Genomic DNA, 57,671 nt, shown 5'->3' with positions numbered 1-57,671 from the left:
CGACAGTCTCGATGTAGAACTCAATCTCGGTGTCTTCCCCGAGATCGACGGAACTGCCCTTATGAGGTCCTCGTCGGCGCCAGCGCTAATGGGGCTTCAGTTTCGACGTTATGTGACGCAAGCGAGGACTCTCCGTATCGGAACACGGTCTTGTATCATCTCCGAATGAAGTTCAAGCTCAAATAGATCGAATGAATCGCCAGCATGTTCCTCTGCAAAGACATTTTTGACGTGGTTTCCAAGCAGGTAGAGGTTTACACAGACCTTCATCTGTGGCCCTACTTCGGTGACGAAGACGATACTGACTGCCTTTCTGACTCTGAAGCCGAGCGTGGAACAACAGTTTCCACGTCTACGCTAGCGACACCGCACGAGCTGATGTGACTCAATATCCACCACTTTCAAAGACTATCACTTTTGATACCGTTTCTGTCTTGAAGAACTTAAGTGTCGAACGGGCTCGATCCACTGTACATAATTGGGGAGAAAAGACGGATTTACAGCCGGCCGCTGAACGGAGTCCGGTCACGCTGCAATCGGCGAGACTGTGACTTCACTCGATGATCAACGCTATTGGCTGTACGCCGCCTGTCAATCCCAGCACTATCGAATTCCTGCTTATCTGGCTCTTTGTGACCAGAAACGAAGGCATTTCCTTGATCTTTCTCACTGAGCTCGTCGAGGAATACGACATCGAAAATGCCGTTTGCTAGTTTAGAAACTACTTCAAAAATACCGATCCAGACATTGCCAAAATATGGTTGCAAGACTACGCCTACTGCTGGAATCGGCTAATCTGAACAATGCCAAGTATACTTCTAGCTAATCCAGACAGTTCCTTCCCAATAATTTATTATAGTCCAGGGTGGATTGGGTCTTATGGCCCTAGATCGACTCTACAACTGGCTCAAACCACATCCGTGTGGTCTCTACGGATGCCAAAACTGTGGAGATGATTTTGCAAACATCACCTTGAGTGAGGAAACTGGCTCTTCGTGTCCCGGATGTGGTAGTAAATTAGACCAGTATTACCGAGTGGTATCCTAACTGCTTTTACACTACTGTCTCGATCGCACGTTGGGTAACTGCGTGCTCAGTTGAGCGGATATAGTAAGGGGAAATCACGGATTCATTGAAACCATTCGCTGATACCTGCCGAGTGTTTGAACGGTTTGACTTCGCACTGGTCGTGGCAGCCGTGTGAAGATGGTGGTCAGATGTGCGGTCTGTTTTCTCCATCCTGTTCAGAATGAATGAACGGTACACTATCCCAATTTTTACAATAGTATGTTTGTAAACCTATATCAACTGCTTTTCCCGCGATCACTGACCGGGAAGATGGACATTGTTCACAATAATAGAACGCATCCACCACATGAGACCTGATATCATAATTCTCAGGTCGACCCGGCCGAGGCCGACCGGACCGCGGTCCTCTACCCTGACATCTACACGTACCACGTTCAGGTCGACCGCGGAAAAGCCGCCGTTCGCGTCCTTGAATCTCTCGGCGTCGCCGTCGGGATTCCCGATATTCCGGGAAGCGGCCGTGCACCACTCTCTCAGTGCATGATCGCGACGGCGGAACGGAAGGCCGAATCGGTTGTCGAGACGCTCCGTCCATTCCTTGAGAGCGGGGACTACGCCGTCGTGATCGAGCCCGGCGACCTGGCGATGTTCCGTGGCGACTACGAGAAGCCCCTCACGCCGGCCGACTACGAGGCAATTTCTGAAGGGAGCTACGAGACCCTCGAGTACGTCTAGGCCTGCTCAAGAACGATGGAGACGCGGATTCCCTCCGGACGGGTGACGAGCGGCTGGCCTACCATAGCCACTGCCAGCAGCGTACCCTCGGCCTCGAGGCACACACAACCGCGGTGCTCGAGCGACTGGGATACGATGTTGAGACCTCAGACGTCGAGTACTGCGGGATGACCGGCAGCTTCGGCTATAAGCGCGAGTACTACGATCTGAGTATGGAAATCAGGAAGCGGTTACAGGAACAGTTCACCACCCCCGAGACGGGCGACCGACTGGTCGTCGCCTCGGGGACCTCGTGTCACGAGCAGCTGGACGCGCTGCTCGAACGCCGGCCGGTACATCCAGTTCAGATGCTAGATCCAGAACAGTAGTAACGTCCACGCCTGTAGCATTACGAAGCCAGCCCAAAATCCCTACAGGACGCGTTCGTTCTCAAAGGGACCGTTTGCGCTCGGGTCACCGAAACCGCTAGGAGTACGCGATATTGAGTTCAATAATGTTCGTCGCTCTAGCAGGGAAAGTATTCGTTCTTCGAGGTGCTCACCGTGATTCGCGTCGTCGGACCGGATAGCGAAATCGCCCCCAAAGACCCGACCGGTATTGCTACAAATCGGTGCCGCTGCACACCGAAGCCCGTTGACGCGCTCTTTTTCGGACAAAGGCGATTCCGCGCTTCCGAACGTCGGCAAGTTCCGCGTGAAGTTCGTCCCGGCCCGTTATCCTACTCTCTGTAAACCATGTCGGTCAATGATCGCGTCGACTCGTTCTTCGGGAAGGTAAGCAAGAATCGCTTTTCCGAGCGCCGTGCAGTGTAAATATACGCGCGTTCCGCCATGTGCGTCAGCCTGTACGGCGTCGATGCCGGAGGCGCGATAGATATAGGTCCAGTATCGTCGCTATCGGCCAGGCATGATCGTTTCTTGGAAGCGAGGTATCTGTCCGCGTCTCAGAATCACGGCCTATAATCGGTACTCGAAGTCGATCGTAACGACGTGACCGTATATCTATATAAGTATGTCATTAACAGTATTCGATATGATTGGAAGCACAACATACGAGTATCGAGGAGAGAGCGCCATCGTCACCGGACCAACCCGTGGTATCGGTTACGGTATCGTCAAAGCGTTCGCCGAGGCGAACGCGGATGTCGTCGTGAACTCACGGACCGAATCCGACGTAGAAGTGACAGCTGCAGAACTCGACAAAATCGGCGACGGAGATGTCATCGGGATAGCGGCAGACCTTTCGCAACCCGAAGAGATCCCAACGACGGTCACTGTACTCCCGTTGAGTTCACGTGCCGGGAAACGGCGCCACTCGTTGTTGTGCTGACGACGCCATCCTTCGTGGAGCCGTCGGGCGAACACGAGTAGATTTCCGAAGACGTGCTCGGCAATATTCGGCGCGTAGATCCCAGAGACGTTTGTCACCGAGGCGCCGTTCTTTGCGAGTGTTTCCAGGGGAGGTACCCCACGCCTGCAGAGGCACCGGCAAATAGCTCGAGAGAAGACGCACTGGAGAACAGCTCCGTATCGATGTTGAGCCCGGTCGCAATCGGTGCATGTTCGATCAATTCTCTCTTCCTGTGGCGTCGACGCTAACTCGAGATCGTATTCCGGAAGGCGCGACTGAAGTGCATCCGCACAACCTTCGCTGGATATTTGTGTGCTCTGCTCCGAAAAACGACAATGTTAGGTGTGGCGAGACCGATGTACTGGCGTACTTGCCGAGAGTATGCATATTCTCGGTAGATGATAGGAAATACGCTGTGAACTGTCACTTTTGGGTAGGTATTGACTGCGAGAGGAATCACTCGCCCGGTCCCCGAAGTAAACGCGTCCCGTCCGGACTACCAAGACGTGACGCGCACGTTACGAAGCGGCCTCGCGAGCGGCACGTCGATCTGTCCGTTCGTGTGGTGCGAGAGGTAGAAGGCGATGATGATCTCGAGACTTCGGGTCGCTTCTTCGCCGGGCGACGCGTTTTCGGCACGTCCGTCCAGCACGTCGACGATGTGGGAAGCAGCGTTACTAAACGCCCCCCTGTAATCGTCTTCCCAAGTCCAGGCTCCCTCAATGCCGGGAAGAGTCTCCTCGACGTGAGTTCCATCATCTGCGAGTCGCCAGTACCGCCACTCTCCGTCGTCGTTGTTCCGGTAGAGTTTGCTGTTCGATCCGATGATCGAGATCGTCATTGACGACTACTCCCGTGGGATCGTACAGTCGACGGTGACGAACGTGCTATCGTCTATCACGACGAAACCGCTTCCGCCAGCGTCGTCGACGGTTTGGTTAGCATTGAGACTATCGACGGCCTCGTTTTCGCCGGTAATGTGACTCGAAATGATTTTTGGCTCGCGCATTCAGGAGGTACACCAACGTGTCGATCAGATGTATCGAGTTCCTCAGAGGTTCCATGCGAAACTGCGTGCTGACTGACTGAATCTCACCGAGGAGCTTCTCCTCCTAAATAAGCCGCTTGAGCTACCGCTGTTTGTCGGTAAACCGGAACGAGTGGTTGACAAGCAGTTCGATATCGTTCTCTACACATGCCGACGTCATTTCCTCTGCGGCGCTGACCCGTGAGGCGATCAGCTTTCCACACCAGATAAGATCGGGATCGGCTTTCGACCTCGCTGCGTCGATAACGTGCTCGTGGTGTAAGTACGACGGAGTACACACCGACACAATGTCCAGCTCTTCGGTCGCGAGCATTGCCTCGTGTCCGACGTATCGGCGTTCGGCGGGGATGTTCCATGCCGTTCCGAACCGTTCGAGTTTCTCTTCGTCGACGTCAGCAGCCGTGACAAGCTCAATCTCGTCCTGCGCCTCAAACCCGCCGGCGTAACTGGCTCGGATTTTCCCGGCCGATCTTGACCTCATTGTGCATACCGAGGATTCCCATTCCGGCGATACCACCCGTGCCGATGATTCCTGTACGATACGTCATTTTATTCGTAAACGCGAACCGAACCAGCCTGCATTTCTTCGATGTACTCCCAATCATATTCGACCCCGGGCCCGAGTCCGTCAGGTACTTCGACGTATCCTTCGTCGTTAATAGTGTCGACCATGTCAGAGTATCCACACCGGTAAATCGGCGGCTGCGTATTCTGACAGTCAGGGTGGACGAGAGCAACCTCGTAATAGTTAGCGTTTCGCATCGCTGCAATGCAGTGACGGTGGGCAGGACCAGGTGCGTGAATTTCGACGTCGAGGCCGAATCCTTCGGCGATCCGGGCTCGCTTGATCGCACCGGTGATCCCTCCGTCGTACTCCGGATCAGCTCTAATAAAATCTGTCGCTTCGTTACGATGAAATCGGTAAACGGTTCCAGTCCGCGGATGTGTTCTGTCAAGAGCAACGGCGTATTGATTGACTCCCGTAGTTTTCGGTCGGTGTGCTGTGAGATTCCCCCCGTCCCGATACGAATCCTCGTACCAGAAGAAGTCCTGTTCGTCACAGGCCTTTCCGACCTTCACCGCGTCGCCGAACGTCTCGTACTCGCAGGCGGGGTCGAGCATGAGGCCCATTTCGTCGCCGACTCAATCACCGACCTCGTGGACCGTCTTGATCTCGCGGTCGATGTCCCGCTGCTCGTCGCTGCCTCCCCAGCCGTGGATCTTGAATCCCTCGTATCCCATCTCGTGACACTGCTCGGCGAAGTCGGCGTAAGCTTCGGGCGAGTTGAGTCCGCCGTTATCGTCGGCGTGGTACGTTGAAGCGTAAGTGGGGGATCTGTTTTCGGTACGTTCCGAGCAATTCGTGAATTGGTGCATCGTAGTGCTTTCCGGCGAAATCCCAGAGAGCGATATCAAGCGGACCGATCCCCATCCGGTCATACTTTCGTAGGCCGCGTTTGATCTCACTCCAATGTCGTTCGCGTCGTAGTGGATTTTTCCCGACGAGATACTTCGCGTATGAGGCGATCTGGTCGGGTGCGGTCGAAGTGACGAGGACGTACTCACCAGTAACGTCTGTATTCGTATGAACCTTGATCGCTAGCGTAGAACTCTCGAGGGTCGATTCCGGTTCGTACACTAGGTTGAATCGGCTGCGTTGAATCACTAGACGGCGTAGGGGAAGGTCAGTAAATCAAAGGAGTTGAAGCGGGAGAATTTAGTTGTCCATGACGCAAATCTCCCGCTTCACCGAGCGTTGTGTCTCGATGGCGGTGTTTAGTTAAGCGTGAAAAGTGAGGCGGCACGATTTCATGGTGTCCATGCCAAAAATCGACCGCCTCAGCGGGTGTAGCGACTGGATCGATTTGAGTTTTGTGGAGCGAGAGCGGACACCGCGTCAGCTGATGGAGCTCGGTATTCGACTCCATTTGGCTGGCCTCTCGCTTTCGAATACCGTTCGAGAATTAGAGAAGTTCGGTGTCGAACGATCATGGAAAGCAGTCCACGACTGGGTGCACAAGTGCGATCTCCAGCCGACTGATAGGGTCTCTCCGAATCACGTCGCGCTCGACGAGACCGTGATTCGGATCGGCGATCAGCAGTACTGGCTGTACGCTGCGGTCAATCCCGAAACGAACGAATTGCTCCATATACGGCTATTTTCGACGACTACGACCGCTGTGACAGAGATCTTTCTGCGGGAACTAGCTGAGAAACATGATCTCTCCAACACCGTGTTTCTCGTCGATGGAGCACACCATCTTCAGACAGCACTCCGGCGACGTGGGCTCCGATTTCGATACGAGAAACACGGAAATCGGAACGCTGTTGAACGTATCTTTCGGGAGGTAAAACGCCGAACCTCTTCCTTCTCAAACTGTTTCAACCACGCGAGACCAACGACCGCAGAATCGTGGCTCCAAGCCTTCGCCGTCTGGCACAATGCTACAAACTAAACACGACCGTCTCGATTGCACAAAGAGTTACGGGTGAACGAGGCGAATCCGCCGCCCCGAGCGGTGGCGGCGGATTCGCCGACTATGCCCTCGTTTCGCTGCACTGTCTCCGGATTTACCTCGATGCCACCTACCGAATGACCATCGATCTGCTGAAGGAAATGCCGCAAATAACAGGCGAGATCGGCCTCAATGCGGCCGATCTCCCCGCACCTTCCACCCTGTGTAAGGCGTTTGACCGGATCGAGATGAGCGTCTGTCGAGTGTTGCTGCGCCAGTCGGCGCAGCTACACGATTCATCCGAACACGCTGCTATCGACGACACATTCTACGAACGAGATCGTGCGAGCCGCCACTACTGCCAACGAACGAATTACCGCGTTCAAACGCTCAAGGTCACAAAACTCGTCGATACAGCAACGCAAACTGTGCTCGATCTTCACTATTCGACGACGTTAGACGGCAGTGACGCGGATCTCTGTGAGCAGATCGCCCGCCGGAACGCGGGCGATCTGCGGTCACTGGCCGCTGAGAAGGGCTATGACAAGCAACAACTCCGCGAACGGCTCCGTGAACTCGACATTCACACACTGATCAAACACCGAATCTTCGCACCGTACGATCACGCACACAACGCCCGAATTGACGAAGACCGGTACGCTCAGCGGTCAATGACCGAAACCGTCAACTCAGCCGTCAAGCGCTCGCTCGGCTACGCTGTGCGAGCGCGTGGCTGGTGTCGAGAGTTCCGTGAAATCGCTCTGATGTGTGTCGTCTACAACATCAAGCGTGCCATCAAACAGTGAAATCCACCGCCTTACAGCGATTCAACAGAGCCGTTGAATCCTTCTCCATCGGTTCCAACATTTTTGATCGGATAGTTGAACTCGATAGCTTCAACCCGGGTTATTTCTGGCTCCATACAGATGGTGTAGAACGATAGCACAAGAAAATTTGGTGACAGGAAATATTTATTTCGATTTCCTCTAAGGATACCGCCGCTTCTATTTGGAAAGACTGGGCCTAAGAAATAGGCTTCCGCACGGATTCCCAAAATGGGGACTCGAGAGCAGTTCGAGTGGCATCACTCGTGAAGCGTTGGGTTCGGTGTGAATGAGTACGAGTTTATGCGAGGTGATACGTTGGCAGAACGTGAGCGCGAGGTAATGAACTCGAAACCATTCAGGCCAATTATGAAAAAAGCTCCGCGCCCGCTGTAGGTTCGTCTCAGCATCCAACAGCAGATCAGTTGGCGCCGCGGTTTCGAGCACAATCCAGTCGCCGTAGCCGATTTCCTTGAGGGTGTGTCTCGCTCCTGTCGGGAGGTGACTGCCCGGCACGCCGAGTCACCATTCCTCATCCTTGGGGCTACTTTCTTTCGTCGAACCGGGAACAGACGTCGCTACCTTGATTTCCGCGGCGACGTCGGCCGAGACGAGGCCGCGGCCGATTTCGCGCGCCTCCCAGTCGCGTTCCTGCCAGGCGAGTTTGAACTGACCACAGCAGCTGGACTTGAAGTTGAATTACCGCGTGAATCATTGCCTGAATTGGGGACGGCGAAGAATTCGACCGGATTGTCCTTATACGTCGGTTTGTTGCGTTCAGACACGTCAGCGGTGATATCGTGGTCTTCACCGTTCATCTTTCACGACGCGGATCGGTTGAGGGCGAGATTAATTCTCTCACCGCGAACAATTACAACTGTACATCTGTAATATGCCTTGTTACGCGTGAGTATGTGACAATCCGTATGTGTCAGGACTGGAAATTACTGTTGCTCTCCCCCTCAGTTCGAGTTGATAACCGTTATTTCTGGGAATAGAATCATTTACCCGGCGATTCCCGAAAGCCGAACCAAAATCGACGCCTGCGTTCTCTCGAGTTCACGGTGATTGGCGTCGATTCGTCGAACATCACGAATCGATGTGACGACGCGGTACCGATCTGGAGGCACGTGCGACAGTATGGTGGGACAATGTGCTGCCTCTTTCGCATCCTCGAGGATTTGTACGATCGAAATACTGTGAGCGTCGATCGGAAACGATCGCACGACCGTATCAAAACTCGTTCCCATCAAGGGAACACATCGTCGATATAATTCCCTCTCACGGCTTGGCCAGCAGCTACATAACAGCTACTACACTCCAGTTTTTCGACACAGTCGCGACGGAGGCCCTGCGTAAACTACTGTATCGATGGTTCGCGCAAAAGGAAGTAATCGGAAAGATGGCTGCCATCCGGCTGTTGCCCGGAATCACAGCCGGACGACGCGATTACTCAATGAGGGATTCGATGTCGTCCTCAAGTTGTTTATACAGCCGTTCGGCTTTTTGCTCCTCCTCGGGGGCAAGCGGCCGGATCGGCTCTCGCACATTGCCGCCGTTGAGTCCGGCGAGTTCGAGTCCCTTTTTGACCGCCGAGACGCTGATCGCGCCTTCGATCTCGTTTTCCTGCCCGGTCTCGTCCCGGAAGTTCTGGTATGGTAGGCAGATATTCCGGAGTTTGCTGGCGCTCTCCCAGTTACCTTCCGAGAGCGCGTCGAACAGTTCGAGCCCGATTTCCGGTCGGAAGTTGCTGACGCCCGCAGAGAACCCCTCCGCGCCCTCAGCCCAGAAGGAGACGGCGAACGGTTCTGCGAGGCCGTTGACCCAGACGACGTCGTCGTCGCCGGCGGCGACGGCCGCGCCGAGTTTAACCGGGTCCTTCAGCGCGTACTTGATCCCGACGACGCCCTCGATTCGGGTGAGGCTGGTGAGGTAGTCGACGGACGGATCGAAGCCACGGACGTACGGGACGAGCGGTGTCTCGGTGACAGAGGAGAGGTCCCGGTAGTACTCTAATAACCCCTGCTCGTGGAGATAGGTGTGGTCCGGCGGCATGATCATCATCGCATCGACGTCGATGCGATCATACGCGCGGATCAATTCCTGAGCGTCCGGGGTGCTGCCGCCGACGCCGGCCAGGACACAGGCGTCCGAGGGAAGTGCTTCCAAGCTCGTCTCGGCCACGTCGACGCGCTCGCTCACCGAGAGCGAGTGGTACTCGCTGATGTTCGCGGTCGCCAGAAACGTTCGGATCCCATCCTCATACAGCTCCTGAGCGTTCTCCGCGATCTCCTCGTGTTTGATTTCGAGGTCGTTGTCGAACGGCGTCAGTAAGCCAACGGCAACGCCACGGAGACGTTCCCGTACCTTGTCGGCTGACAATGACATAGAATTTGAATATTTCCCGAATAGTATAAATCCATCGCTTACCGAAGTCTCCCGGGACCACAGATAGTTGATTGAGAGCCCAATATCGGGCCAAAGAGCAATTGGTGAGTGAGTTCTCGTATTTGAGGAAATATAGGAATCGCAGATCACCATGGGTTTCAACAGTACCTTGAGCAGCTTCGTCGAGCGTCCCCGTGCGAGTACAGATACGACGGTCAAACCGGGACCGAGTTTGCATCCTGGCAGGACGCCGTGCGACGGGAATTGGCGACGGTACTCGGCTTTCCTGCGATTCGGGCGGCTGGGTCGTACGATCTCGAGCCAGAACGTCTCGAGACCGAAGCGAAATCCGGCTACGAGCGTCGGAAATGGCACATCCGAACGGAACCCGGGTTTCGTATCCCGTTCTATCTCCTTATCTCGGACGCGGCCGACCTGCCGTATTCCGTCGTCCTCACGGTTCACTGGCATTGTGAGGACGGGAAAGCACTTACTGTTGGCGTCGTCGGCGATGATCGGACGGAAATTGCCGAGAAGTAGCGGGATTTCGCTCGCCAAGCGGTAAAGCGTGGGTATGCAGCCCTCGCACCGGATATGCGTGCATTCGGCGAACTCGCCGGGCCGGAACTCGAAGCCGGCGGGTATCGGGCGTGTACGCGACTGCAGAAAGTCGGTCAACTGTTCGGTCGGACACTGGCGGTGAACGGGCCTGGGACGTGCTGCACCTCGTCGGCTTCATCGAGCAGCAGTCCGATCGGATCGGGATCATGGGCCACTCCGGCGGTGCAGCGGTCTCTCTGTTCTCTATCCGGACGGCGTATGGCCGACCGTCTTCGAGACGGGGGCACCCGTTTGCTGACTGGACCAGCGGGGATCCGGACCGGAGTAACTACGACCGCTCGCAGGTGTCGATGAGACAGCGAAGATAGCCCGCACCGTACGAACGCGACCGATGGCGCCATTCCGTGTCGCCCTCAATGTGTGGGACGTGGTCAAGTAATACCGGGCCCTTGAATCCGATCCCCTGGAGCGCCCCCATGGCCTCCTGCGGATCGAAGTTCCCCTCGTCGAGGAACGTCTCGGTGAACTCCGGGACGGTTCCGATGACGTCGCGAAAGTGAACGAACATGATATTGTCTCCGAACTGCCGGATCACGTCGGGCACGTCTTCGCCCATCTCGGAGAAACAGCCAAGGCAGAGCTTCAGCCCGTGGGCATCGCTGGGAACACTCGACATTGCGCGCTCGAAACTTTCGACGTTGCGGAACAGTCTCGGGACGCCGCCGATCTCCTCGTATACCGGGGGATCTGCGGGGTGAAGCGCCATCTGAACGCCCGCGTCTTCGGCTATCGGTATGATCTCTTCGAGGAACTGCTCGTAGTTCTCCCAGCACTCCACCTCCGTGTACGTTCGTTCGAGCTCACCCGGCGGCGTATCAATGGTGCCGAGATCTTCCTCGTTCCAGCGCGTCGCTTTTGCACCGCCTCGCACAGTGGCATCCATCTCGGTTCGCATAGGGACGACCCCTCGCGGATTCCACTGATATCCAAGCGTGTCGATACCAGCCTGGCCCAGTCGTTCGATCAGGGTCGCGATAGCCTCGACCTGCTCGTCACGCCCGTCTCGGTCGAACATGATGTCGCCGTACATCCCGTAATGCAGGGAGTGAATGCCGGCGAACCGAAGACCAAAGCTGTCGAACAGTTCCTTCAACTCGGTCAGTCGTTCGACCGAGGGGATCGAATCCGGCGATAGCTTGAGATGTCTCGCCCCGTCAGTGTCGAGGTCGTCGGGGAACGCGTCCGCCTCGTATCCTGGTGAGACGACGTCGACGAAGATGTCCTCGACGCCGATCTGTGACATAAACCGGAGCCGTTCGTCGTTCAACCAGCGAGTCCTGAAGCCGACACTGATACGCTCCATTTTCTCCTGAGTCGCTTGCTCAGTCACCATGTACAACCCGTATGCGGAGTCCCCTAATGGGAGTTACGGTGTCGACCGTCTGATCGGGAAGTGACCCGATAGGATCAGTACGCCTCGGTGATCCGGTCGAACTGGTCGTCCGAGAGCGTGATATCGACGGCTTTGGCGCTATCGGTCAGTTGTTCCGGCGTTCGGGCCCCGATGATCGGAACGGCCGACGGATTCTCCTGTCGGAGCATCCATGCGAGGCTGACCTGAGCCGGTGTCGCGTCGAGTTCCTCGGCGACGCTGCGGATCTCGTCGAGCACCGACCACTCGCGGTCGCCGAAGTGGTCGATCCAGAACTCCAAGTCACCGCGCGATCCGCTTGGATTGTCGCCGTCGCGCTCGTACTTCCCGGTCAGGAAGCCGCCCTCCAGCGGCGAATAGGGACAGACGGCCAGCCCCTGCTCTGTACAAAACTCGAGGTAATGGCTGACGTGGACCGGATACTCGGGCGTCTGCCGAAACGGGGCATCATCTCGGTAAGCGGGGTTAAACCGCGGCTGCGTTACTTCAAACCGTTCCCAGCCGTTGACATCGCTCTCCCAGAGCGCGGTCGTGAGTTTCCAAGTGGACATCATACTCGCGCCAAGGTGGTTCACTTTCCCTTCCTTGACGAGTTCGTTCAGCGTCGCCAGCGTCTCCTCGATGGGAGTCTCCTCGTCCCAGCGGTGGATGTAGTAGACGTCGAGGTAGTCCGTACCGAGACGCTCCAGCGTGGCATCGATCTGTTCCCGGATGTGTTTCCGCCCCAGCCCGCTGTCGTTGGGTCTGTCGCCCATGTCGCTGTATACCTTCGATGCGATGACAAAATCCTGGCGGTCGTGGTCCTCCAGCCACTCCCCGATGTACTTCTCACTCGTCCCCTGGGGATCGCCGTAAACGTTCGCGGTATCGATGTAGTTGATACCCAGGTCCCAACAGGTATCGAGTAGCTCGTGTGCTTCGTCGCGGGTCGTCTCGACGACTCCGTCGGTCTCCTTTCCGAATCGCCAGGTTCCAAAACACAGTTGTGACACTTCTGTTCCTGTCGTCCCGAGCTTCGTGTATTCCATCGCCGTATCGCAGGTCGCCGACCGCCCCAATAACTCTACTGCCCGCCTCGGACCAGACGTTTATTATTCCACGCCCTAGTCTTCCACCAATGACACAGACACCCGGTCCGAGTATCACTTCACGACCGCAGATGAACGAGAGGCACTGGTTGACCCTCGCCGGCTACGTCGCTCTCGGCATCGTGGTCACTGTCTACGTGGTCTGGACTGTGCTCTCCGCCAACGCCTCGCCACTCAGCCTTCGCAGCGGGCTTATCCTCACGGGAGCGGCGCTGTTCAGTTTCTTCGCATACATAGCGCTGTTCCGAGACGCAGTGCACCTCTCACACGCAGAAGTCGAGTGGACTCCCAACTGGCTCTGGTATTTTGCGGTGGGCTTCGCGATCCCACTTGCGACACGGTTGGTAGCCCCGTCACTCGACCTGTTTGGGAGCGGATCACCGCTCGTTATCGTGTACTCGCTGGTGGTCACGACGACAGTAGTCTGCACTGTGTATCTCTACCGACGGCGCAAGTACACCGATCTGTGGGCGTCCTTAGCGTCCGATCAGTAGCATCAGAACCCGACGTTTCTCCCTCGCGGGGGTCTGCGTTCCACCTCTCTTTCTCTTTCGCACGAGGAAGTTGGAAATGACTGTTCGTATTTCTACCACATGTACTATTGTTAAAAAGGGGGAAATTATATGTGTCGCCTATGCATGGTTACCAACGAAGTATGTCAGACGAAAGCTACAGTAGACGCAAGTACATGGGACTGGCGGCTGGCATGGCAGCTGGTGGTTTCGCAGGTTGCACTGGTAATGGATCCGGTAGCGGAGACAGCATCACATATTGGGGAGACAACCCCGATTCGGACCATCCCCAATCGCAGCAGCTCATCCAGGACGCGACGGACGTCGAAGTCGAATTCACCGACATGCGGTACGACAGCATCAAAGAGCAGTACCTCACCGGTGCGAACACCGGTACTCCGGATGCTGTCGAGGCGACCCCCAATCACCGGGGAGACTACGTCTCCGCCGACCTGATCGAACCGCTGACTGACCGTATTGACGACCTCGATTACAAAGACGGGTACATCGGTCTGGATACGATGAAGCACCAGAACGAAACCTGGGCCCTCCCATACATCGGGAACGGCCGCGGATTCGTCTATCGCCAGGACATCTTCGAGAAGTACGGCTTCGACGTCCCGGACCAGTGGAGCGACTTCATCCAAATGGGTGCGGAGATCACGAAGAACGAAGACGACATGCACGGATTCACCCTTACCAGCCAGAAGGGGAATACCCGTGGTCTCCAGGAGTTCCTCTCCTTCCTCTTCCAGCGTGTCGACTCAGTCTTCGAGGCGGACGGCGACGGATTTACGCTCAATGCCACTGCCGAGGACTTCGGCATCGTGTTCAAGGAGTATTTCTACGATCCGTTCTTCGCAACCGACACCCCCGCGACAAATCCGGACGCAAGGGGCATCGACTCCCTGGCGCACGATATCGCGTACATGAACGGGAACTACGCTGCCATCTCCACTGGTCCCTGGGTGTACGGTCTCATGGAGACGTCCGAGGACACGAACGAACAGGCGGAAGAGAACTACAGGAACAGCGCAGCGACGCACAACCCGCGCGTCGAAGGCGGCGAGAAAGGGACGTATGCCGAGGTAAAACCCCTCTTCGTCAACCGTCATTCGAAGAACAAGGAAGAGGCCTGGAAAGCGATCAAAGCGTTCACCTCGCCCGAGGGTATTCAGACGTACCTCGAGGAGAATCCGGGTAATCTCCCCGCTCACGAGGACGTCGAGTGGACCGTCCCCGAAAACACGGATAATCCGGACTGGGCCGGGTTCGAAGACGTCTTTGAGACCGGCAAGTCCTACGGCTTCTGGAGCGTCAGTCAGGTTTCGTCGACCTGGTTCGACCTCTCACAGAAGGTCATGTACGACGAGATCGATCCCATGGAGGCTGGCGAAAGACTTCACGAAGCCTGGTCGGAGAAAGCGAACGAGATGTAGCCAGCCCGTTAGAGAGGAGGCGCGGCGCCCCTTCGGGACGATATTGCGTCCAACTTACCGCCTTCTGTAGCTGCTCAACGAACTACGGAGACCTCGCAGAGTGGGGAGTGTTTTCGCCGAGCGGCCATCCACCCTCTCTTATTCTCGGTGCAAATCAGGCAAGACCCAGGAATCGCCGGAAGAGAAAAAGAAAAGGACATGGACCATTGGCGCCGTTGTCGACGCAGGGCGGGGCTGGTCGGAGCGGAAATACACCCGAGCACACGGGTTCATAATACCTCTCCAGCGAACCATCAGATATCGGGATTAGCATGGAAGAGATGGACCGCGTCGCGGTTTTCGAGCGGTCGCGTGAAAACTGATCGAGTCTCAGAATCTGCGTCGTTCTGCCTTCTATATCGGGAGGGAGAGACATTGGCGTAATCCGTTTTCGGGTCGATGTCGTGCCTGGCGTCCTTCGGAACTACGTCAGTTCGGCGATGGAGTCGTACACTTATTCCGACCCGTCGAGATCAGCGTTCACGGCGGTACCCTGCCAACTCGGTGCCGATGACTGACCGGTTCTGCGTCTCCTTCGGTGGCTACCAAATCGCGGGGGATCTCTACGGGGTACGAGGCGAAGCCTATCACAACTGACCTTTATTCACGCTGAGGATGCTTGCATATCCAACTGTAGGCGCGAGAAGGGGGGTCCGTGCTCTGTTCCCTATGGTACGACACGGGACGGCGACCGATGGCTGTTGGGACCTCGTGCGTCGAAACTGGTGCCGCAGCGGAGTTAGCTGCCGTGCATGCCGCCGCTCGCGAGCCCCTTAACGATGTACTTCTGCACCAGTGCGAAGAAGACGATAGAAGGGATTGCAGTAAGGGTCGCCGCGGTGAGGGTCGCTCCCCAGTTAACCGTATTGGCGCTCTGGAAGAGGTACAGCCCGAACGGGAGTGTCCGAGTCGAGTCTCCCTGGGAAAGGATGGACACGAACAGGAAATCGTTCCACGACGTCACGAAGGTGTAGAAGGCAGCGACCGCGATGCCGGGCTTCGCGAGCGGGACGATCACGTGATAGAGCACCTTGAGGTGAGAGCAGCCGTCGATTCGCGCCGCCTCGTCGAGCGCCTCAGGTATATCGTCGAAGAAGCCCTTGAGAAGCCAGAGGGCGAGCGGGAGCGCGCGCACGCAGTGCGCCAGGATAATCCCGGTGTAGGAGTTCACGAGGTTCAGCGTGTACATCATGATGAAGAACGGGATGAGGATCAACGCCGGCGGAAGCATCTTGGTCGCCATGAAAGCGATCAGGAGCGATTTCCGACCCGGATACGAGAATCGGCTGAGGGAGTAGGCCCCGAGGACACCGGCTATCAGGGTAAGGATGGTGGTGCTGACCGAGATGACGATCGAGTTGAAGAACATCGTCTGGAACTGCGGATTGGTTAGCACCATCTCGTAATTGGCGAACGTGATCTGTTCGATGCTGGGGATGATTATGAGCTCGTCCGCCTGGATAATGGATCCCGGTTTGATGGTCGAAAGGGCGAGCCAGAGGATCGGGACGAGAAACCAGATGAAGTACAGTGTAAGCGCACCGTAAACGCCGAGCGCGTGCTTGATGCTGTTGTCTTCGCCGATGAAAGCGTCAAATCGGCCAACAATGCCTGTCCTGCCGTCTTGAACGGTTTTGCTTGGTGCTGCCATTAGTAGCTCTTCCCCGTTAGCGCGTCGTTCTGTTGCATATTCGTTTCCATTATTCCGTGTCCTCCAGTTTGATGTAGACGACCGTGAAGATCGTCAGAAGCACTAACATCACGGTACCGACGGCCGATGCATAACCGAGGGCGTATTCCTGAAACGCTTGCTGGTAGACGTACGTTCCCAGGACTTCGGTCCGGTTCACCGGGCCGCCACCGGTCGCGATGTAGATCATCTGGAAGCTGTTGAACGCTGCGATCGTCTCGATCACGATCATGATCATCGAAATGTACGCGATGTTCGGCAGAGTAATGTGGCGGAACTTCTGGAGTCGGCCTGCGCCGTCGATCTCGGCCGCCTCGTAGTACTCCTCTGGGATGGACTGCATGCTCGCCATCAGCGCGATCGCGACGAAGGGAGTGTCCTTCCAGACGCGAAGCATGGTGACCAGCGGAAGCGCCCAAGCCTGGGTTCCGAACCACGACCTGTTCGGGCCCCCAAACATTTGAGAGATCAAGTTGACCAGGCCGTAGTCAGCTTCGAGCATCCACGACCAGATGATCACAATGACGACGGGCGGGATTACCCAGCTCACCATCGAGATGCTCCGTAGTGGCCCTAAGCCTGGTAGATTTTCCTTCAGTAATAGCGCGAGCCCGAGCCCGAGCAGGTACATCGTCACGACCGCCCCGACTGTCAGGAACACAGTTTGCAGGAGTGCCTGACTGAAGACGGGGTCCTCGAGCAACTGCTGGTAGTTCGCAAGTCCGACCCATTGTACCTGATCTAACTGCAGGAACGATCGAGAGTGAAAACTAATCCAGATGGCTCGTACCGTCGGATAGACGATGATCACCGTCATCATCAAGGTCGCAGGGACAACAAGACCAATCCCAATCCATGTCTCCTGTGTGAACCACTTGGCCTCGATTACAAACTGACGTAATTGTTGTAACCGTGGCTGCTCTTTGTGGGGTGTTGCCATCAGGCTAATAAGACTAATTCCCCATATATAAAATCTGTGCTATGCTAAACTATTTATATTAGATCTGCCATTCTCTAGGCACCGATGGCAGACTTGGAACTCCGGGATCTCGCGAAGATCTATCAGAGTAGTTCGGACGATCCGATCGTCGGCGTGGATAACCTCAATATTGAGCTCGAGGAGGGGAATTTCCTCGTTCTGGTCGGCCCGTCTGGGTGTGGTAAATCGACGACGCTCAGATCGATTGCCGGCCTCGAAAACGTGAGTAGCGGAGAAGTCCGAATCGGGGGCGGAGTCGTGAACGATCTCAGCCCCAAGGACCGGAACATCGCGATGGTGTTCCAGAATTACGCCCTGTATCCGCACATGACCGCACGAGAAAACATGAGCTTCGGGCTCAAGATGACGACCGATCTCCCAGACGAGGAGGTCGACGAGCGCGTTGAGGACGTCGCTCAGATGATGGGGATAGACGATCTCCTCGGCGACAAACCGTCCGAGCTGTCCGGCGGTCAGCAACAGCGCGTCGCCCTGGGCCGCGCAATCGTTCGCGAACCCGAAGTCTTCCTCCTCGACGAGCCCCTAAGTAACCTCGACGCGAAACTTCGCGCTCACATGCGCACGGAGCTTCAGGAACTGCAGGATGAGCTCAATATCACGACGGTATACGTCACCCACGACCAGACCGAAGCAATGACGATGGGTGACAAAATCGCGATTCTGAACGAGGGAGAGCTCCAGCAGGTCGGCACGCCGCTAGAGTGTTACTACACCCCTGAAAACAAGTTCGTAGCCGGCTTCATCGGCGAGCCATCGATGAACTTCTTCGAGACGAGCGTCGACGACGATCGTCTGGTCGGCGACGACTTCGACTATCCGCTCTCCGGCTCGCGTCTCGACGCCATCCGAGGAGAAGATCGGGTTACCCTCGGCATTAGGCCCGAGGACATCGAAATCGCCGACGAGCCGGACGACCATACCGTGTGGGTGGACGTCAGAGTCGTCGAGCCCCTGGGCGACATCAACTACATGCACGTCGATCTCGCCGGCACCGAGATGACCGTGAAGGTACCCGGTGAGTATTATATCGAGGAAGAGGAGGAGGTCCTGTTGCGGTTCCCTGAGGAGAAGATCCACCTGTTCAGCGGCTCGACTGGCGAAGCGCTCTGTAATCGTGAACTCCCCGCCGACAGTTCGATCCCGATCGCGGCGACGCCGGAGGCCTGAGCCGGATTACCGGGACATGCATCGACGACTGGCCTGATCTTCTACGAGGGGTCGTCCGCCCGCGAGCACCGCTGATAGCGCTTTCGCGAGGTGTAACTGAAATGAGTGGCGGAGCGTCGCTAGGCGAGTTCCCTCGCCGGAAGGACGTCGTCGATGCTGACGACAACGTTCGCCGCTTCGGTTGCGCTCGTGATCGCTTCGGACTTGATCGCCGGTACGTCGACGATGCCCGCTTCGAGCGCATCAAGAGTTCCGCCATGGGTCACGTCGATCCCCGCCGACGTCTCTCCGTTTGCATGGGCGGCACGGAGATCAGTTATCGTATCGATGGGATCGAGGCCCGCGTTCCGGGCGAGCACTTTCGGCACTCGCTCGAGCGCGTCGGCGAAGGCCTCCATAGCGATCTGTTCCCGACTGTCGTTCAGCGTAGCTTCATCGCGGACACGACGGGCAAGTTCGATCTCCGTCGCCCCGGCGCCAGAGACGACGCGCCCCTCAACGGCGAGTTGTATCGCGAGGTCCACTGCCTCCTCGACATTGCTTTCGAGCTTCTCAGCGACGCTCTCCGTGGAACCGCGGAGAACCAGGGTTTTCGCCGTCGCATCAGTCTTTTCGACGTAGAATAACCCCGCATCGTCGTCCCGGCGAATGCTTGCCTGCCCGAGATCCGCCTCGCCGAGGTCCGCGAGGTCGCCGACAATCCGGATATCGAGTAGTTTCGAGAGGAACTCCAGGTCGGGCTTGACGGTGAACTGAGTCACCAGTACCCCCTCCTCGGACAGCAGATTGGCGATTCTATCGTCGACTCGCTTCTGACAGAACACGACGTCGGCGCCGGTCGCCAGGATCTGGTCGACTTGCCCCCGCTGTGCCCGCTCCTCCCAGTCGAGATACTGGTCGTACTCATCCAGCGTGTCGACCGCAACGTTGGAGTCGTGTTCAATCTCTCCGACCTCAAGCGGTTCGTCTACCAGCAGGACGTCGGCACACTCAAGATCGGTCGGCATACTCGGCCGCATCGGCGTTTTTTCGATGACCGCTCCCGAGAGGAGTTCGAAATCGTCGATCCATTGACCCGATCTCGTATCGATAGCTATGCGGTCGGCGTGTTCAGCCTCTGCTTCCTCGACGACGGCTTCGGCGGCGGTAGCGATGAGATCCGCAAGGTCCGTCCGTTGGTTGCCGAAGACGACGCCGGTGAGGTGACTGGCGACTGCTTGTCGAAGCATCTGTCCGTCGTTTGGGTCCAGCCGGTGTGACAACTCGTCAATCGCTTCCTGTGCGACCTTGTTCCCTTTCCGGAATCCGTCGACGATATTCGTCGGATGGATTCCCTGCTCGAGGAGCGTCTCGACGCTCGTCAACAACTCGGTCGTGATCGCGATAGCTGTCGTCGTTCCGTCACCGACTGCCGCTTGCTGATCCTCGCTAACCGCCGCGATGAGTCTCGCGAACGGGTTTTCGAATGCGAGCTGCTCGACGACAGTCGATCCATCACCGGTAATCGTCACCTCTCCGTTGTCACTCACGATCATCTTCTCCATCCCGTTAGGTCCGAGCGTCGACGTAACGATATCGCCGACCGCGCGCGCGGCAGCGGCGTTCCGTTGCTGAATCTGCCTGGTCCCGTTGAAGTCAGATCGGTCCTCACTCGTAATGGCGCTTTGATTCATATGTACTCTCCAAGGGACGGTTGACATAAATGTATTGCCCGAAGTGATTCCGTCCCGATGGCCGAGTGGACCCAACAGGCGATCTCGCTCTCGTGGAGACATTTCGACTGCGCACGTGGCGAACTGCTCGTGCACACAGTAGGCACTGCACGGTACGAATCCACACAATGTTTATTTATCATGAGCAAGTCTCTATTGCTGTGTCCTATGGAAACCGAAATCGGAAATAAGGTAGGTACTGGTAGGTCTACCGACTCGAGCAGTGGTTCGGTTGTAACTGTTAAAATCGGGTATATCGGCGGCGGAAGTCGCGGTTGGGCTCACACGCTCATAAACGACCTCGCCCAATGTACCGACGTTGCGGGTGAGGTATTCCTCTACGACCTGGATTACGAGAGCGCCAAGCGCAACGAGAAGTTCGGCAACTGGGTCCAGGAGCAGGACGGTGCGGTCGGAGACTGGACGTACACGGCGGTCGAAGACCGGGCGGAGGCGCTCGAGGGCGCCGACTTCGTCATCCTGTCCACGCAGGATCCGCCGGCCGAAACGATGGCTCACGAGCTCGACATCCCAGCGGAGTACGGTATCTATCAGTCCGTCGGTGACACCGTCGGGCCCGGCGGAGTCGTCAGAGCTATGCGGACGATCCCGGTCTACCGGGACATCGCTGCCGGAATCCGTGAGCACTGTCCGGACGCGTGGGTGTTCAACTACACTAACCCTATGACGATCTGTGTTCGGACCCTTTACGAGGAGTTCCCGGACATCAACGCCTTTGGGTGCTGTCACGAGGTGTTCCACACACAAGAGCACCTCGCCGAACTCGTCGCCGAGTACCTGGACGTCGAGCAACCACCGCGAACGGAGATCGACGTGAACGTCAAGGGGATCAATCACTTCACCTGGATCGACGAGGCGTCGTGGAACGACCGCGATATCTATCCGCTGGTCGAGCGACACCACGAGGAGGAAATCCGTGATCGCACCTTCGAACCGGGCGAGCTGGACGACGAGTCGTGGTTCGTGGACAACCAGCTCGTCACCTACGAACTCTTCGAGCGGTTCGGCACATTGCCCGCGGCGGGCGACCGACATCTCGCCGAGTTCGTCCCATGGTTCCTCTCGGTTGACGAACCGGCAGAGGTCCAGTCCTGGGGGATTCGCCTCACCCCGAGCGAGTACCGTGTCGAACGGCAAGAGGAGGCGATCTCGAAGTTCCACGACCCGATGAACGGCGAAGAGGAGTTCAAGTTCTCCGAGTCGGGCGAGAAGGGGGTCGACATGATGCGCGCGCTGGTGGGCGTCGAAGACCTCAAGACCAACGTGAACCTCCCCAACGTCGGACAGATCCCGAATCTCCCAGAGGGCGCCGTCGTCGAGACGAACGCGCTGTTCTCGCAGGGGAGTGTGAGGCCGCTCACGGCCGGCGACCTGCCGGACCAGGTTCGGAACATGACGTTCCCGCACGTGCAGAACCAAGAGACGATGGTCGAGGCGGCGTTCGCGGGCGACGTCGACCGCGCGTTCCAGGCCTTCCTCAACGATTCGCTCGTCACCGTCTCCATAGACGACGCGAAATCGATGTTCCGAGAGCTTGTCGACGCGGTCCGCCCGTACCTCGAGGACTATTGGGACCTCAACGAGCCAGCAGTACTTGATTGAGGCGCGGCGAGCAACACGAAACTACGTTTCGCTGACAGCGCCACAACACGATCAGAATCCGTCGTACTCGGAGGGACCGACGAACAGAAGCGTTGGAACAAGGCGGCTCCGACTGGAACGCCGGTTTCGAGGCCCCATACCAGTCTGATATCTCGCATAGATTTTATCTGGTTTGAACTTGATAGGACATGTGATACGCCACATGGAGACAGTACTAGTCACTGGCAGCCTTGGGCGGCTCGGTCGTTGGACGGCCGATCACCTGGCGAGCGCGGACTACAATGTAATAGGAGTCGATAGGAAACATCCCGGGTCTGACGCGGACATCCGGGAAGACATCCAGCTCCGGGCATGCGATCTGACCGACCAGGGTTCGGTCTGGGAAATCGTCAAGAGTGTCTCCCCTGATGCCATCGTCCACCTAGGCGCCATTCCTAATCCGGAGGTACACAGCGGAACACATGTGTTCGAGAACAACGTCATGAGCACGTACAACGTCCTCGTCGCCGCCGGCGAATCATCAGTTCCGGTAACGTGGGCTTCGAGCGAGAGTGCGTACGGCTTCCCGTTCGCACGCGAGCCGACGCTTCCGGATTACCTCCCCGTCGACGAAGCGCATCCTCTCCGTCCGGAGGACCCGTACGGATCGTCAAAGCTGGTCGGTGAGGACATCGCCGAGATCGTCACGCGTCGGTACGACATCCCGGTCGCGTCCCTCAGAATCTCGAACGTCCAGTACCCAGGGAACTACACCGTCCTCGACAATCGAGACTCCCTCGAAGCCGGCGTCGGGAACTTCTGGTCATACGTCGATGGCCGGGACGTGGCATTCGCGATCGAACGGACGCTAAAAACAGAGCTGTCCGGCCACAAATCCTTCGTCATCGCCGCCGACGATAGCTACCTTGAGCGGCCGACGACGGCGGCCTTCGAGGAATTCTTCGGGGAGTTGCCGGAGGTGGTTTCGATTAGCGGGAACGAATCTGCACTGAGCTCAACCAAGGCCCAGACCGTCCTCGGTTGGGAACCGCAACACTCCTGGAAAAGTGCGGCACACGAGGACGTTCAGACGCCTTCCATGATGCGATAACATGCAAGAATACGTCATCGAGACCACGAGAGAAACACCGCCCCTGGATGGCGCCATCGAAGGTACGCCATGGGACCGGGCGAACCGATTGCTAATCGATCAATTCAACTGGCATACCGGTGGGCCGAAGCCGCTGACGGCCGCCCGGTTCTTGTACGACGACAACTCGCTCTACGGCCAGTTTCATGTCGAAGATCAGAACATCTCGGCTGAGGTCACCGAACTGAACGGACCTACCTTTCAGGACAGCTCGGTCGAACTGTTCGTCGACCCCAACCCAGACTCCGACACCCGATACTTCAACTTTGAGGTGAACTGCTGTGGCCAGTTCAAACTCGGCTGGCAGCGAGACGGATGGCAAGAGCGTGACCTCGGTCGGGATCTGATCGCACGCGAACTCGCTGATCAGATCTGGGTCGCGTCATCGGTTGAAAGTCCGGTGCGCGAGCCGCGTTCGTCGGACGAGGAGTGGTGGGTCGCTACTGAGATCCCGTTTTCCGTCCTCCGGCAATTCACCGAGGTCGATATCGGCCCTAAATCCGGCACGACGTGGCGTGGGAACGTTTATCGAAGCGGGGTGGAGCGCGAATCGATGAAAGCGACGTGGAGCCCGATGCCGACGCCGGAACCGGATTACCACTCCCCGGAGTATTTCGGACGGATCCGCTTCGGGTAACGGGTGGTTCGTGCGGCTCCTGTCGAGAGTCGCTCCCAGTCTGGAATGAGAAAAGCGCTGTTTTGGAACCGGAGCGACCGGCGATTAGTTGTCGAACGCCTCGGACTCCGCCAGTACCACCGACTCCTTGAGGTTCCAGTCCTGTAAGTACTCCTCCTCAGCAGCCACCAGCTCGGCGAACATCTCCCGGGCGGTCTCAGTCTGGAGCGTCTTGACCTGCGGGTCGTTGAGGAACGCCCGGAACGCGAGGTCGACGTCGCCCGCGAACGCCGCCTCAATCATCGTCTCGTGATTGTTCACGTGAGTCTGGATCTGGTTTCGGACCTGTCGAGGCAGCGGTCCGGCGTTGATCGGCTTGATGCTGCCCGGCGTAATCAGGGCGTTCGTCTCAACAACAGCCCCCTCGGGGAGACCCGTGATCTGACCCGTATTCGGAAGGTTGACGTGGGTTTTCATGCTGTCGCCGACCGTGAGGGTCCGCATCAGGTCGACGGCGATTTCGCCGGAGGGGTCCAGCTCAAATTCAGTCTCGCCCTCCATCCAGGCCGTCACGTCCGTCGTCTGCTCCGACTCGGAGGGGTTCCAGTGTTTCGCCCGGTAGTCGCTGGTGGTGCGCTTGACACCCCAGCGGTTGAGGTCCTCAGGCATGTCGCCCTGGATGAACCATGTCCCGTATTCGACGAGGTGGCGGTCCCCCGCGGCAGGGAGAATCCCGAACCGACGGTACAGTTCGAATGTGACCTGGTTGTTGTCGACGAACGGGTCCTCATCGGCCATCTCTTCGACCGTGTACTCCCGTAGTCCGTCGCCCTGCCCGATGTGATGGTCGACGATCGTCAGAAGATCGATGCCTCGCCAGCGCGCCTCGTCTACCCAGGTGTAGTGGTTGATCCCCTTGACGTTGATATCGATTTCGTCCCTGTCGGGGCGTTCCACGTCGTAGTATTTAGCGACGAGGTCAGCGAGCATATCCTGGGCGTGGAACACCTCGTGACAGAGACCGATCGCCTTGATGTCCGGGAACGCCTCGTACAGCGCCCGAGTCGCCATCGTCAGCGGATTGGTGTAGTTCAGCACCCACGCGTCCGGGCAGTGCTCCTGAATCGCGTTCCCGAACTCGCGGTACACCGGCACCGTCCGCATCATTCGCATCATGCCGCTTGGACCGATGGTCGCTCCAACGGCCCCGTAAATGCCGTATTCCCGCGGAATATCGAGGTCGTGAACGAAGGTCTCGGCCGGGTTGAACTGCGTGGACAGGATGACGAAGTCGGCGCCCTCGAGCGCCTCCGCCCGGTCTTCGACCGCCGTGTACGTCCAGTCTCCGACCGCACCGTCCTGCTCCTGGACCCAGTTGCCGAATTCGGCGTTCAGCTGGGCGCTCTCGTAATCCAGGTCGAACAGCGCGACTTCGCCCTCAATGTCCGAACAGAGCGCGAGGTCGCGGAACAGTTTCGGCGGCCACTCGCGGGCTCCGCCGCCGATGTACGTGATCTTGATTTCGTCGTCCGGCAGTGACGGCAACGCTTCCTCTTCGGTCTCCTCACGATGAGGCAATTGCTCGGAACGCATACGAGTATGGTAGAAACGCCGGTACTTATTCTTTTCCGATGACCTACTCAGCCGAACCGGCTTGAATGAAGACACTGGCAGCCTGATAGAGTCAGCGGCTCTCATTCGGACTGGAGTATCTGCGAGAGGTATAGTGGAGTGGGTTCGGGTGCCTATCTAATACGAGTAGCATCGAGTTGAGAACGTTCCGTCTGGTGAGGTTCTAAATGCGTATATCGGCTATCAACCCGGGCGTCCCCTGAGGTTGCCGCGTTCCAACGCCTGCTCGTCGGCCGCAGGGTGATACCGGGCCGGAGCGGATCGTGAAGATCACGTCCGAGCGGGAAGCGACGACTCGTCAACAGGGAATCCAGCTCGTCGTTGCGTCGCCTGTAATCAGTTTCTCGAACGAGCGATGGATTTATCTCGTCCGCACCGAATTTCTAAATCCATGTCGCTGCTAGCCAACCGGGTCCAGGAACACCTGCGCGGTGTCGCCGTCGGACTCCTCACACCATTTGACAAAAACCGTGAAATCAATCACAGTGAACTCGCGGAGAACGCTCACGACCTTTACGACGAAGGGATCCAGACGTTTCTCACGACGGCTAACATCAGCGAATATCACTCACTGTCCCAGCAGGAACGGATAGACTCCGCCGAGACAGTCGTCGAAGCTCTCCCAGACGACGCCTGTGTCCTCGCCGGTGTCGGCGGATCGACCAAGAGCGCGCAGGAGCTGATCAGGGCATATGACGATATCGGCGTCGATGCCCACATGATCATGCCGCTCGATCACACCTACGTTCACGAGATGGCAGCCATCAAGTACTACCACGAACTGGACAGCGTGGCCAAGGCGCCGCTAGTTCCCTACGCACGCGGATTCAATCCCTCCGTTGAGTTTCTCGCGGAGCTAACCCGAGTCGACGGCGTTGCCGGGATTAAGTACGCTCTCAAGGACCCGGTCAAGCTCGGAGAGGCCGCCGCGGCCGGTGCCGACGATGTCGTCTGGGTCAACGGCTTGGCCGAACCCTATGCCATCTCGTTCTGGGCGGAGGGCGCCGAGGGCTTCTCCGCCGGCGTCAGCAACTTCCGCCCCGAGGTCGGCCTCGAACTGTTTGAAGCCCTCCAGAATGAAGAGTGGGAGCGCGCACGTGAACTGCGCAACATCTGTATGCCGTACCAGAAATTCCGCGACGAGACGGGATCGGAGAACACCATCCCAGGCGCCATCAGCGTCTCGGCCGTCAAAAAGGGCCTGGAGCTCGCCGGCTTCAACTGCGGGGAGGTCCGCGAACCAATCCGCGTCCTCTCCGAGGAAAACGAGCGACGCGCCGAAGAACTGTACAACCAACTCGACGATGACATCGCCCGGGTTATCAGCTGAACCCTAGAGCGTCGTTCTTCACTTCCGTTCAGTTCGAGAATTGCCGTCGAAGCGTTACGGCGTGTAGATCACTCATCATAGTGGAACTCCTCCAGGGACCTCCCTGAAGGGGTACTACTCCAGGACATCCATGTTCTCCTTGATGCCAAGGCTGGGATCGTCCGAAACCGACAGAACGCCGTCGGTTACGTCAGGCTGTCCCTCGATCAGGTTGAAGGCGAGGTCAAACGGATACATGCCGGGATCGACCTCGGTGTCGAACAGCGAACCGTCCTCGAAGATGAGGTATTCGACAAGGTTCGCCTCGGGCGCGGCTTCAACGAGATGAGCATTTGCGACGAGGCCGATCCAAGTCCCGAAGTTGTGGGGGACGAACTTGACGTCGTCGCGACCGGCGCAGAACTCCACGGCGGCCCAACAGCCCGTGAATCCCTTGTGGTGCCGTACGTCTCCCTGGAGGTAGCGGACGGCGCCGGTCTCACCGAGCGCGACCAGTGTCTCGGCCGTCTCCTCGCTCCGATCGCCGAGATGGCCTCAATCAGGTCTTCCTCCGGAACGTCCCCGTCCCGGAGCAGGTCGTGGACGTCAGTGACCGTCTCGATCATCTCGCCCGTCAGGGCGTCCGTGACCGCGTCGTCGACGACGTCAGCGAAGATCCCCTGTGAATCGCCTTCGAAATACTCGGTCATGGCCGAACTGCTCGCGCCAGCGATGGTGACCCCGCAAGTGCCGTCGGCAGTCTCGACGACAACGAGGACGATGTCGCGTTTGAGCAGGTGGCGGTATTCGCCGTGGAACTGGCGATCCTGATGCGGCTTGATTGGTGATGACAGCACGTATCCAGAGACATCAGCAATCGCCATACCGAGACAACTGTCCAAACTATCCTAAAAGGTCTGGGCCGGCCGGGGTATCCGTTCCCCCTGTGACGCGTTGGATAGGGTGATGTCACATGATTTTCGGGAATCGTTCCCGATGAGAGAACGCCCTTAGATACCACGTTATCGAGACGACTGTGAAGAGACGAGGCGACAATTTCTGAAGATAGGCGCGTCGTCATCGGCGCTGTGGCGGTGATCAAACCGTGATCATCGGTCCTGTTCCGCTCTCGCGAACTGTCCGTTGAAATGCCTCTAATTCCGATAAACCAGTCCTTCATGTATCCGATCCTTTGTTTAGGGCCAATCAGTCGCCGTTCAAATCAGAAATCGGACCTCCTAACGATCGTACTACCGTTATTAGTATCGTAGCGGTTCGGAAGATGGAAACCAGCGAGATAGACCGATCCAGCCCTGTGCGGGAGGCGGGCGAACGCAAATCAGGGCTTCGCTCCACTCCCGGCGGTCGCTCCACTCTATCCTATGTACCGGGGTTCCAGCAGCGTTGTTCCGGACGGTTAGACAGGCATCCCGAACAGCGCCACTACTCTACTGACGGACCGCCTACCGGGTACAGCCCCGCTAGCCCTCATTCGGAGCCGGTTGCTCCACCCGTATGATAGACTGTCAACGCTTGGATCAAGAACGTCCCCCGGACTCGGGATCCGTAAATTGGTACAGTATCCCCCAGCCATCATCAGCGTCATCGCCGAGAGGCTGGAGGAGAGTCGATTCCGGGCTCGTACGGCGGTCCTCAGGCTGAAGAGTACAGTCTAACGGAGGACAGAGGGGTTAAGACAGATGTTCTTGTACAGTCTGACTCCGCCAACAACGATGTCCGCGATAACTTCGTCGGTGATTTTTCACGGGAATCAATGATTGATTTTTAGCATCACACGGGTGAGCCATCACAGCGATATCGCTCTTACCGGACGCGTCGTAAGTGGCACCGTCAGAGACGATTGCGCCGGCGAGAGGTTGGATAATGTGATGGCTTACCTCGACCTGGCACTCAGACCGCACCCGATCGGGCGTTATTCGCCATCCAGCGGTTCTATTGGTTCGACCTCACCCCAGACCACCTCGCTCCCTTCGGTAGGAGCCGCCCACTCGACAGCGTTATCGAGAACTGTCTAGATCTCTTTCTGATAAAAGATGGGATACTCCTCGTGACCGGGCCGGAACGCGAAGATCCGCCCGCCGGCCGCGACGGTAACAGATCCCCGAGCGAAACACCTCGCCGCCCTCGAACCACGAGATGAAGACGGTTCGGCCGGGTTCCGGGATATCGTAGGGCTCGCCGTACATTTCCGTCGAGGGGACCTCGAACGACTCCTCGAGCCCGTCAGCAATCGGGTGGCCGGGGTCTGCGACCCAGATCCGTTCGGTCTCGCCGCCGTGGCGGTACTTGATGTTACAGGTGGTAACCAGACGCTTGAAGGGTTTCGAGTTCTTCCCGGAGTGAACCGGGACGAAGCCCATCTCCTCGTGGACGTGGTCAACGACGCGATCGCCGATCTCGTCGGATACTTCGTCGTTCGCGCAGTGGGACCACCAGACGAGCACGTCAGTGTTTTCGAGAACCGTTGCGGAAAGACCGTGTTCCGGCTCCTGTAGCGTAGCCGTATGGACGGTACGTCCGTCATCGCCAACCGCGTCCGTGATGGCGCCGTGGACTCCGTCGGGATAGCGTTCGGCGATTGCTGGATGTTTTCGTTCCAGATCGTAACTTGGATGCTCATACGCGAGATATTGCCAGGAAATTTGATAATCATCGTGGTCACGCTCGTCCCAAACCGGTCGACGGATGCCCGATTGGTCAGCAGTCTTCACCGTGAGCGGCAGTGGCGACGAAAACGGTCTGCAGCGCCCGAAGCAGCTCCATACGTCGCGAACCACCGGGTGATTGGTCCGGCTACGGTCGATCGAGGGCTCTCGAGAATTCCGGAGTTCCTCCCGTTCCCCGGGCTTGAGCTATTCCTGCGGCGTCAACACGGTTTCACGTTTGACTATGCCCTGGGTCCGGAGCACGAATTGTTCGATTCGCTACGTCAGTATCGGTCCGTCTCGAGCCCGCGACCGATAGATGACCGTGTTCTATCTGTTCCCTAGATGCGAACGCCATAAGTACATTCCCACGTTATTATTACAACAGTACCGATGTAAATGACGTGTATGGGTGGCTACTTGATGTAAAACGAGCGGGAAATAGCGCGGAATTCGCCGAAAACAGCGGTTAGATATGGGTATCGTAGGAAATACCGCCGAATCCGTAGTAGGAAAATACCGGAGCTGTCTGGGTTCCCCTGAGCCTAAAACTAGTCTCGAGTAGAATATCGAAAACCACGGTAGGCGGCGCTCGCAAACCGACTAACTCGACTGACGGCCGGCAGCGAACACCGACCCCTCCCTGCTTTTCCGGACCCCTGTTCCCGAATGGGGAACGGGATCGGCGTCAACGGTCCGGTCAATTCGCTCAATCTCGGGTCCGATCGAGCCGATTTCGATCCAATTCAAACGAGTAGACAGCGGTCACGCGGTGTTAATCCACTCGTGCGAACAGTTACCAAGGGCGGAGATTTGATGGGGCGCTACGTCATTCACGAGATGGTGATCGACGCGGATGATTTATACGGGTAGGTGCGAATAGGTCGGTATGGATATCACCGATGTGAGAGGGTACGCTCTCTCATCTTCTATCGACCCGATACAGGATCGTCCGTTCTTCGGTGGCGTGCGACGGCTCCGCAAGCGGGACGTCGTTCTCGTCGTCGTCGAGACGCGAGACGGCCGCCGGGGGTTCGCGACGGCAGGTGCGAGCAGTTCGGCTATGCGCGAGTACTTCGAGGGCGACTCGCAGGAGACGTTCGCCGAGGTCGTCGATGAGTCCGTCGCCGGCGCGCTCGAGGGCGAGTCGATCGACGAAATCGCCGACGCCCACGATCTGATCGTCGAAACGGATCTGCCCGCCAACCTCCGGACGGAAGCAATCTCGGCTGTCGACGTCGCGCTGTACGACCTCCGGGGGAAGGAACTCGGGGCACCGATCTACGAACTGTTGGCCGAGGAGTACGGCACCGATCCGACGGTTGAGATGCCATTGTACGCCAGTGCCGGAATGTACATGGAGCCGGAGGGATACGTCGAGCAGGCCGAAACGCTCGAGGAACTGGGCTTTTTCGGCTACAAGTACCGGCCCGGGGTCGGTCCCGAGGGCGACCGCCGGACGGTCAACCTCCTCGCCGACGCGGTCGACGACATCGAGATCATGCTCGACGTCCACACTTGGTGGAAGCTCGGCGAGTCCTACGGCCGAGACACCGTCCGAGAACTGGTCGAACACGCCGCCGACCGGGGCGCCTACTGGATCGAGGAACCGGTCGAACCCGATGATTACGCCGGGTACATCGACCTAGCCGAAACCGGCGCGCCGCTGGCCGGCGGGGAGAGCGAGGAATCGCCAACGGAACTAGTTGAGCTCGGGAAGACCGGTGCGATCGACTTTCTGCAGGGCGATGTCCGCCACCACGAGGGCTTTACCGGCTGTCGGGACGCGATCGAGTACTGCGACGGCAGGAACGTCGAATTCGTCCCACACAACTTCGGGACCTGGCTCGGTCTGCAGGCTAACGCCCATCTCGTCGCCGCGGCACCGGACGTTCGGCTGCTCGAGTACCCCGTCTTCGAGGACGACCCAGCGCTCGCCGACACGACGACCGACCCCGGCATGTACCCGTTCGATCTCGCTTTCGACATAATCGAGGGACAGCCGGCCATCGAGAACGGGCGCATGACCGTCTCGGACGCGCCTGGACTCGGCGTAGACGTCGACCTCAACATCCTTGAAGAGTATCCGTTCGTCGACGGTCCGTGGACGGAGTTCCACTATGACGATGAGAATAGGTAGCCGGTAGTCAATCGTCTGACCCTATTCGATCGCGCAACTCATCGAACGTAATAGCATCTCTATGAAACGGGTACGGCAGGCTGTCATGTCGTCGCGTTCGCGGTCTAGGGAATCAGACCAGTTCCTGAATCGATGCGGTCCGGAGTTGCTCGTAGTACTCCTCGAGACGTGCTGCGTCGTCGTCGGCGAGTTCGACCAGCGGGTCGCGAACCGGGCCCCGTATACCCCGCGAGATCCATACCGTACTTGACCACGGAGACGTTGTTCGCGGCAGGGAGCGCGTTCCCCTCGCCGGACTCTTCGCGGAGGTCCTCGATCGGGCGGAGCAGTCGCTGAATCGACCGGGCCCGCTCCCAATTCTCGTTCTCGACGGCGTCGAACAGCGCCAGCGTCGTCTCCGGCGCGAAGTTGCCGAGGCCGGTAGTGTACCCCGTCACGCCCTCGATGGCGAACGCAAGGGCGTACCGCTCGGCGATCCCATTGACCCAGGTTACGTCACCGGGCGCGTCCGCGACGGTCTGCGAGAACTCCTTGATGTCGTTCACCGCGAACTTCACCACGACGACGTTCTCGCGTTCGCTCAGTTCGCAGATTGTATCTCGCGTGACCCCGGGGCCGCGCTTGTAGATGACTACGCCAAGGTCGGTCGCGTCGCAGATCCGATGATAGTAGTTTGTCAGTCCGTCCTCGTGGGTGTAGGTATGATCTGGGTGCATCACCATGATCGCGTCCGCACCGGCGTCTTTGTAGGCGTTGGCGAGCCGGTTGACCTCCTCGAGGCTGCCGACCGCGCCGCCGGCAATCGTCGCATCATCGCCGGTCGACTCGACGTGGGTTTCGACGATTTCAATCCGCTCGTCGTCGGTAAGCGAGTAGTACTCGCCAGTGTTCCCACACGGAATGAACAGGCGAGCGCCGGCGTCGTACTGCTTCGCGAGGTTGTCGGCGAGTTCGTTAGACAGAACTTCGGACCCATCGTCGCTGAACGGGGTTGCGGTGGTGAACGCAACGTCCCGAAAGCTATCTCTGAGGGCAACTCTTGCCATGTACTGTTCACCACTATGACGAACATCCATATTAAATGTGTCTTCGACTCCAACGCCATCCGCTGGGACCGGTACTCAGTTCGGATTCTGCTGTAAGAGTGAGCTGTCCTCTGTAATTGGATCTTGCGTCGGTACGGGGGAGACAGAGAGCAGTGAATAGGCGGTCTCATCGAGGTCTCGCAGACGCGCCGTACTGGACCGGTCAACGTAAATTATATTGATCGGGGCTCTGTCGAATTCTCCATGGAGATTACAGATATTCAGGTGATTCCGCTCGCACACTCATTGCCGGACGGACGAGGGCTCGGAGACGCACGGGGCTTCGGGACCGACCGCGGGACGACGCTGGTGCGTCTCGAGACGGACGACGGGACCGTCGGCTGGGGGGAGGCGTTCGCGCCGGGGCCGATCGCGACGGCGACGATTGAAGAACTGTTCGCCGACAACGTCATCGGAATGGATCCGTTCGAGGTCGAGTCGCTCGCCGAAGAATCCTACACCGATCCGTATCACTTCGGCGGTGACGTGTTCGTTCAGAGCGCCGTCAGTGCGATCGACATCGCCTGCTGGGATATCATCGGGAAGACCGTCGGCCGACCGGTTCACCGGCTGCTCGGGGGAACGCACTGCGAGGAACTGACTCCCTATGCCTCGACGATGTACTTCACGGAGACCGACCGGCCGATCGAGGAACCGATCCGCGAGACCGTCGACAAGGGGTTTACCGCCGCGAAGATCAAGATCGGGGCTGGCACCGAGTCGGACGTCGAGCGCGTGCGTACGGCACGTGAGATCATGGGTGAGGACGCCGACCTGATGGTCGACATGAACGGCAACTACCGGCCACACCAGGCCGTCAAGTCGGCACAGGCCATTGCAGGGTACGACGTGACGTGGATCGAAGAGCCGGTTCCGCCGGAGAACCGGTCGGGCTACCGAGAACTGCGGGGGAAGATAGACGTTCCCATCGCCGCCGGCGAAGCCCACTACGGCCGCTTTGCGTTCAAACAGCTGATCGACGACCGGATGGTCGACATCGTCCAGCCGAACCTCGGCCGCTGTGGCGGGCTCTCGGAGGCGCGGCTGATCGCCGGGATGGCCTCGACCGAGAACGTCGCCGTCAGGCCACACATCTGGAACAGCGCCGTTGGGATGGCCGCCGCGGTGCAGTTCGCCGCCAGCGTCTCGAACTATCCCCACACGCGAAATGTCCCCGAACCAATGCTGATCGAGTTCGACCGCAGCGAGAACCCGCTTCGCAGCGATCTCCTCGAGACGCCGTTCGATCCGTCAGGTGGCACCATCGACGTGCCACAGGAACCAGGGCTTGGTATCGAGATCGATCAGGACACACTCGAGCGGTATCGGGACGACTGAGTTGCGATCGGCGGGTCGACGGCACGTCCCGTCGGCGGAGTACCTTTATCCGACTGCCGGCCAGGATAGCCGGTATGCAGCGTGCACTCGTCGCTATCGATGATACCGACACCCACAGACGACTTCTCACCGACGCCGCTGAGTTCGCCCAAAACGGCGCCGCGGAACTGGTGGTGCTGGCGTGGACGACCCCGATGCGGCCAAAGAGAACAACGACGCGATCGCGTGGGTCGAAGAGATAGAGGGAACCACGTACGAAAAAACCGACGCAACGGCGATGACGCGAAAGGTCGCCGAAGAGTTCACTGCGGACGTGGTTGACGATATCGACGTCAACGTCGATATCGAGACGGCCATCACCGACGAAGCAGACATCGACGACGAGGTTCTGTCAACGGCCGAGCGACTCGGCTGTGATCACGTCTTTATCGTCGGCCGTAAACGATCGCCAACCGGTAAGGCCATTTTCGGCGATGTCACCCAGCGCGTTCTGCTGAACTTCGACGGATCGGTGACCGTCATGATGGAGTAATCGGTCCGCTGGACCCGCCCGACAGCGCCACCCGCTTACGGGACCGGTATTTTGATAGTCTCCCCGGACGGGCTATACGTATGGACGTACTAGTGACCGGTTCGTACGGCCGGTGCGGTACCGCAATCATCGATCACTTGCACGACGACGACCGGTACGAATTTACGTACTTCAACCGGTCGGACCGAGATGAGGGGCCCTACGCCGAGTACGAGACGGTCGTGGGCGACGTCGCGGACTACGAGGCGCTCCGCGAGGCCTGCGAAGGGCAGGACGCCATCGTTCACCTCGCCGCCTACCCATACACTGACGGCAACTGGCAGGATATCTTCGAACCCAACATCGTTGGGATGTACAATGTCCTCGAGGCCGCCCGCGAAGCCGAAGTCGACTCGGTCGTCTTCGGTTCGACCAACCACGTCATGGGGATGTACGAAATCGAGAACGCCCCCGAAATCTACGAGTGCAACCACGACCTCGTCGTCGATCACACCGATCCGGTACGTCCCGACTCCTACTACGGCGCTTCCAAGAGTTTTGGCGAGGATCTGGGCCGGTATTACGTCGAGGGTTGTGAGTACCCACGGCAGTTCTACGCGATCCGGATCTGCAGCGTTCGAAGCGAGGAGTACGACCATCCCTACGGTGACGCCGAGATCGGTGTCGCGGAGGGCGATTGGAAGCGCGGCAGCGATGCGTACGAAGAACAGGTCGCCCGGATGAAAGCCACGTGGCAGTCCCGTCGGGACTTCGCCCACCAGATCGATTGTTGTCTCCAGGACGACAGCGTCGCGTTCGATATCTTCAGCGGCGTCAGTGACAACCACCGGCGCTGGTACGACCTCGAACACGCTCGCGCGCGGATCGGCTACGATCCGCAAGACGACGGCGAGGAGTGGGACGCGCCGCCGGAGTGAGAACGTGGAAACGGAGTAACGACCACAGATCTGGGCCGACACCGGATCGGGATTCGACTGTTGACCACCGACAGAGCCTCATCTCCGCGGCTGAGCAGTAGATAGTAGCACGGTTTCATATTCGGTTTTGAGCGCGAAAGCTCCGGACAGGAGAGGCGGGGAAGTGTGCACTCACCGCGAGCGACCAAAGGGAGCGAGCGGGCCGGCCGACGACCGACCCGGAGGGGAGGGAGGAGTGCTTTTCATCACCGTTTTGCCGAGCGACCGACCGAAGCGAGGAAGCGCAGAGCAAAAGGTTGGCACATGCACGTACCGAAATCGGGGAGACTCGGGTCCAGACTCCGGCCGGAACAACGAAAGCGTATCACAAACTACTGCGAAGCGGGTCCGTACCTGCGACGCGGAATCGCGCCGAAAGGTTTACGCACCGCCGAGCGGAACGGTTTCGCATGGATCGCAACAGTGAGGCCCACAGTACAGATTATCGGGTGAGTCGATGACGGTCAACAGCGACTGGGGGGAGTGGTGGGCCCGCGAGGAGCTCTACGGGTCGCCGGTCGAGGGCGTCTCCCTGTGGTTCCTCGGCGTGACCGGCTGGGCGATCAGGACGACCGAAACGACGATCTTCATCGACCCGTACTTCAGCACCGAACGGGACCGCGAGTACATCGCGCGGATGCTGCCGGTGCCGATGGAACCGCAGTGGGCCGAGGCCTGCGACGCCGTGTTCTGCACGCACGACCACCGCGACCACTTCTGGCCGCCCTCGTTCGGCCCCCTGCTCGAGCACGGCGGATCGGTGCACGCGCCGCCAGAGTGTTACGAGAATCACGACGTTAGCGACGTCCTCGAGGAGAAGCAGATCGTCGCCGAACCCGGCGACAGCTACGAGGTCGGCGACCTGACCATCCACGTCCGTGACGGCCGTGACCCCGACGCCGATGGCAGCGTTACCTACGTCCTCGAGCACGATGAGGGGACGATCTTCCACGGCGGCGACAACCGTCCCTGCGAGGCCTTCCGCGAGGTCGGCGAAGAGTTCGACGTCGACATGGGGATGCTGTCGTACGGGACGACGGCCCGTCTCCTAGACGACGGCGACGTCATCCGCCGGAAGCTGTACAACGACACCCAGGACGTGATCGACGCCGCGAACGCCGTCGGGATCGACCGGTTGGTGCCGACCCATTGGCGACGGTGGCGGTCGATACAGGCAGACCCGGGCGCGCTCTCGAAGGCAGCCACGCCCTGGGAGTACCCGCGCGTCATCGAGGAGGTCGAGGTCGGCGACCGCCTCCGACTCGACCACCCCGGGATCGTCCCGCCGACCCGCCTTGGCGGCGAGTGAACGGCCGTCTCCGAACTCGCGGGCGCGAGTGCAGCCGCTACGTCGCGAACGACCGGCCCGTGAGGGCCGGCACGAAAAAATCCGCTTGCTATGGGACGGTGATGGCGACCGTCTAGTAGTTCAGATAGACCGTCTTCGTCGACGTGAAGAAGTCCAGCCCGGCGTCGCCCTGTTCGCGATAGGTGTCCGTCGAGGACCCCTTGTAGCCGCCGAAGGGGACGTGGAGCTCGAGCCCGGTCGTCTTCTCGTTGACCTTCGCGACGCCCGACTCGACGCTCTCGGCGAACTCGTTGGCCTCGGTGAGGTCCTGCGTGACGATGCTGGCCGACAGACCGTAGTCGACGTCGTTGGCGACCTCGAGGCCCTCCTCGAAGCTCCCGACCTTCAGCACCGCAAGCACCGGGCCGAAGACCTCCTCTTGGGCGATGCGCATGTCGTTGGTCACGTCCGAGAAGACCGCCGGCTCAACGTAGTAGCCGTCGTCGTACTCGTCGCCGGTGAGGCGCTCGCCGCCGGTCTCGAGGGTCGCACCGTCCTCCTCGGCGGCAATCTCGACGTACTCGAGAGTGCCCTCGAGCTCGCTGTTCGTGACGTGGGGGCCCATGTCCGCGTTCTCGACGCCAGGGGCGATCCCGATCGACTCGGCGTAGTCGACGACCCCCTCGAGGAACTCGTCGTAGATGTCCTCGTGGACGATCGCGCGGGAGCAGGCGGTACAGGCCTGGCCGGTGACGCCGAACGCACCGGCGCCGACAATGTCGACGGCCTCGTTGACGTCGGCGCTGGGCATGACGACCGTCGGGTTCTTCCCGCCCATCTCGCACTGGACGCGCTTGAGGTCGTCCGCGGCGGCCTGTGCGACGGCGGTGCCGACCGCCGTCGAACCGGTGAAGGAGACGGCGTCGACGCCCTCGTGTTCGGTCAGCACGCCGCCGACCTCGCTGCCTGAGCCGGTGACGTAGTTGGCGACACCGGCGGGGAGGCCGGCCTCGTCGAGCGCCTCGATCAGCTTCCAGGCGACGGTCGGCGCCGCCGAGGCGGGCTTGAGGACGGCCGTGTTGCCCGCCGCCAGCGCGGGCGCGAGCTTCCAGGCAGGGATCGCGACGGGATAGTTCCACGGCGTGATCAGTCCGACGGTGCCCAGCGGCTCGCGCTTGGTGTAGAGGTTCTTGTCCTCGCCGCTGGGGGATTTGACGGCGCCGCCGAGGTCGCGGGCCTTCTGGGCGTAGTAGCGGAAGATATCGATCGCCCGCTGGACTTCACCGCTGGCCTCGTCGAGGGTCTTGCCCTCCTCGCGGGTCAGCGTCTCGGTCAGCCCTTCCTTCTGTTCATCGAGGATCTGAGCAGTCTCCTCGAGGATCGCGCCGCGCTCGGGACCGGGGGTCGCCGCCCACTCCTCCTCGGCGACAACCGCGGCCTCGACGGCCGCTTCGGCGTCCTCGGCGGTCGACGACTGGAACTCCCCGACGACTTCGTTAGTGTTTGCGGGATTCAGTACCTCGAATGTGTCTCCAGAACGCGATTCTACCCACTCTCCATCGACATAGTTACGATGCGCTGTCGGCATTCTAACTAGCCATTTCGTTCTTCTCCATACGTAGATTCCCCTTCCGGCAATACTATCGACGCACGTAGCGACCGGCTTGAGAAGGCACTGACCGTGACGAACTAAACCAACTAATACCGGTGAGACGAACTAATGCGGTAATACGTTCCGTACAGCACGCAAACGATTCGGAAATGGCCGAAGTATACGTTGAGTATCGAGAAGTGCCACAGTCTGAGTAGGTTGCAACCGACGAACGGCAAACGCTCACAGAACCGGGCGAGTTCAGTATCGAGGCAAGCGGGTTATCGGGTCGACGGATCTACGACCAACGGGCGGTCATCGAAACCGACGCCTCTGGGACCGTCACGAGCGACGGCGACCTGTTGGTCACCGAAAACGCATCCGGTGGGCGATCGGCGGCAAACGGCCCGTCATCGAAATCGGCGTTCGATCCGGACGATGGCTTTGCGGAACCCGCCCCGTGGCTCGACGACGAGACGCCGGTCATCACGATCACCGAGTCCACGCGCGAGCAGTTCGAACGGGCGATCGACGTGGACCACGAGTGACTGGTAGTCTTCAAGACCAGCGGCGTAATCGACCTCGGCGGAGAGGATCGATGGATGCCGATCTCACACGACAAGTGTTATCTGGCCGGTCAGACGGCGTCGTCCCCAGGGGTCGCCCTCGTTCGCGGCGGGGTGAACATCCAGGCCGACGAGTGCGTGGTTCAGCACCTACGCTTTTTCGCCGGCGACGCGGGCCGAGACGACGAGGACTGGATCCCCGACAGCAGGACGGGCGACGACACGAGGAACAACGTCTGGGACCACTGAACGACGGCCTGGGGTATCGAGCAGACGCTCTCAGTCGACTACAACACCGTCGACACCACGTTCACTAACAACATTCACGCGGAAGGGTTGTACGATTCGGTCCACGAGAAGTGTGCACGGGTCTACGGCTCGCTTATCGGCAATTACGCAGAGAACGTCACGCTCGCCGGGAACGTTTGGGCGCACAACAAGGACCGGAATCCGCGACTGAAGGCCGGAACGGAGAGCGTCGTCAACAACGAGATATACAACTCCGATACTGGGACCTGGACGGACGACTCGACGGTTGTGAGTATCGTCGGCAACGCCTATCTCAGACCCACGACGGACGTCCCGAATGTCTTCAGCCGAAACAGCGATTCGATGGACGCATACGTCGACGACAACTACACGGATTCGGACGTGCCAATGGTCTATGACAACGTCACGCAACTCGCGGAACGGCCGCTGTGGCGAGAGGGACTGGAACCGATGTCGTCGAACACAACCTAGCGAACGCCGGTGCCAGGCCAGCCGACTGAACCGACTACGAGGAGCCAATTGTGCATGATATCCTCGAGCGAGAGGGAGAGTGGATCGACAGTTAAATGGAGGTCGGCGGCTATCCCGACTACGACGTCAACACGCACACGCTGAATATACCCAACAGTGGGACTACTGCGGAGATTATGGTCATCAGGGGCGCAATCGGCGTTGACGCCGACGACGTGATCTTCCAGCACCTCCGTGCCCAACCCGGTGACGAGATTCGAGCGCCGGTCGACAGTCTGGGCAACGACAACGGTTCGAACGTCATTTTCAAGCACTGGTAGGTGAGTCAGGGACCGACAAGAGCATCTCGACCAACAGCGGTCCCGAGAAATCGATATCATGCATGTAACAACTTCATCGCGGAGCGTCTCGACGATTCGACTCACTCGAAGGGAACCCATTCCTATGGCACGTCGGTGATGGATTACAGCAAAGAGGTGACCATTGCAGCGAACTTCTGGACGAGTATAGTCGGACGACACCCGCGACTCAAGAGCGGCTCGGGTTCGGTCGTGGCGAACGACGCGGAGTACGACTTCGAACGCGCGCTCGAACACAGCGACGACGAAACGAACACTGCAATTGTCAGAGGCGATTACCGTTCGGGACTGCGTACGCCATCGACGAGCCGTCAGCAGTACGATCTACATTAACGCGTAGGGACCGGTGGCGGCCTACATTGAGTACAACGAGATCGACCTGGAATTGATGCCGGTGACCGGAACCGGGAGCATGATCACGATGGCTAATGAGCAGCCGCTGTGGCCCGACGGACCGAAGGTCGTTATGGGACAGGACGCTTCCGACGCCGTTCTCTCGGGTGTGAGGTTGGTCCCGCCGACCGCGCCGAATCGGAAGTGCAATGCGCTGCTGACCGTTCACTTTTTGCCGCCGATACGCAGCCGACTAGCTTCGATTCTCGCGTTCTCGACGGCTATCGGAATAGGTCGGTGCTGAACGGCGGACCGAGCCTTCGATCCAACCTCAGGTACGTGTCGAAAAGATCATGATTATATTGATAGCCATCGACCTTGGTAGCCGGCCGACTCACTGCGAGCGTTTATCGGCCTCTCGTCGCCGACTGGTTCCCCCTCGCCGAATTTTACAAAGGTATGGTTGTATAGTTACGATACGATTTATTACACGAATATGAGTATAAAAACCTGTTGATATTAGCTAGTGGGTGGAAAGACGGATTCCAGATATTCACTCTCAAGGCCCAATACTCCGTAATTCGAGCTCTAGGTGCGTTCGTATATGGGTAATGCCAAACCCGGTTGCGGTAGAGCACTCAGTGAGATTCACAATCACGGTTTTCAGGTCATGTTTCTGCTGTGAATAAGCACCACACCCCCGACGTACGCGAAGCGTCAATGATCGTCACTACCGTTTGAACGATCAGAGCGGGCCACTCGCCGACGGATACCGTTGCCACTAGTTCCGCTCAAGGGAACAATTTTATGTGCCTGAAAAATACTGTACGTGGTATGGCAAACGCTCCCAACAAACGCACCGGACGCAGGATCCAATCAGTCGAGATTTCATTCACGGTTCTCGATGCCATTCGAAAGAACCATCGGCCCAACGTAACCGAACTCGCCGACGAACTCGGCCACTCGAAGAGTACGATCCACAGTCACCTCCAGACGCTCGAGAGCCAAGAGATCATCGTCCACGACGGGGACGGCTATCGGCTGAGCCTTCAGGTACTGGACATGGCAAACGACGTGCGCGAACAGGTCGTCAACTACGACGTGATCGTCGACGAGGTCGACGAACTGGCGGACGAAACCGGCGAGATTGTCCAGTTCGGTCTGGAGGAACACGGCCAGGTTTCCTACCTCTACAAGGCGCGAGGAAATCGAGCGGTCGAGACGGTCTCGCGCGCCGGTAGAAAGCAGCCGATGTACTCGACTTCTCTCGGGAAGTCCATCCTCGCGTTTCTCCCCGCAGAACGACGGGAAGAGATCGTCAGCAACGCCTCGTTTACGCCAAAGACGCCGAAAACGATTACGGATCCCGACACCCTCTTCAAGGAGCTCGAGACAACCGCCGAACGAGGGTACGGGATCGACGACGAGGAGAATATTAAGGGGCTTCGCTGTATTGCCGCGCCCGTCAGGAACGAACAGACCGTCCTCGGTGCGATCAGTATTACGGGACCGGCCAGCCGGATCACGGACGACTACCTCCACGGTGAACTCGCCGAGAGCGTCCAGCGAGCCGCGAACGTGATCGAACTCAACACCAAGTTCTCGTAAGTTCGAACGCGGGCAACCTCGAGGTCCCCGCACGTGCGTTCAATGCTGTCTCCCGGTTTGTGTCGACGCGGATCAGATCGAGTTGAGCGACGAAGTGTTCATCGGGCTCCTGGTCACGACCCACAACATCGGCACGCTCTGTACTGCGGAACTGCGCGACCTCGTGGGAATGAAGCCCTCACCAGCCGCGACATCGGCGACCGCCGCTCGAATCCTCGAGGAACCGGGAACGTTCCCGGTTCGCCTCGACGAACTCATGAGCAGGCGGTACTATGAGTACCGTGCAGTTGCCAAGACGAACGACGGCGACCTTGCGGTCGGCTCGTGTTCCGCACTGAACAGCGGGGCAGAAAAGAACACATCATTTATCCCTGCGTGAACTGCGCCTTTAGTTAACACACGATGACGGACCACCCACGATACGAACCCCGGATTGAGGACGAGACACTCTACCTGGAACGCGAGGGCCACTGCCTTGAAGTTGGGCACATGGAGAGCATCGTCGAATTAGCCGGCGGAGAGACGTACACCATTGAATACACAGATCAACAGAGTGCAGTCGCATGGGTGAAGACGGACAGCAACAACAGGATCTCTTTTGACGTTCGCGAGGTCGTGGGGGAAATGCCCCACACCTGTGATCTTGTCACGAACCTCGAGAATTGTCCGCTCGACAAGACGACCGGCGACGGCTATCCGAAGCGAACGGCGCTGTTCGTCGACCTCCTCACCGAAATCTGGGACTCGAAGGGGAACATCAACGCGTAGTCGACAGCACCAGGACGCGGGCCGCCGGGGCGGTGTTTAGTTAAGCGTGAAAGGTGAGGCGGCACGATTTCATGGTGTCAATGCCAAAAATCGACCGCCTCAGCGGGTGTAGCGACTGGATCGATTTGAGTTTTGTGGAGCGAGAGCGGACACCGCGTCAGCTGATGGAGCTCGGTATTCGACTCCATCTGGCTGTCCTCTCGCTTTCAAATATCGTTCGAGAATTAGAGAAGTTCGGTGTCGAACGATCACGGAAAGCAGTCCACGACTGGGTGCACAAGTGCGATCTACAGCCGACTGATAGGGTCTCTCCGAATCACGTCGCGCTCGACGAGACCGTGATTCGGATCGACGATCAGCAGTACTGGCTGTACGCTGCGGTCAATCCCGAAACGAACGAATTGCTCCATATACGGCTATTTTCGACAACCACGACCGCTTTGACAGAGATCTTTCTGCGGGAACTAGCTGAGAAACATGATCTCTCCGACACCGTGTTTCTCGTCGATGGAGCACACCCTCTTCAGACAGCACTCCGGTGACGTGGGCTCCGATTTCGATACGAGAAATACGGAAATCGGAACGCTGTTGAACGTATCTTTCGGGAGGTAAAACGCCGAACCTCTTCCTTCTCAAACTGTTTCAGCCACGCGAGACCAACGACCGCAGAATCGTGGCTCCAAGCCTTCGCCGTCTGGCACAGTGCTACAAACTAAATACGACCATAATCTTCGCCGAATGGTTAGATATCCGTAGGATCGACCGCCGTGTCTCGGTTTCTTACTGGCGGCTGAATTAGTGAACACAGCGAAATCAAGCCTCGGCTAGCGATCCTACGAAGCACCTTCGTCCCAATGATTTCGTCCTCGTGGCCCGCTCTGTCCCCTGTGAACGGAGCATCTTCGGTGATGTCGATAGCGACGATACCAGCTCGAAAGAACTCCTCTGTGTCCGCAACCTCGTCTAAGAGCCTCCTCACTGCTTGCCGGTACATTGCTCGAATCTCCGGTATCGAGAGAGTTCGAATATGTTCGCGATGAGCGTGACCTAACGGCATCCGCTCACGAGTCGACTCGTAGGTGAAGCTGCGAGCCCCTTCGTTGGCAGCTAGATTCTCTTGAAGTCCGAGGTAGGTCTGTAAGTCCCAGTAGGGATTCTCGTGGATTTCACACCCCTCTCCCCGGTCAAGAGAGAAGGCGGGGTAGACGAGACGTCTGACGTGATTTGTGATCTTCTCCGTCTGTTCCAGCACGGTCTGGTTGTCTAGATCCGGTTCTTCAGTGTCGCAATCACGGCGAGGGAGCTTTCGGTCCGGGTCACGCGGAATTGAGATGCCTGCGTTCTGGGCTTTGATGAGGATAGTTCGTGCAGCTGTCTCGATTGTCTCGCGAAGGTCTGCAGTGAATCGGTTGTGCCAGCTGCGCCACAACGTCGACTGGTTCGGAATCGTCTCCAGACCCAATCGCTCGCAGAGATCTGGGTGGCGATTAAGATACTCAACGAGTGCTGTCTCGTGGTCCCACCCGTGGAGATCCTTCAGGACGAATACCCGAAAGAGCGTGTCCATCTCATACTGTGTCGAGCCCGTATAACAGTCGTGAGGATCGAAGCAGAAGTATGCCAATGGGAGCGAGCAAACGAACTGATCGACCGAGTTGTGCTCGTCATGAGTGAACCACGGTTTCGAAACGACGCGAACATCTTCTTTCAATCCTCCAAGCGAGGTTCGATCGTACAGCGGTGTCGAATCATATGCTGGCCACTCTACGTACGACCGTTGTGCGATCCGTCGAAAGACAGTCCGTCGAGACTCACATGTCGAGGCCACTACGAGATGCTGGCTGCGATACGTTCAAAAATCCGTCTAACTGATCAGTATAGAGGAAGTATTCAGCAGGCCGCTAACGCTCGTTTCGCACATCCGGTGGCGAAACAGTCTCAGGTGAGTGGGCGTGTGAATCGGCTCTTTCGATGCCGAGTCTGTGCCTTAGCTAATCGAGCGGTTCGATTTCATCACCGGGCCGAATAGTCCCGCTTTCGAGGATGTCCGCTCGAAGCCCACCCCGATGAGCCAATGCGTCTAAGACCTCTTCCCCCGTGATACGCTGAAGATACCCACACGGCTCACACAGTCGATCCCCGCGACAGACGGCGTCACCGACACGGAATCGCTTGCCAACGAGATGGTTGAGCGCGGCATTCTGGGTGACGATATTCCGCCTGTGTTCGCCAGAATCGAGTTTGATCTCCGCCTCGCGCTCGATCGCGTGGATGGCTTCACGCTCAATGAGCGTTAGATCGTAGCCATCCGGGCGTTCTTCGTCAGCCTCCCACTTGACGAAGGTCCCTGTTTCGATCTCACGGAAATATCTGTCACCACGAAGACCAGCTTCAGCAACGGCCTCAACTTCACCGCGTTCGGTCATTTCGACGCCCGCGTCAGGAGCAGTGAAGATGCGCTCAGCAGTTCCGACCCAATTCATGCTCACACAATCCCAGTTTAGTAGTAAATAACCTTCTTTATGTCTTGGTTTTGAGTAGGTTATTACGACGGGCTAACAGACAACGTACTCCAGAAGAAAATCTGAATCGAACCTGAGATCAGAGGAGGGGAACGCGCGCCTATGGCAGCGCCATCCGGAAATCCTCGCAGAGGTCATCAGCGTCTTCGAGACCAACCGACACTCGGACCAGCGTCTCGGGAATCTCCGCCGTCGCCTCCCCATGGCCAATATCGTCGGGAATCATCAACGACGGCACCTCGACCAAACTCTCAACCCCACCAAGGCTCGCCCCCGGCGTAAACACCTCAAGCCCCTTAACGAACGCTTCAAGTTCAACCAGCGTACCGTCAAACTCGAACGACAACATTCCACTATACCCCGACATCTGCTTACTCGCAAGGTCGTGTTGCGGGTGACTCTCCAGACCCGGATAATAGACACGTGCCACCCGATCGTGGCTCTCGAGGAACTGCGAAACCGCCATCGCGTTCGTCTCGTGGTGTTCCATCCGCGCCGGCAACGTCTTCATCCCTCGCGCAACCAGATAGCAGTCAAACGGCGACAGCATATTCCCAAGTCCGACCCGCTGCGCGAACGCCAACTGCTCAAAGACCCCTTCGTCGTTGGTAATGACGGCACCGCCGATCGAGTCGGAATGCCCGTTGAGGTACTTAGTGGTGCTGTGGACGACAATGTCGGCACCCAGATCGAGCGGTGCTTGGAAGTACGGACTCGCAAAGGTACCGTCAACTCCGAACGGGATACCGTGGTCGTCAGCGATGTCGACGATCGCCTGAATGTCGCACAGCCGCATCAGCGGGTTGGTCGGCGTCTCTGCCCAAATTAAGTCGGTTTCTGAATCGACTGCAGTCGCAACGTTTTCGGGTTCACGGGCATCAACGAAGTCCACGTCGACGTTGAGGTGTCCGGCAGCGAGTTCCGTGAGCAGTTTTTCGGTGCCGCTATAGATAGAGTCTGAGGAGACGAGGTGCCCCCCGGCGGGACCAGCGACAGCATCGTCGTCGAAATAGCGGCCATCCCCGAGGCGAACGCCAACGCATGCTCGCCGCCTTCGAGGCGAGCTAACTGCTCTTCGAGGGCCACCCGCGTCGGGTTGCTCTCACGTGAGTAGTCGTGTTCGTTGGCCTTGTCCCCGCTGCCCCACTCGAACGTGGTCGAGAGGTGGATTGGCGGTACGACGTCGCTCGTTCCACCTCCATGGGGGCGCGTCTTGGTCTCAGCAGCGCCGACGGCGATGGTTGCGAATTGGTTCTCATTGGACCGGTCATCGTGTTGTGTCATAGGTAATTCACCACAAGATCCACTCGGGGGGAGGTACAGGCCTCCAATACGGTTGGGTTGTCCATAGGAGTGTTCTCTATAGCGATTGATAGTTGTGGAGTTACAGGCGAGACTGGCCAGAGACAAAAACGGAGAGGGACGCTGGGTTAGCGAGTATCCTGCGGCGAAAGTCCGCCGCCACGGAGGGGAATCATCTTATCCGCGTAGGTGAGTGAGTATGACGAGGCAAATGCTACTCCCATATGCATTGGCCAACGCAGCCTCAACTTCTGGTCTGAGCTACCAATACCACAGTTTCGGAGGGTGACAACCTCCTCGCCGGAAACAGTAGACGCCGAACCTAATTCACAGCACTGCTGATGAGGGCGTCTATGGTCAAGACAACCGAAGCAAAACAGGTCTGTCATGCCGCTTCAACTCTCGTCTATCTGGAACTCGACTTTGAAATCAAGCCCTGCGGGACCTACACGAGAGAGGACTCCGTGCAGGTCGAGAAGTTCGTCCAGCGTGTCCGGCATCTCACCGTCGTGCTGTCCGATAATCTGCTCGGATGCCCTTTCAATGCACGCCGTCCGCTTGTGCAAGCCGAGTGGTTCGAGATCTTCACCGAACTCGTCGGATCCCGCATTGACAAGCGACGCCGGCGTCGGTACTTTTCCACGAACTCTTCGTAGACGCCGAGAACTTGTTCCACGGACGTCTGTTGGAGCATACTCGGCGACGAGGACTTCAAACGGAGTGGTGTTCGGATCGCGCCACGGGAGATCGTGGCGTCCATTAATAGCATACCACTCCAGTAGGATATCGACGAATTCGTCGCCGTCATTATCGCACATACGGCTGCTTGGTCCCCCTATCGTACTTAGGAAGTCAGCCGTCTCTGGAATACGGTGTGACTCAATCACGCACTCAGTACCGGAATCCTCGAGAGTCACTGCACAAGCGGAGCGAGAAAGCGAAAATGGAACCCCGACTAAGGTATTTAGAGAGGCAATCGCCTCGTAGAGGCGCTAATTCAACGGTACCTGCAGTTATGATTTCAGCGCTGTTACGACGTCGTCGACGGTGAACAACTGCAGATTATCTCGTTCCTCGGCAGCGTCCTCTACGGCCTGCGTAAAGCCGCTTCGAGAGAACAACGCGTATTCGTGCCTCCGCTCTCCGCCTCCGGATGGCGTCCATCGAAGTTCGTTTACGTGAGTTTGAAGCTTCGAGAACGCGTCGTAATCCAACGGTGACCGCTGGAATTTGCACTCTCCAGCGATCAGCGCGTCCTCGTTCGTCAGACCCACGACGTCGACCTCGTGCTCCTGATACCACCATTGACCGACGTCCGTGATCGTATACTCAGGATACAGCGTTCGAAGAGCGGAACCGCAGAGATCTTCGAACGAGTCGCTTATGAAGTCCGCGAGTTCCGGCTCGATGAGCGTCTCGTACGCTTCGTCGCCAAAATCCTCGTATCTGTCACCGCTCCCGTAGACGAAGTGAAACCAGAACCGGAAGAACTGGTCACGGATACGGTAGCGGCTTCGCTTGGTCCGCTCCTTTCGTTCGGTAATTGGAACGTGTTGCTCGACCAGTCGCAACCGGGAGAGTTGATTCAAGTATTTTGATAGTTGATTGTAATCGATACCCGTCGCTCCGGCAATCTCGTTTCGACTCGTACTTCCGCCTGCGATCGCTTCCAGAATCGAAAAGTATCGCGTCGGCTCCGTAAGTTCCATTCGGAGAACGTAGTCTGGTTCGTCGTGTAGCGTCCCGTGCCGAGAGAGGATCGTCCGTTGAATGTTCTCTCCGAGGCTCCCCGTTGGATCCACTTCTTCGAGATAGTACGGAACGCCACCGAAGATTCCCCAGGTGAACACCTGCTCGTCAGCGGTGTAGCTCTCGGAGAAGAACTCCATCGCCGCATCGAACGGAAGCTGTCTGATATCTAGTTTTAGTGACGAACGACCGTAGAGTGGACTATTTCGCAACAGTGCAGCTTCCTCCATCATGCTGATCGACGAACCGACGAGGACGAACGTAGCACTGGAGTCGTCGAGTTCGTGGTCGAACATCGCCTGCAAAACCGAGGGGAGGCTTTCGTCTTGTTCAACCAAATATGGAAACTCGTCGAGGACGACGATCGCATCCTGATCTGCGAGATATCCGAGGATAGACTCCCACTCTTCGCGGATCCGCCTGATCCCCGGGTACACGTCCGAAGCGACTTCGACGAACTGCTGGAGCTGTAGCGCACTCGTTTTTTGCTTCGCCTGATAGAGGATTGCCTCGTCGTATCCTTTGAGAGACTGCTTGACGAGTTCGGTTTTCCCGAGGCGTCGTCGCCCGAAAATCACCGCCAACTCCGCCTTATCTGACTCATAGAGTTTGTAAAGGTGTAAGAGTTCCTCCGTTCGGTTCACAAACCCAGGCATAGCCACTAATACCGTGCCCCCAGATATAATACTTCGTATAATCATACTCTGAAGTATCGTACTCCAAAGTACGCTACTAGACTGGCGGTACAAAAGATCGGGTACCCACAATCCAATCGTTGTAGTCGCTAAGTCACTTGGCGCTAATTTCGTTTTCTCTATTCAGCACGACTGTTCTATCAATTTTCAAGGGGTTCCGCAGAATCGTATAGGTTGGTCTGATTGGTTGGCTTGACCGTGTTACTCAGTGATGTCGAAGTGTTGGTAGAGGTGTTCGATGGTGTATTGGTTGCGGAGTTTGGTGGCGGTGTTTTGGTTGGCGTACATGCCGGGTTTCCAGTACGCGTCCGTGATGAGGTGCGTGTCGATCCAGTTGATGCCGACGAGGTATTCGCGGAGTGATTCGTTATTTTTGTTCGCGTTCATGTGCGGGGTGTCGAGGTCGGCGTCAAGGATGTTGACGGATCCGTTGTCGGGGCACCGTCTAGTTAGCGCGGTTTGAGAAGCGAGCAGGTCGTGGAGTTGGTTTGGACATGCAGCTCGCAGACCTGCTCAGCGAGTCTTACGCGACGGATTTAGAAGAATCTTGGGAGCGTGAGCGGACGGCGACGCCCGTCAAGGTGTTCGCCGTCCGCCTTCACACAACCGGTTGTTCGCTCCGAGAGACACAAGCGATTCTTCGCTTGATCGGCGTTGAACGTTCTCATCAAGCAATCTGGCACCGGGTACATCGGCTGGCTGACAGCGTTCCAGACCCGCCGACGGCGAAGCCGTCGCGGGTCGCCGTTGATGAGACTGCTGTCAAAATCAATGGCAACTGGTCCTGGGTGTATGCTGCAATAGACATAGACTCACGGTTGGTTCTCGATGTCGCAGTCTTTGGACGACGAGGCACCAATCCAGCTGCTGCATTCATTCACAGACTGACCGAGAAACACGATCTCTCCGAGGCGGTGTTTCTCGTCGATGGCTACGGCTATCTGACTGCCCTCTCTCGATTCGGATTGAGCGGTCAGCTCGACTACATCGAGAGAAACCTGATCGAAACGTGGTTTCATACCCTCAAAATGCGGATCGACCGCTTCCATAACTCGTGGGTGGGCAGTCGGGCCAGCGTCAGAGAATGGCTTGAACAGTTCGTACACTACTACAACACACAACGACCTCATCAGTCACTCCACGGACAGACGCCAGCGGAGGTGCTAAACTAGACAGTGCCCTGGACTCCGAATGTTTTCTGACTGCTAACTTCACCAATGATAGTAGATGACGTTATACGACAATCTCACGCGTGTGTTCTTCACGAAAAGGTGCGTTGCAGAACGTGCTAGGATTAGCGCCCACGTCTAGTAATTATTGCCTAACAGCAAGATTCGCACGTTCCGTGCAGGCCAAATAAGCCGCTATCGTACCCTACCATGCCCGATATTGCGCTCTGTAGGATCGCTAGACGGCAAGGCTACAATCTTGTTATCTCTGTAGAAAGCGAAGAGGCAGAGTGCTAGGAATTCGGAATTTTACCTCTTCATCCGAGAAGGTGTTCCGGAGGGTCACTACATTGTTAAAAATTAGACCAGCTCACTGAGGCCGTCCTTGCGTATGTGATGTGCAGGGCGCTCCCGGAGAGGAACTCGCACGCTCGCTCAAACCAAAGGGACTTGACGAGTGCTTCGAGGAGTACGAACCCTTGCTCGATCTGCATTTTGTCCTCCTTCCGGGGGTGATCGAGTTCGTCGAACAAACGTCAGTTACATCTGCCGCCTCGAATTCCACTCGTTCGCCCACCGTCGCGTCAGTCTTGCTCGGTTGGATCCCAGGTGTGACGCAACGGCATGTACACCTCGTCGCCTTCCTCGATGTTGTAGTGGTACCCGCCGTCTTCGAGTTGCTCTGGATTCGCGAATCGGCGAATAAACGTTTGGTCACCGACGTCAACCATGATCCGGCCATTGTCGTTGCTCTCGACCGCCTCGATTCGGTACGCACCGCTTTGGGCATAGGTCTCGCCATTCTCACTCGAGTTGATTCCGGGAAGTCTGGTATCTGTGTTGTCGACGTAGAGGTAATTCGATGCGGTACCGTCAAAGGACCCACAGTCGTCGTTGAGTGCAATCGTAATCGCGTTGTCCGTGCTCAACTTCCGGGTGAAATCTTCGACGGTACCCGTGAACCGTCCGGTCGACTCCTCGATGAGCGTCTCGCCGTTTGCGGTCAGGCTCGGTCCGTCATTAATGTAGGCACGAACCGCTTCTCCATCGCGCTCTGAGTAAACTGCGAAAACACCAGTGAACGAGAACGCCTCGCCGACGTTGTGTGTGATGTCGTGACCGGCGCCCCGGGCGACGTAGTCCGTTCGACCATTCGACAGGACAACTTTCACGGCACGTGCATCCGAGACATCTGCGTCCTCGCTCGATACGGCGACCGACTCGACAGACTCGACAAACCGCTGGTCGACGTAGGGTTCGAGAACCGACGAAAACGTAGACTGGAGGCCCTTGCCTGTCCGTCGGGCGATCAGGTAGGTCAACTCGTCGGGGTTCTCCGGCAAGGCTGGCGGTTCGCCGGTTGCGAGTGCCACCTCGTCTACGTCGTTCAGCATGGTCAACCGCAGGTGTACATCCGCGTCGTCGTCGCGTCGGTCACGGTAGTCCTCTACGTTCCAGTCTATACTGTAGGATTCTGGTGGATTCTCGTCCCGGGAGACGTCTTGAAGGTAGTTGAAACCGTTACCCCTGGATTCATTGTACGACTGGGAAGCAAACGGTACGTCCGAACCGGCGTACGTACCGCTCTCCTGATCGACTAAATTCAGGCCGGTAGTGGCGACGTTACTCGATTTCGTACCGTGAAAGCTAAACAGATGGTCGTCGCCCCCTTTGACATCGAAGAAGTCGACCGCATAAGAGTTCTCCTCATCGACGCGGATCATCGCCGTCGTTCGGCGATACTCGTCGACGTCTTCGTAAACTTCCGTTGAATCCGCGTCGAACAGTTTGACCTTCTCGTCGTCGTCGAAGTGTTTGGTCTCGGCGACAAGTTGTGGTTCTTGGAACTGCTCGTTTACCATCACGGTGTTGTGGCTGATAGTCTCGGCCGTCCAGTTCTGAGCCTTCGGCGTGCCGAGGTCCGCCGGATAGCCGAGATCGGGAGCCAGGTCAAGTTCATGGGCCATCACGCCGAGGTTTAGAGTATCGGTGTGTGCGTGGGATGTGCCTGGCCCATGAGCGTTCTTTCCAAAGTAGAGCCAGATAGCTCGTTTCGCGTTGCCACGACTTTCGGCGCGTTCTCTGGTTTCCCGCGCGGCCTCGTCTAAAACGTCCAGGTGATATAGCGCCATCAGGTAGTCATCAGATTCATCATTCTTGCCATTGTTCGCGAACGTGAGTGTATGTATCCCTTGCGCGAGTTCTATTTCGACCGAAGAAGTAAACCGGGAGCCGCCGAAGAAGTCGATCGTTCTGACAGACTCGCCATCGATCAGGAGTTCGTAGATGCCGTACGACGAAGCCTTGAGCGCCTCTATTTCGAGAAGGAATGTGCCGTCGTGGTCAACCTCGAACTCAAAAGTCCACTCTTCACCCGGCGCGTTCGCTTGGAGTTGAATCGCTTCCGAGAAATCCTTGGTCGGGACGGAACTACTGACTAGGAGATCCTTGAACGCGTAGGTCTCCCCGTAGCGGACATTCGTGTAGTTCTCCCCGTCACGGAGCGCGGTGAATCCGTAGGCTGGTAACAGTGTACTGTCCCTGTCGAGGACACCCTCGTTTTCGATCACACTCTCTACCGAGGCTGGAAGCGCTTCCGGATCTGCAGAGAAGATGTCGCCTCGCATACCAGCGGTCGTGTAGCCGTTCAGGAAGAAGTAGGTCTGGGCGAATAGCGAATCACCGTAGGCTTGGAACGCACTCTGGATCGTCTCGGTGTTCAAGTTGTAGTTCATGTACCTGGTTTCATCGTCGCCAATATCCGGCGTCAGTTGATCGAGTAAGACGAGATCGATGTTTTGTTGCGAGAAGGTGTAGAGTTTCGGATGTTCCCAGAGATCTGCACCTTCGTAGACGTCATATCCTTTGAGGATATTCGCCAAATTCGTGAACACGCCCTGACCGAGTGAGTTGTAGTGTGGCCCCGCTTCTTCCCGATAGCCGTCTCGGTCGACATGTCTGAGTAACCAGGGGAGAACGTCCCCCCCAGTCGTGGTCCACTCGCTCGACTCGTCATCACCGTCGCTGCCGGTGTATTCAATATTGCCTGGCTGTAAGAGGAATTCGAGGGCTCGATCCGTATACCCGTTCGGTTCGTCTAGGATCCGCGCCGAGAGGGCCAACACGTCTCGTGCACCACTCTCGACAACAATGTGGGTGTTCTTGACGGCTGGTAGGATTTGTCTGAATAGCCCGTCCTCGATGTTCTTTCTGATGTATCCGGCCGTATCCTTGCACCCAAGACCTGGATACTCCTCCGTTTTCTTGTCGAGGAAATTGAGTAACTGCTGGTCGTCTTGTGCTGGGTAGTACGCGTCATAGCTCTTGAGAAAGTCTGGAATGAGTTGGTCTTCCCAGAGGGAACCAAGAATTTTACCCGTCTCGCGACCACCGGTGATGTTGTGATACTCCGGCGTGGGATAGGCGGCAATTTGCATGTCGGGATAAATATCGGCAATACGATCTAGCAACACCGTTCCGGCGCGTGCGTACTTGGTGTCTCCGGTGAAGAGGTAGGCATCGGAGAACGTCTGAATCATGTCCTGGATCACCCCTCGCCAGCGGAACCAGTGGTTGTAGAATGCGATAAAGTGGAGTGTCTCGCCTTCGTTGCCGAATTCTCCACCCTCATCGACCCATCCGTAACCGTCATCGACGCCCCAGTCATCGGGTTTGTCCGGATACTCTTCGTTGACGAGGTACTGATCGTCGGCCAGGGTGGGATCGAATGTTCCCTTGTTATTGAGACCGCTCTGGCGGTACGCCGCGAAGTCGTTCGTCGGCATGATGTACCCACTGTCCGTTGCTATCTTCCAGGGCCGATCGGTCCCGGACGACGACGTCCCGCCCATAAGATCACGGACGCGCCTCGTACCCGCTTCGCGGGGGACGCGCTGGCCGGCGACCACGTTCCACAGGTCGCCCATGCTATACTCCTCGAGGTAGGCGTCTGCCGTCTGAACGGCTTGGTCACGGCGCTGTTTCGCCCAGCCGTACTGCTGGATATTACGTCGGGCGTTCTCGCGGTCCGTTTGGGTCCACCAAGTCAGACGCGTCTTCGTATTCGGCGCGTCCGAACTTGCGGCTACTCCGCTACCAGTTCCGAGAGCGGTTACTGCCCCCACACTCGTCAATTGGAGGAATGCCCGCCGACCGATATCGGACGGTAAAGAATGGACGTCTTTCAGATCGTCTGCACTCCACCTTTCGCTCAAAGTACTATCGCTTTGTTTATCGGTCATCGTTACAATACATTATAGATCATAACATAAAATACTATACCTGGTAGTAACTGTGATCAATTGTCTTTAAAGCAGTGTCTAGTCAACGAGCGGGCAGTTCTTGGAATTGGCTATCATGCAAGCGGCGAAGTCCTCAGTGATCCTCGAGACGACTGCCAGAACGGGCTGTGGTGGAAGGATGTCGATTTCGAAAACAACCAGCTCTACGTCCTGGGGAAGAACTAGCAACATGAGGAGGTCCAACTCCCGCCACAGGCACACGGATCGATCGAGAGGCTTGAGAAGGCACTCAATCCATCATCTTCAGAGTGGCCGATCTTTGTCTCGAGCCATGCGCCGTCGCTGTATAGCAATCCCTCGGACGGCGCCGATCCATCTGCGGGTGAACCTTGGAGTTATAACGGAAACACGGAGGAGTTCCGCCGCCTCTCTCGACGAACGGTGGCCGATCAGTCCTGAAACGGCTATGCGAAGACGCTGATCTCGACGTCGACGGCGAGTACCTGAAACCGCACGGTGCGAGGCGTGGCGTCGGTGAGGCGATCTATCGCGAGCACGGCGCGGCTGCAGCACAACGAGTGCTTCGCCACGCCGACCCGCGGACCACATCACAGATGTACGCCCATATCGAAGCGAGTGAGTTGGCCGAGGAGACTGCTGAGGTCTTTGAAAACGAGTGATCTGGTCGGTCTACTATTACCCCTCAGAACTGGCAGTGCCATTCCCACACACTGGGATCGAGCTCGCCGGTTAATATGAAACCGGACCAGATAGGTAGACGTCACGTGCTCCTACCGGCACGTGACCACGCCAGGTACGGCCGCTCCCGTGCAACCATAGCGGAGCTGCCATCATCCATCGCACTCCCAATCCCCCCTGGCGGAATTCGAACGTTGATTGAGAGAACGAGAGTCCCCAATCCCCACCCCTAATCCGCCTTTTTGCGATAGATCGATAGACCAGCTCTTATTCCTTCTGAGCGGCTGGTGTGCGATAGATCTTGGTTGGATACTCGTTTATCGAACCCGCCCGAGAACCGACTTGGCCGTTGCCTCCTCGGCATTAGACGCTCTCGGCTCAGTCCTGATCAGCACGCCGCAAGTTTTGACCGTCCAGTGGGGCCGAATCGAACAGTTCCGCCAACAATTCTTTTATTTACGTAGAACGCGTAGGGGAAACTACAAGAAACAATAAATTATGGTCAATATTCCCACGAACCTGTGCGAATGTGTAGTGTGTAGCCATCGGGTTAGAGCTGAGCATACGCTGACTTGTCCACGATGCGCGGGTCCAATGCAGAACCTCAGTAATCCTCGAGAGTGATCAAAGTCAAAGATGCAGTCTTGAGTCTGGGTTGGACGACCCTGTAGTACTGACCTCGATGACAGTGAACACGCTTTCCGAGCTAATCATCGGGATATCAACGTTCATATTGTATCTCTACTGGGAGAATCGAGGAATATTCAGTTGAGCGTTGAGATCTAAGATTTAGTCAACGAGAGTATATCTCAATTTTGAGTACTATCTCTTTCTGACGAACGAAGATTTACACTCATCTGCTGCGTTATATTTTTGATATGGCTGGACTCGTACAGCGAACCGCGGAAGGAATCGATAGCCTGTCACGCTCAGTCTGGGACGACTCGAGTCAGCTCGAGAAAGCGATCGTCGTCGTCATCCTCGTCGTGACAGGGTTGGTGATCCCGGTCCTTCCAATCGTCCTAGTTGCTCGATACCTCGCCAACTGAGAGTGCGAGATGCTCTTCGTGCTCGTTGACGAAGTGTCCGTTCGGGAGATCTTTCAGAATAGTTGTAGTTCAGGCTCACGGATAGCACCTCGAACGTTCCGAACTCTGCGCTTTCTAGCTCCGCTTTCATACGCTCAGTGTTCCCCAATACCCCGTCAAGAAACTCGCCGACCGCCGACTGTAACTCCGGGCTACAGGTCAGAATCGACTACAGTGTGTAAGCACGTCGCCCAAAAGCGGTTAGACGGCGTCCTAATACAGTAGATATTAGCCTATTTGATTTTCTCTTTAACAATAGAAAGTATTATAATATGTTAGTTATATCTGATTTTCATATAACATGAATGAGAGAAGATCGGTACTAACTCGGAAGGGGTTGCTGGCAATCGTCTTTTCCATCCTAATGGTAACGGGAACGATAGCTCCCGTTTTCGCTATGGAATCTTCGTCTGGGGCTATAGACCAGAGAACCGGTGATGATCAGCTAGCTACGTCGATCTTAGAACGCGATGAGGTCGATACGTTAACTGAAGGAGATCCCGTGCTTCAGAAGACATGGGCGCGATTCATTCTCACGAATAGTTCAGAATTAGATGCTGAAACTGACGAAGAGGCACTGGCTCACCTCAACGATTCGATCGAATATACAGACGGCTCAGCGCACATTTCGGACCCAGCATCGTTTAATCACTCTGCGGCAGCCGTCGACTCGTTAGCCCTGTCTGGCGAGCCAGAAGCTGACGAACAGCGGGTTCTGGCAGCGCATCTCATTGTCTCTGCAGACAACGAAACTGCAGCAGAACGGATTGCAGAGGCTACGTGGGCACTCAACCACACCCAAGAAGACCTTCATACAGGCGTTGAGCAGAGTGCTACGGCACACATCCAGAACGCAGAACGCGCATATGAGCGCGCACAGGAACGAAGCGAAGCTGCTGACGGAGATGACTTCGACGAACAGGCGAGCGCAATTCAACAGTATCGAATTGCCTGGGTACAGGCAACGAAGGCCCTCGACGCGATTGACGCCGCAACATCGCCTGAGGTAACGATCACGACTCGCGGTGATCCACCGCGAAATGGGACCGAATCGATCAAAGGAGAAATCCGAGGGACCATTTTCGATGTCCGTCCGGAAACACTGTCAGAGGCGACGGTAACGATCGGTGATACCGAGACAAAAACCGTCCCGATCGAAACCAGCGATAGCCGCACCAACGCGACATTCGCGACGAATGTGACGCTTGACGAGCAGATTACATCCGTCGAAGTCGAAGTCGTGGATCCTATCTCAGAGGACGAAGATGATCGGAACAGGAAGTCGAAGCAGAAAGCGGGCGGGGACGCAGATCAAAATGGAAATGATCGCGGAGTTGACGGCGCACCATCTGGAAAGACTGATGGTCCTCAGGTCGGCACTGACACCGTCCTCTTTGATGGCGACGGGCTTCCAGACACGTACGAAACCGAAATAGTCGGGACCGATCCGCAACAC

The 57,671-nt window shown here is 57.5% G+C and carries 46 protein-coding genes and 7 pseudogenes (1 of these 53 cut by a window edge); 30 read left to right on the top strand and 23 right to left on the bottom strand.

The window, feature by feature from the left end; genetic code table 11:
- Positions 1 to 1,398: 1,398 nt before the first annotated feature.
- Positions 1,399 to 2,132: pseudogene (locus NED97_RS22170) on the top strand ((Fe-S)-binding protein); the annotation flags it as partial.
- Between the two features lie 345 nt (positions 2,133 to 2,477).
- Here NED97_RS22170 and NED97_RS22165 read toward each other — a convergent pair.
- Positions 2,478 to 2,621: an IclR family transcriptional regulator C-terminal domain-containing protein gene (locus tag NED97_RS22165; RefSeq protein WP_252491219.1), complete on the bottom strand. Its 144-nt coding sequence runs from the start codon at positions 2,619 to 2,621 to the stop codon at positions 2,478 to 2,480.
- A 175-nt stretch (positions 2,622 to 2,796) separates the two neighbouring features.
- Here NED97_RS22165 and NED97_RS22160 point away from each other — a divergent pair, with 175 nt between their 5' ends.
- Positions 2,797 to 3,093, top strand: coding sequence for an SDR family NAD(P)-dependent oxidoreductase (locus NED97_RS22160; protein WP_252491198.1), 297 nt, complete (start codon positions 2,797 to 2,799; stop codon positions 3,091 to 3,093).
- Between the two features lie 517 nt (positions 3,094 to 3,610).
- Here NED97_RS22160 and NED97_RS22155 read toward each other — a convergent pair.
- The 3 genes and pseudogenes from NED97_RS22155 to NED97_RS22145 all read right to left on the bottom strand — a co-directional run bounded on the left by NED97_RS22155 (position 3,611) and on the right by NED97_RS22145 (position 5,801).
- Positions 3,611 to 4,710 (bottom strand): annotated as a pseudogene (locus NED97_RS22155) (Gfo/Idh/MocA family protein).
- Position 4,711: 1 nt separating this feature from the next.
- Complete coding sequence (locus NED97_RS22150) at positions 4,712 to 5,293, bottom strand: enolase C-terminal domain-like protein (protein ID WP_252491197.1); 582 nt, start codon at positions 5,291 to 5,293, stop codon at positions 4,712 to 4,714.
- Positions 5,294 to 5,459: 166 nt separating this feature from the next.
- Positions 5,460 to 5,801, bottom strand: a complete 342-nt coding sequence (locus tag NED97_RS22145; protein WP_252491196.1) for an enolase-like domain-containing protein — start codon at positions 5,799 to 5,801, stop codon at positions 5,460 to 5,462.
- A 181-nt stretch (positions 5,802 to 5,982) separates the two neighbouring features.
- Here NED97_RS22145 and NED97_RS22140 point away from each other — a divergent pair, with 181 nt between their 5' ends.
- Both NED97_RS22140 and NED97_RS22135 read left to right on the top strand, forming a co-directional pair.
- The gene (locus NED97_RS22140) at positions 5,983 to 6,618 is read left to right on the top strand and encodes an IS6 family transposase (RefSeq protein ID WP_252491195.1); all 636 of its coding nucleotides are present in this window, start codon (positions 5,983 to 5,985) and stop codon (positions 6,616 to 6,618) included.
- On the top strand, positions 6,597 to 7,424 hold the full coding sequence (locus NED97_RS22135) for an IS5 family transposase (protein WP_252491218.1): 828 nt from the start codon (positions 6,597 to 6,599) through the stop codon (positions 7,422 to 7,424). The genes NED97_RS22140 and NED97_RS22135 overlap by 22 nt, the downstream gene beginning before the upstream one ends.
- A gap of 1,467 nt (positions 7,425 to 8,891) precedes the next feature.
- Here NED97_RS22135 and NED97_RS22130 read toward each other — a convergent pair.
- From NED97_RS22130 to NED97_RS22120, 3 genes are all read right to left on the bottom strand, one after another.
- Entirely contained in the window at positions 8,892 to 9,830 is a 939-nt protein-coding gene (locus tag NED97_RS22130) for a dihydrodipicolinate synthase family protein (protein ID WP_252491217.1), read from the bottom strand.
- 889 nt (positions 9,831 to 10,719) lie between these two features.
- Positions 10,720 to 11,754 carry a mannonate dehydratase gene (locus NED97_RS22125; protein WP_252491194.1) on the bottom strand — a complete coding sequence of 345 codons (1,035 nt, stop codon included), beginning with the start codon at positions 11,752 to 11,754 and terminating at the stop codon, positions 10,720 to 10,722.
- 104 nt (positions 11,755 to 11,858) lie between these two features.
- On the bottom strand, positions 11,859 to 12,851 hold the full coding sequence (locus NED97_RS22120; protein ID WP_252491193.1) for an aldo/keto reductase: 993 nt from the start codon (positions 12,849 to 12,851) through the stop codon (positions 11,859 to 11,861).
- Positions 12,852 to 12,940: 89 nt separating this feature from the next.
- On the opposite strand from NED97_RS22120, the gene NED97_RS22115 reads away from it, so the two are divergent.
- A complete protein-coding gene (locus NED97_RS22115) occupies positions 12,941 to 13,405 on the top strand; it encodes a hypothetical protein (RefSeq protein WP_252491192.1) in 465 nt (154 codons plus the stop codon).
- 161 nt (positions 13,406 to 13,566) lie between these two features.
- Entirely contained in the window at positions 13,567 to 14,862 is a 1,296-nt protein-coding gene (locus NED97_RS22110; protein WP_252491191.1) for an extracellular solute-binding protein, read from the top strand.
- 778 nt (positions 14,863 to 15,640) lie between these two features.
- On the opposite strand, the gene NED97_RS22105 is transcribed toward NED97_RS22110, so the two are convergent.
- Together NED97_RS22105 and NED97_RS22100 are read right to left on the bottom strand one after the other, a co-directional pair.
- Positions 15,641 to 16,552: a carbohydrate ABC transporter permease gene (locus NED97_RS22105; RefSeq protein ID WP_252491190.1), complete on the bottom strand. Its 912-nt coding sequence runs from the start codon at positions 16,550 to 16,552 to the stop codon at positions 15,641 to 15,643.
- A gap of 49 nt (positions 16,553 to 16,601) precedes the next feature.
- The gene (locus NED97_RS22100) at positions 16,602 to 17,531 is read right to left on the bottom strand and encodes a carbohydrate ABC transporter permease (RefSeq protein ID WP_252491189.1); all 930 of its coding nucleotides are present in this window, start codon (positions 17,529 to 17,531) and stop codon (positions 16,602 to 16,604) included.
- Positions 17,532 to 17,615: 84 nt separating this feature from the next.
- Here NED97_RS22100 and NED97_RS22095 point away from each other — a divergent pair, with 84 nt between their 5' ends.
- Positions 17,616 to 18,758 (top strand): ABC transporter ATP-binding protein, encoded by a 1,143-nt coding sequence (locus NED97_RS22095; RefSeq protein WP_252491188.1) that lies wholly within the window; start codon positions 17,616 to 17,618, stop codon positions 18,756 to 18,758.
- A gap of 119 nt (positions 18,759 to 18,877) precedes the next feature.
- Here NED97_RS22095 and thsB read toward each other — a convergent pair whose 3' ends face one another.
- On the bottom strand, positions 18,878 to 20,458 hold the full coding sequence (gene thsB, locus NED97_RS22090) for a thermosome subunit beta (RefSeq protein ID WP_252491187.1): 1,581 nt from the start codon (positions 20,456 to 20,458) through the stop codon (positions 18,878 to 18,880).
- A 180-nt stretch (positions 20,459 to 20,638) separates the two neighbouring features.
- Here thsB and NED97_RS22085 point away from each other — a divergent pair, with 180 nt between their 5' ends.
- The 3 genes from NED97_RS22085 (at position 20,639) to NED97_RS22075 (ending at position 23,859) form a co-directional block, all read left to right on the top strand.
- Entirely contained in the window at positions 20,639 to 22,093 is a 1,455-nt protein-coding gene (locus NED97_RS22085) for a family 4 glycosyl hydrolase (protein ID WP_252491186.1), read from the top strand.
- A gap of 202 nt (positions 22,094 to 22,295) precedes the next feature.
- Positions 22,296 to 23,183 carry an NAD-dependent epimerase/dehydratase family protein gene (locus NED97_RS22080; RefSeq protein ID WP_252491185.1) on the top strand — a complete coding sequence of 296 codons (888 nt, stop codon included), beginning with the start codon at positions 22,296 to 22,298 and terminating at the stop codon, positions 23,181 to 23,183.
- A 1-nt stretch (position 23,184) separates the two neighbouring features.
- Positions 23,185 to 23,859, top strand: a complete 675-nt coding sequence (locus NED97_RS22075) for a carbohydrate-binding family 9-like protein (protein ID WP_252491184.1) — start codon at positions 23,185 to 23,187, stop codon at positions 23,857 to 23,859.
- Positions 23,860 to 23,943: 84 nt separating this feature from the next.
- On the opposite strand, the gene NED97_RS22070 is transcribed toward NED97_RS22075, so the two are convergent.
- Entirely contained in the window at positions 23,944 to 25,431 is a 1,488-nt protein-coding gene (locus NED97_RS22070) for a family 4 glycosyl hydrolase (protein ID WP_252491183.1), read from the bottom strand.
- Positions 25,432 to 25,861: 430 nt separating this feature from the next.
- On the opposite strand from NED97_RS22070, the gene NED97_RS22065 reads away from it, so the two are divergent.
- Positions 25,862 to 26,800 (top strand): dihydrodipicolinate synthase family protein, encoded by a 939-nt coding sequence (locus NED97_RS22065; protein ID WP_252491182.1) that lies wholly within the window; start codon positions 25,862 to 25,864, stop codon positions 26,798 to 26,800.
- Positions 26,801 to 26,868: 68 nt separating this feature from the next.
- Here the strand turns inward: NED97_RS22065 and NED97_RS23400 are convergent.
- Positions 26,869 to 27,663, bottom strand: a pseudogene (locus tag NED97_RS23400) (enolase C-terminal domain-like protein).
- 1,049 nt (positions 27,664 to 28,712) lie between these two features.
- Positions 28,713 to 29,420 (bottom strand): annotated as a pseudogene (locus NED97_RS22055) (ThuA domain-containing protein).
- 914 nt (positions 29,421 to 30,334) lie between these two features.
- On the opposite strand from NED97_RS22055, the gene NED97_RS22050 reads away from it, so the two are divergent.
- Positions 30,335 to 31,585 (top strand): mandelate racemase/muconate lactonizing enzyme family protein, encoded by a 1,251-nt coding sequence (locus NED97_RS22050; RefSeq protein ID WP_252491181.1) that lies wholly within the window; start codon positions 30,335 to 30,337, stop codon positions 31,583 to 31,585.
- Between the two features lie 104 nt (positions 31,586 to 31,689).
- On the opposite strand, the gene NED97_RS22045 is transcribed toward NED97_RS22050, so the two are convergent.
- Complete coding sequence (locus tag NED97_RS22045; protein WP_252491180.1) at positions 31,690 to 32,631, bottom strand: dihydrodipicolinate synthase family protein; 942 nt, start codon at positions 32,629 to 32,631, stop codon at positions 31,690 to 31,692.
- Positions 32,632 to 32,874: 243 nt separating this feature from the next.
- On the opposite strand from NED97_RS22045, the gene NED97_RS22040 reads away from it, so the two are divergent.
- The 4 genes from NED97_RS22040 (at position 32,875) to NED97_RS22025 (ending at position 36,805) form a co-directional block, all read left to right on the top strand.
- Complete coding sequence (locus tag NED97_RS22040; protein WP_252491179.1) at positions 32,875 to 34,008, top strand: mandelate racemase/muconate lactonizing enzyme family protein; 1,134 nt, start codon at positions 32,875 to 32,877, stop codon at positions 34,006 to 34,008.
- 181 nt (positions 34,009 to 34,189) lie between these two features.
- Positions 34,190 to 34,540, top strand: coding sequence for a universal stress protein (locus NED97_RS22035; RefSeq protein ID WP_252491178.1), 351 nt, complete (start codon positions 34,190 to 34,192; stop codon positions 34,538 to 34,540).
- 80 nt (positions 34,541 to 34,620) lie between these two features.
- A complete protein-coding gene (locus tag NED97_RS22030; RefSeq protein ID WP_252491177.1) occupies positions 34,621 to 35,457 on the top strand; it encodes an NAD-dependent epimerase/dehydratase family protein in 837 nt (278 codons plus the stop codon).
- Between the two features lie 496 nt (positions 35,458 to 35,953).
- Positions 35,954 to 36,805: an MBL fold metallo-hydrolase gene (locus NED97_RS22025; protein ID WP_252491176.1), complete on the top strand. Its 852-nt coding sequence runs from the start codon at positions 35,954 to 35,956 to the stop codon at positions 36,803 to 36,805.
- Between the two features lie 112 nt (positions 36,806 to 36,917).
- Here NED97_RS22025 and xacF read toward each other — a convergent pair whose 3' ends face one another.
- Positions 36,918 to 38,372: a 2,5-dioxovalerate dehydrogenase gene (gene xacF, locus NED97_RS22020; protein ID WP_252491175.1), complete on the bottom strand. Its 1,455-nt coding sequence runs from the start codon at positions 38,370 to 38,372 to the stop codon at positions 36,918 to 36,920.
- Positions 38,373 to 38,737: 365 nt separating this feature from the next.
- On the opposite strand from xacF, the gene NED97_RS22015 reads away from it, so the two are divergent.
- From NED97_RS22015 to NED97_RS21975, 9 genes and pseudogenes are all read left to right on the top strand, one after another.
- Positions 38,738 to 38,923 carry a hypothetical protein gene (locus tag NED97_RS22015; RefSeq protein WP_252491174.1) on the top strand — a complete coding sequence of 62 codons (186 nt, stop codon included), beginning with the start codon at positions 38,738 to 38,740 and terminating at the stop codon, positions 38,921 to 38,923.
- Positions 38,924 to 38,977: 54 nt separating this feature from the next.
- The gene (locus NED97_RS22010; RefSeq protein WP_252491173.1) at positions 38,978 to 39,190 is read left to right on the top strand and encodes a hypothetical protein; all 213 of its coding nucleotides are present in this window, start codon (positions 38,978 to 38,980) and stop codon (positions 39,188 to 39,190) included.
- A gap of 87 nt (positions 39,191 to 39,277) precedes the next feature.
- Positions 39,278 to 39,682 carry a hypothetical protein gene (locus NED97_RS22005; RefSeq protein WP_252491172.1) on the top strand — a complete coding sequence of 135 codons (405 nt, stop codon included), beginning with the start codon at positions 39,278 to 39,280 and terminating at the stop codon, positions 39,680 to 39,682.
- Between the two features lie 95 nt (positions 39,683 to 39,777).
- Entirely contained in the window at positions 39,778 to 40,002 is a 225-nt protein-coding gene (locus NED97_RS22000; protein ID WP_252491171.1) for a hypothetical protein, read from the top strand.
- Between the two features lie 385 nt (positions 40,003 to 40,387).
- Positions 40,388 to 40,678, top strand: a complete 291-nt coding sequence (locus tag NED97_RS21995) for a hypothetical protein (protein ID WP_252491170.1) — start codon at positions 40,388 to 40,390, stop codon at positions 40,676 to 40,678.
- Positions 40,679 to 41,208: 530 nt separating this feature from the next.
- On the top strand, positions 41,209 to 41,982 hold the full coding sequence (locus tag NED97_RS21990; protein WP_252491169.1) for an IclR family transcriptional regulator: 774 nt from the start codon (positions 41,209 to 41,211) through the stop codon (positions 41,980 to 41,982).
- A gap of 82 nt (positions 41,983 to 42,064) precedes the next feature.
- Complete coding sequence (locus NED97_RS21985; RefSeq protein WP_252491168.1) at positions 42,065 to 42,361, top strand: hypothetical protein; 297 nt, start codon at positions 42,065 to 42,067, stop codon at positions 42,359 to 42,361.
- A 23-nt stretch (positions 42,362 to 42,384) separates the two neighbouring features.
- Positions 42,385 to 42,750 carry a hypothetical protein gene (locus tag NED97_RS21980; RefSeq protein ID WP_252491167.1) on the top strand — a complete coding sequence of 122 codons (366 nt, stop codon included), beginning with the start codon at positions 42,385 to 42,387 and terminating at the stop codon, positions 42,748 to 42,750.
- Between the two features lie 80 nt (positions 42,751 to 42,830).
- Positions 42,831 to 43,466 (top strand): annotated as a pseudogene (locus tag NED97_RS21975) (IS6 family transposase).
- A gap of 128 nt (positions 43,467 to 43,594) precedes the next feature.
- On the opposite strand, the pseudogene NED97_RS21970 reads toward NED97_RS21975, so the two are convergent.
- The 6 genes and pseudogenes from NED97_RS21970 to NED97_RS21945 all read right to left on the bottom strand — a co-directional run.
- Positions 43,595 to 44,578, bottom strand: a pseudogene (locus tag NED97_RS21970) (transposase); the annotation flags it as partial.
- A gap of 163 nt (positions 44,579 to 44,741) precedes the next feature.
- Positions 44,742 to 45,233 carry an MOSC domain-containing protein gene (locus NED97_RS21965; protein WP_252491166.1) on the bottom strand — a complete coding sequence of 164 codons (492 nt, stop codon included), beginning with the start codon at positions 45,231 to 45,233 and terminating at the stop codon, positions 44,742 to 44,744.
- 139 nt (positions 45,234 to 45,372) lie between these two features.
- Positions 45,373 to 46,556 (bottom strand): annotated as a pseudogene (locus NED97_RS21960) (trans-sulfuration enzyme family protein).
- Between the two features lie 413 nt (positions 46,557 to 46,969).
- Positions 46,970 to 47,392, bottom strand: coding sequence for a hypothetical protein (locus NED97_RS21955; protein ID WP_252491165.1), 423 nt, complete (start codon positions 47,390 to 47,392; stop codon positions 46,970 to 46,972).
- A gap of 195 nt (positions 47,393 to 47,587) precedes the next feature.
- Positions 47,588 to 48,979 (bottom strand): ATP-binding protein, encoded by a 1,392-nt coding sequence (locus NED97_RS21950; protein WP_252491216.1) that lies wholly within the window; start codon positions 48,977 to 48,979, stop codon positions 47,588 to 47,590.
- Between the two features lie 240 nt (positions 48,980 to 49,219).
- Positions 49,220 to 49,405 carry a hypothetical protein gene (locus tag NED97_RS21945; RefSeq protein ID WP_252491164.1) on the bottom strand — a complete coding sequence of 62 codons (186 nt, stop codon included), beginning with the start codon at positions 49,403 to 49,405 and terminating at the stop codon, positions 49,220 to 49,222.
- A 107-nt stretch (positions 49,406 to 49,512) separates the two neighbouring features.
- On the opposite strand from NED97_RS21945, the gene NED97_RS21940 reads away from it, so the two are divergent.
- Entirely contained in the window at positions 49,513 to 50,190 is a 678-nt protein-coding gene (locus NED97_RS21940) for an IS6 family transposase (protein ID WP_252491163.1), read from the top strand.
- Positions 50,191 to 50,771: 581 nt separating this feature from the next.
- On the opposite strand, the gene NED97_RS21935 is transcribed toward NED97_RS21940, so the two are convergent.
- The gene (locus NED97_RS21935; RefSeq protein ID WP_252491162.1) at positions 50,772 to 54,428 is read right to left on the bottom strand and encodes a heparinase II/III domain-containing protein; all 3,657 of its coding nucleotides are present in this window, start codon (positions 54,426 to 54,428) and stop codon (positions 50,772 to 50,774) included.
- Between the two features lie 78 nt (positions 54,429 to 54,506).
- Positions 54,507 to 54,671, bottom strand: coding sequence for a hypothetical protein (locus tag NED97_RS21930; RefSeq protein WP_252491161.1), 165 nt, complete (start codon positions 54,669 to 54,671; stop codon positions 54,507 to 54,509).
- Positions 54,672 to 54,883: 212 nt separating this feature from the next.
- On the opposite strand from NED97_RS21930, the gene NED97_RS23395 reads away from it, so the two are divergent.
- The 4 genes from NED97_RS23395 to NED97_RS21920 form a co-directional block, all read left to right on the top strand.
- Positions 54,884 to 55,108, top strand: a complete 225-nt coding sequence (locus NED97_RS23395; RefSeq protein WP_382207971.1) for a hypothetical protein — start codon at positions 54,884 to 54,886, stop codon at positions 55,106 to 55,108.
- A 517-nt stretch (positions 55,109 to 55,625) separates the two neighbouring features.
- Positions 55,626 to 55,751, top strand: a complete 126-nt coding sequence (locus tag NED97_RS23390; protein ID WP_382207892.1) for a rubrerythrin-like domain-containing protein — start codon at positions 55,626 to 55,628, stop codon at positions 55,749 to 55,751.
- Between the two features lie 254 nt (positions 55,752 to 56,005).
- Positions 56,006 to 56,176, top strand: coding sequence for a hypothetical protein (locus NED97_RS21925; RefSeq protein WP_252491160.1), 171 nt, complete (start codon positions 56,006 to 56,008; stop codon positions 56,174 to 56,176).
- A gap of 436 nt (positions 56,177 to 56,612) precedes the next feature.
- Positions 56,613 to 57,671 carry the start of a VWA domain-containing protein gene (locus tag NED97_RS21920; protein ID WP_252491159.1) on the top strand. The gene runs 4,053 nt beyond the window's last position, so 1,059 of the gene's 5,112 nt are visible here — the first part of the coding sequence; it begins with the start codon at positions 56,613 to 56,615; the stop codon falls past the right edge of the window.

It is taken from the genome of Natronococcus sp. CG52 (assembly GCF_023913515.1).
In the GTDB taxonomy this organism is placed as follows: domain Archaea; phylum Halobacteriota; class Halobacteria; order Halobacteriales; family Natrialbaceae; genus Natronococcus; species Natronococcus zhouii.
The sequence above is the reverse complement of the archived record's forward strand: the minus strand, read 5'-3'. Positions and strand labels throughout refer to the sequence as shown.

Bases quoted from the DNA above. Each gene is read 5' to 3' on its own strand.
- NED97_RS22160 (WP_252491198.1), top strand. From the start codon at position 2,797: ATGATTGGAAGCACAACATACGAGTATCGAGGAGAGAGCGCCATCGTC.
- NED97_RS22150 (WP_252491197.1), bottom strand. From the start codon at position 5,293: ATGGGCCTCATGCTCGACCCCGCCTGCGAGTACGAGACGTTCGGCGAC.
- NED97_RS22140 (WP_252491195.1), top strand. From the start codon at position 5,983: ATGCCAAAAATCGACCGCCTCAGCGGGTGTAGCGACTGGATCGATTTG.
- NED97_RS22130 (WP_252491217.1), bottom strand. From the start codon at position 9,830: ATGTCATTGTCAGCCGACAAGGTACGGGAACGTCTCCGTGGCGTTGCC.
- NED97_RS22125 (WP_252491194.1), bottom strand. From the start codon at position 11,754: ATGGAGCGTATCAGTGTCGGCTTCAGGACTCGCTGGTTGAACGACGAA.
- NED97_RS22120 (WP_252491193.1), bottom strand. From the start codon at position 12,851: ATGGAATACACGAAGCTCGGGACGACAGGAACAGAAGTGTCACAACTG.
- NED97_RS22115 (WP_252491192.1), top strand. From the start codon at position 12,941: ATGACACAGACACCCGGTCCGAGTATCACTTCACGACCGCAGATGAAC.
- NED97_RS22110 (WP_252491191.1), top strand. From the start codon at position 13,567: ATGTCAGACGAAAGCTACAGTAGACGCAAGTACATGGGACTGGCGGCT.
- NED97_RS22105 (WP_252491190.1), bottom strand. From the start codon at position 16,552: ATGGCAGCACCAAGCAAAACCGTTCAAGACGGCAGGACAGGCATTGTT.
- NED97_RS22100 (WP_252491189.1), bottom strand. From the start codon at position 17,531: ATGGCAACACCCCACAAAGAGCAGCCACGGTTACAACAATTACGTCAG.
- NED97_RS22095 (WP_252491188.1), top strand. From the start codon at position 17,616: ATGGCAGACTTGGAACTCCGGGATCTCGCGAAGATCTATCAGAGTAGT.
- thsB (WP_252491187.1), bottom strand. From the start codon at position 20,458: ATGTCAACCGTCCCTTGGAGAGTACATATGAATCAAAGCGCCATTACG.
- NED97_RS22085 (WP_252491186.1), top strand. From the start codon at position 20,639: ATGGAAACCGAAATCGGAAATAAGGTAGGTACTGGTAGGTCTACCGAC.
- NED97_RS22080 (WP_252491185.1), top strand. From the start codon at position 22,296: ATGGAGACAGTACTAGTCACTGGCAGCCTTGGGCGGCTCGGTCGTTGG.
- NED97_RS22075 (WP_252491184.1), top strand. From the start codon at position 23,185: ATGCAAGAATACGTCATCGAGACCACGAGAGAAACACCGCCCCTGGAT.
- NED97_RS22070 (WP_252491183.1), bottom strand. From the start codon at position 25,431: ATGCGTTCCGAGCAATTGCCTCATCGTGAGGAGACCGAAGAGGAAGCG.
- NED97_RS22065 (WP_252491182.1), top strand. From the start codon at position 25,862: ATGTCGCTGCTAGCCAACCGGGTCCAGGAACACCTGCGCGGTGTCGCC.
- NED97_RS22050 (WP_252491181.1), top strand. From the start codon at position 30,335: ATGGATATCACCGATGTGAGAGGGTACGCTCTCTCATCTTCTATCGAC.
- NED97_RS22045 (WP_252491180.1), bottom strand. From the start codon at position 32,631: ATGGCAAGAGTTGCCCTCAGAGATAGCTTTCGGGACGTTGCGTTCACC.
- NED97_RS22040 (WP_252491179.1), top strand. From the start codon at position 32,875: ATGGAGATTACAGATATTCAGGTGATTCCGCTCGCACACTCATTGCCG.
- NED97_RS22030 (WP_252491177.1), top strand. From the start codon at position 34,621: ATGGACGTACTAGTGACCGGTTCGTACGGCCGGTGCGGTACCGCAATC.
- NED97_RS22025 (WP_252491176.1), top strand. From the start codon at position 35,954: ATGACGGTCAACAGCGACTGGGGGGAGTGGTGGGCCCGCGAGGAGCTC.
- xacF (WP_252491175.1), bottom strand. From the start codon at position 38,372: ATGCCGACAGCGCATCGTAACTATGTCGATGGAGAGTGGGTAGAATCG.
- NED97_RS22010 (WP_252491173.1), top strand. From the start codon at position 38,978: ATGCCGATCTCACACGACAAGTGTTATCTGGCCGGTCAGACGGCGTCG.
- NED97_RS22000 (WP_252491171.1), top strand. From the start codon at position 39,778: ATGGAGGTCGGCGGCTATCCCGACTACGACGTCAACACGCACACGCTG.
- NED97_RS21990 (WP_252491169.1), top strand. From the start codon at position 41,209: ATGGCAAACGCTCCCAACAAACGCACCGGACGCAGGATCCAATCAGTC.
- NED97_RS21980 (WP_252491167.1), top strand. From the start codon at position 42,385: ATGACGGACCACCCACGATACGAACCCCGGATTGAGGACGAGACACTC.
- NED97_RS21965 (WP_252491166.1), bottom strand. From the start codon at position 45,233: ATGAATTGGGTCGGAACTGCTGAGCGCATCTTCACTGCTCCTGACGCG.
- NED97_RS21955 (WP_252491165.1), bottom strand. From the start codon at position 47,392: ATGTGCGATAATGACGGCGACGAATTCGTCGATATCCTACTGGAGTGG.
- NED97_RS21950 (WP_252491216.1), bottom strand. From the start codon at position 48,979: ATGCCTGGGTTTGTGAACCGAACGGAGGAACTCTTACACCTTTACAAA.
- NED97_RS21945 (WP_252491164.1), bottom strand. From the start codon at position 49,405: ATGAACGCGAACAAAAATAACGAATCACTCCGCGAATACCTCGTCGGC.
- NED97_RS21940 (WP_252491163.1), top strand. From the start codon at position 49,513: ATGCAGCTCGCAGACCTGCTCAGCGAGTCTTACGCGACGGATTTAGAA.
- NED97_RS21935 (WP_252491162.1), bottom strand. From the start codon at position 54,428: ATGACCGATAAACAAAGCGATAGTACTTTGAGCGAAAGGTGGAGTGCA.
- NED97_RS23390 (WP_382207892.1), top strand. From the start codon at position 55,626: ATGGTCAATATTCCCACGAACCTGTGCGAATGTGTAGTGTGTAGCCAT.
- NED97_RS21925 (WP_252491160.1), top strand. From the start codon at position 56,006: ATGGCTGGACTCGTACAGCGAACCGCGGAAGGAATCGATAGCCTGTCA.